General features: G+C 73.2%; 51 protein-coding genes and 1 tRNA gene (2 of these 52 cut by a window edge). 25 read left to right on the top strand and 27 right to left on the bottom strand.

Annotated features, from left to right (window positions below):
• The 3 genes in view from ACFYML_RS08110 to ACFYML_RS08100 are tightly spaced (each overlapping or abutting the next) and all read left to right on the top strand, a layout consistent with a single transcriptional unit that may run on beyond the window.
• Positions 1–370: the 3' portion of a MauE/DoxX family redox-associated membrane protein gene (locus ACFYML_RS08110; protein WP_387419897.1), read on the top strand. 155 nt of this gene lie to the left of the window's left edge; 370 of the gene's 525 nt are visible here — the last part of the coding sequence; the start codon falls outside the window, past its left edge; the stop codon is at positions 368–370.
• The gene (locus tag ACFYML_RS08105; protein WP_387419896.1) at positions 363–1,079 is read left to right on the top strand and encodes a DsbA family protein; all 717 of its coding nucleotides are present in this window, start codon (positions 363–365) and stop codon (positions 1,077–1,079) included. The genes ACFYML_RS08110 and ACFYML_RS08105 overlap by 8 nt, the downstream gene beginning before the upstream one ends.
• The gene (locus ACFYML_RS08100) at positions 1,076–2,182 is read left to right on the top strand and encodes a hypothetical protein (protein ID WP_387419895.1); all 1,107 of its coding nucleotides are present in this window, start codon (positions 1,076–1,078) and stop codon (positions 2,180–2,182) included. Before ACFYML_RS08105 ends, ACFYML_RS08100 begins: the two co-directional genes overlap by 4 nt.
• Before the next feature lie 6 nt (positions 2,183–2,188).
• Here the strand turns inward: ACFYML_RS08100 and ACFYML_RS08095 are convergent, their stop codons facing one another.
• The 4 genes from ACFYML_RS08095 to ACFYML_RS08080 are packed head-to-tail and all read right to left on the bottom strand — an operon-like array spanning position 2,189 to position 4,932.
• On the bottom strand, positions 2,189–2,962 hold the full coding sequence (locus ACFYML_RS08095) for an energy-coupling factor ABC transporter ATP-binding protein (RefSeq protein WP_387419894.1): 774 nt from the start codon (positions 2,960–2,962) through the stop codon (positions 2,189–2,191).
• A complete protein-coding gene (gene cbiQ / locus ACFYML_RS08090; protein ID WP_387419893.1) occupies positions 2,959–3,729 on the bottom strand; it encodes a cobalt ECF transporter T component CbiQ in 771 nt (256 codons plus the stop codon). Before cbiQ ends, ACFYML_RS08095 begins: the two co-directional genes overlap by 4 nt.
• A gap of 13 nt (positions 3,730–3,742) precedes the next feature.
• Entirely contained in the window at positions 3,743–4,216 is a 474-nt protein-coding gene (locus ACFYML_RS08085) for a PDGLE domain-containing protein (protein WP_387419892.1), read from the bottom strand.
• Complete coding sequence (locus tag ACFYML_RS08080; protein WP_387419891.1) at positions 4,213–4,932, bottom strand: energy-coupling factor ABC transporter permease; 720 nt, start codon at positions 4,930–4,932, stop codon at positions 4,213–4,215. The genes ACFYML_RS08085 and ACFYML_RS08080 overlap by 4 nt, the downstream gene beginning before the upstream one ends.
• 159 nt (positions 4,933–5,091) lie before the next feature.
• Between ACFYML_RS08080 and bcp the strand changes: the two genes are divergently transcribed.
• The 3 genes from bcp to ACFYML_RS08065 all read left to right on the top strand — a co-directional run bounded on the left by bcp (position 5,092) and on the right by ACFYML_RS08065 (position 6,413).
• Positions 5,092–5,562 carry a thioredoxin-dependent thiol peroxidase gene (gene bcp / locus ACFYML_RS08075; protein WP_357433983.1) on the top strand — a complete coding sequence of 157 codons (471 nt, stop codon included), beginning with the start codon at positions 5,092–5,094 and terminating at the stop codon, positions 5,560–5,562.
• A gap of 162 nt (positions 5,563–5,724) precedes the next feature.
• A tRNA-Leu gene (locus ACFYML_RS08070) sits at positions 5,725–5,799 on the top strand.
• Between the two features lie 83 nt (positions 5,800–5,882).
• A complete protein-coding gene (locus ACFYML_RS08065; protein WP_387419890.1) occupies positions 5,883–6,413 on the top strand; it encodes a GNAT family N-acetyltransferase in 531 nt (176 codons plus the stop codon).
• A gap of 97 nt (positions 6,414–6,510) precedes the next feature.
• Here the strand turns inward: ACFYML_RS08065 and ACFYML_RS08060 are convergent, their stop codons facing one another.
• Positions 6,511–7,344, bottom strand: coding sequence for a class I SAM-dependent methyltransferase (locus ACFYML_RS08060; RefSeq protein WP_387419889.1), 834 nt, complete (start codon positions 7,342–7,344; stop codon positions 6,511–6,513).
• A gap of 127 nt (positions 7,345–7,471) precedes the next feature.
• On the opposite strand from ACFYML_RS08060, the gene ACFYML_RS08055 reads away from it, so the two are divergent.
• The 8 genes from ACFYML_RS08055 (at position 7,472) to ACFYML_RS08020 (ending at position 18,614) form a co-directional block, all read left to right on the top strand.
• Positions 7,472–8,542 (top strand): LCP family protein, encoded by a 1,071-nt coding sequence (locus tag ACFYML_RS08055; RefSeq protein WP_387419888.1) that lies wholly within the window; start codon positions 7,472–7,474, stop codon positions 8,540–8,542.
• A gap of 453 nt (positions 8,543–8,995) precedes the next feature.
• On the top strand, positions 8,996–10,363 hold the full coding sequence (locus ACFYML_RS08050) for a sugar transferase (RefSeq protein WP_387420012.1): 1,368 nt from the start codon (positions 8,996–8,998) through the stop codon (positions 10,361–10,363).
• 99 nt (positions 10,364–10,462) lie between these two features.
• On the top strand, positions 10,463–11,428 hold the full coding sequence (locus tag ACFYML_RS08045) for a glycosyltransferase family 2 protein (protein ID WP_387419887.1): 966 nt from the start codon (positions 10,463–10,465) through the stop codon (positions 11,426–11,428).
• The gene (locus tag ACFYML_RS08040; RefSeq protein ID WP_387419886.1) at positions 11,428–12,495 is read left to right on the top strand and encodes a glycosyltransferase; all 1,068 of its coding nucleotides are present in this window, start codon (positions 11,428–11,430) and stop codon (positions 12,493–12,495) included. Before ACFYML_RS08045 ends, ACFYML_RS08040 begins: the two co-directional genes overlap by 1 nt.
• Entirely contained in the window at positions 12,492–13,841 is a 1,350-nt protein-coding gene (locus ACFYML_RS08035; protein WP_387419885.1) for a lipopolysaccharide biosynthesis protein, read from the top strand. The genes ACFYML_RS08040 and ACFYML_RS08035 overlap by 4 nt, the downstream gene beginning before the upstream one ends.
• Position 13,842: 1 nt before the next feature.
• Positions 13,843–15,195, top strand: a complete 1,353-nt coding sequence (locus ACFYML_RS08030) for an O-antigen ligase family protein (RefSeq protein ID WP_387419884.1) — start codon at positions 13,843–13,845, stop codon at positions 15,193–15,195.
• Positions 15,196–15,268: 73 nt separating this feature from the next.
• A complete protein-coding gene (locus tag ACFYML_RS08025) occupies positions 15,269–17,380 on the top strand; it encodes an acyltransferase family protein (RefSeq protein ID WP_387419883.1) in 2,112 nt (703 codons plus the stop codon).
• A gap of 103 nt (positions 17,381–17,483) precedes the next feature.
• A complete protein-coding gene (locus ACFYML_RS08020) occupies positions 17,484–18,614 on the top strand; it encodes a glycosyltransferase family 4 protein (RefSeq protein ID WP_387419882.1) in 1,131 nt (376 codons plus the stop codon).
• Between the two features lie 47 nt (positions 18,615–18,661).
• On the opposite strand, the gene ACFYML_RS08015 is transcribed toward ACFYML_RS08020, so the two are convergent.
• Positions 18,662–20,884 carry a trypsin-like peptidase domain-containing protein gene (locus tag ACFYML_RS08015; protein ID WP_387419881.1) on the bottom strand — a complete coding sequence of 741 codons (2,223 nt, stop codon included), beginning with the start codon at positions 20,882–20,884 and terminating at the stop codon, positions 18,662–18,664.
• Between the two features lie 150 nt (positions 20,885–21,034).
• Here ACFYML_RS08015 and ACFYML_RS08010 point away from each other — a divergent pair, with 150 nt between their 5' ends.
• From ACFYML_RS08010 to hutH, 6 genes are read left to right on the top strand one after another with little or no spacing between them, the layout of a single operon-like run.
• Positions 21,035–21,880 (top strand): MurR/RpiR family transcriptional regulator, encoded by an 846-nt coding sequence (locus ACFYML_RS08010; protein WP_073832380.1) that lies wholly within the window; start codon positions 21,035–21,037, stop codon positions 21,878–21,880.
• Positions 21,881–21,892: 12 nt separating this feature from the next.
• Positions 21,893–23,548 carry a urocanate hydratase gene (gene hutU / locus ACFYML_RS08005; protein ID WP_387419880.1) on the top strand — a complete coding sequence of 552 codons (1,656 nt, stop codon included), beginning with the start codon at positions 21,893–21,895 and terminating at the stop codon, positions 23,546–23,548.
• 55 nt (positions 23,549–23,603) lie between these two features.
• Positions 23,604–24,803 carry an allantoate amidohydrolase gene (locus ACFYML_RS08000; protein ID WP_387419879.1) on the top strand — a complete coding sequence of 400 codons (1,200 nt, stop codon included), beginning with the start codon at positions 23,604–23,606 and terminating at the stop codon, positions 24,801–24,803.
• A complete protein-coding gene (locus ACFYML_RS07995; RefSeq protein WP_387420011.1) occupies positions 24,800–26,152 on the top strand; it encodes a formimidoylglutamate deiminase in 1,353 nt (450 codons plus the stop codon). Before ACFYML_RS08000 ends, ACFYML_RS07995 begins: the two co-directional genes overlap by 4 nt.
• Positions 26,149–27,417, top strand: coding sequence for an imidazolonepropionase (gene hutI, locus ACFYML_RS07990; RefSeq protein ID WP_387419878.1), 1,269 nt, complete (start codon positions 26,149–26,151; stop codon positions 27,415–27,417). Before ACFYML_RS07995 ends, hutI begins: the two co-directional genes overlap by 4 nt.
• Positions 27,414–28,949 (top strand): histidine ammonia-lyase, encoded by a 1,536-nt coding sequence (hutH, locus tag ACFYML_RS07985; protein ID WP_387419877.1) that lies wholly within the window; start codon positions 27,414–27,416, stop codon positions 28,947–28,949. Before hutI ends, hutH begins: the two co-directional genes overlap by 4 nt.
• A gap of 129 nt (positions 28,950–29,078) precedes the next feature.
• Here the strand turns inward: hutH and ACFYML_RS07980 are convergent, their stop codons facing one another.
• Genes ACFYML_RS07980 through kdgD form a run of 8 tightly spaced genes read right to left on the bottom strand, consistent with a single transcriptional unit; the run spans position 29,079 to position 38,304 of the window.
• The gene (locus ACFYML_RS07980; RefSeq protein ID WP_387419876.1) at positions 29,079–30,002 is read right to left on the bottom strand and encodes an AEC family transporter; all 924 of its coding nucleotides are present in this window, start codon (positions 30,000–30,002) and stop codon (positions 29,079–29,081) included.
• A gap of 28 nt (positions 30,003–30,030) precedes the next feature.
• A complete protein-coding gene (locus ACFYML_RS07975; RefSeq protein WP_387419875.1) occupies positions 30,031–31,209 on the bottom strand; it encodes a mandelate racemase/muconate lactonizing enzyme family protein in 1,179 nt (392 codons plus the stop codon).
• Between the two features lie 2 nt (positions 31,210–31,211).
• Positions 31,212–32,771, bottom strand: coding sequence for a tripartite tricarboxylate transporter permease (locus ACFYML_RS07970; protein WP_357434026.1), 1,560 nt, complete (start codon positions 32,769–32,771; stop codon positions 31,212–31,214).
• Between the two features lie 25 nt (positions 32,772–32,796).
• Complete coding sequence (locus ACFYML_RS07965; protein ID WP_387419874.1) at positions 32,797–33,363, bottom strand: tripartite tricarboxylate transporter TctB family protein; 567 nt, start codon at positions 33,361–33,363, stop codon at positions 32,797–32,799.
• Positions 33,364–33,365: 2 nt separating this feature from the next.
• Positions 33,366–34,376, bottom strand: coding sequence for a tripartite tricarboxylate transporter substrate binding protein (locus ACFYML_RS07960; RefSeq protein ID WP_387419873.1), 1,011 nt, complete (start codon positions 34,374–34,376; stop codon positions 33,366–33,368).
• A gap of 35 nt (positions 34,377–34,411) precedes the next feature.
• Positions 34,412–35,779, bottom strand: coding sequence for a glucarate dehydratase (gudD, locus tag ACFYML_RS07955; protein WP_387419872.1), 1,368 nt, complete (start codon positions 35,777–35,779; stop codon positions 34,412–34,414).
• A 3-nt stretch (positions 35,780–35,782) separates the two neighbouring features.
• Complete coding sequence (locus ACFYML_RS07950) at positions 35,783–37,384, bottom strand: aldehyde dehydrogenase (NADP(+)) (protein WP_387419871.1); 1,602 nt, start codon at positions 37,382–37,384, stop codon at positions 35,783–35,785.
• Between the two features lie 5 nt (positions 37,385–37,389).
• Complete coding sequence (kdgD, locus tag ACFYML_RS07945; protein ID WP_387419870.1) at positions 37,390–38,304, bottom strand: 5-dehydro-4-deoxyglucarate dehydratase; 915 nt, start codon at positions 38,302–38,304, stop codon at positions 37,390–37,392.
• A 116-nt stretch (positions 38,305–38,420) separates the two neighbouring features.
• On the opposite strand from kdgD, the gene ACFYML_RS07940 reads away from it, so the two are divergent.
• Entirely contained in the window at positions 38,421–39,302 is an 882-nt protein-coding gene (locus ACFYML_RS07940; protein ID WP_387419869.1) for a LysR family transcriptional regulator, read from the top strand.
• A gap of 24 nt (positions 39,303–39,326) precedes the next feature.
• Here ACFYML_RS07940 and rdgB read toward each other — a convergent pair whose 3' ends face one another.
• From rdgB to ACFYML_RS07885, 11 genes are all read right to left on the bottom strand, one after another.
• Positions 39,327–39,944, bottom strand: a complete 618-nt coding sequence (rdgB, locus tag ACFYML_RS07935) for an RdgB/HAM1 family non-canonical purine NTP pyrophosphatase (protein ID WP_073832363.1) — start codon at positions 39,942–39,944, stop codon at positions 39,327–39,329.
• A gap of 52 nt (positions 39,945–39,996) precedes the next feature.
• The gene (rph, locus tag ACFYML_RS07930) at positions 39,997–40,722 is read right to left on the bottom strand and encodes a ribonuclease PH (RefSeq protein ID WP_387274079.1); all 726 of its coding nucleotides are present in this window, start codon (positions 40,720–40,722) and stop codon (positions 39,997–39,999) included.
• A gap of 159 nt (positions 40,723–40,881) precedes the next feature.
• Positions 40,882–42,039 (bottom strand): glycosyltransferase, encoded by a 1,158-nt coding sequence (locus ACFYML_RS07925; protein WP_387419868.1) that lies wholly within the window; start codon positions 42,037–42,039, stop codon positions 40,882–40,884.
• A complete protein-coding gene (locus ACFYML_RS07920; protein ID WP_387419867.1) occupies positions 42,036–43,178 on the bottom strand; it encodes a glycosyltransferase family 4 protein in 1,143 nt (380 codons plus the stop codon). Before ACFYML_RS07920 ends, ACFYML_RS07925 begins: the two co-directional genes overlap by 4 nt.
• A 92-nt stretch (positions 43,179–43,270) precedes the next feature.
• A complete protein-coding gene (locus tag ACFYML_RS07915) occupies positions 43,271–44,017 on the bottom strand; it encodes an MBL fold metallo-hydrolase (protein WP_387419866.1) in 747 nt (248 codons plus the stop codon).
• Between the two features lie 225 nt (positions 44,018–44,242).
• Positions 44,243–45,208 (bottom strand): pyridoxal-phosphate dependent enzyme, encoded by a 966-nt coding sequence (locus tag ACFYML_RS07910; protein ID WP_357434050.1) that lies wholly within the window; start codon positions 45,206–45,208, stop codon positions 44,243–44,245.
• A gap of 11 nt (positions 45,209–45,219) precedes the next feature.
• A complete protein-coding gene (locus tag ACFYML_RS07905) occupies positions 45,220–45,603 on the bottom strand; it encodes a MoaD/ThiS family protein (RefSeq protein ID WP_387274071.1) in 384 nt (127 codons plus the stop codon).
• 70 nt (positions 45,604–45,673) lie between these two features.
• On the bottom strand, positions 45,674–46,162 hold the full coding sequence (locus ACFYML_RS07900) for a Mov34/MPN/PAD-1 family protein (protein ID WP_073832356.1): 489 nt from the start codon (positions 46,160–46,162) through the stop codon (positions 45,674–45,676).
• Positions 46,163–46,217: 55 nt separating this feature from the next.
• Positions 46,218–46,715, bottom strand: a complete 498-nt coding sequence (locus ACFYML_RS07895; RefSeq protein WP_387420010.1) for a DUF2017 domain-containing protein — start codon at positions 46,713–46,715, stop codon at positions 46,218–46,220.
• 2 nt (positions 46,716–46,717) lie between these two features.
• Positions 46,718–47,008, bottom strand: a complete 291-nt coding sequence (gene clpS / locus ACFYML_RS07890; protein ID WP_357434056.1) for an ATP-dependent Clp protease adapter ClpS — start codon at positions 47,006–47,008, stop codon at positions 46,718–46,720.
• Between the two features lie 115 nt (positions 47,009–47,123).
• The gene (locus ACFYML_RS07885) at positions 47,124–48,698 is read right to left on the bottom strand and encodes a hypothetical protein (RefSeq protein WP_387419865.1); all 1,575 of its coding nucleotides are present in this window, start codon (positions 48,696–48,698) and stop codon (positions 47,124–47,126) included.
• A gap of 201 nt (positions 48,699–48,899) precedes the next feature.
• Here ACFYML_RS07885 and ACFYML_RS07880 point away from each other — a divergent pair, with 201 nt between their 5' ends.
• From ACFYML_RS07880 to ACFYML_RS07865, 4 genes are all read left to right on the top strand, one after another.
• Positions 48,900–51,578: a LuxR C-terminal-related transcriptional regulator gene (locus tag ACFYML_RS07880; protein ID WP_387419864.1), complete on the top strand. Its 2,679-nt coding sequence runs from the start codon at positions 48,900–48,902 to the stop codon at positions 51,576–51,578.
• 16 nt (positions 51,579–51,594) lie between these two features.
• A complete protein-coding gene (locus ACFYML_RS07875) occupies positions 51,595–52,881 on the top strand; it encodes a nicotinate phosphoribosyltransferase (protein ID WP_073832351.1) in 1,287 nt (428 codons plus the stop codon).
• 14 nt (positions 52,882–52,895) lie between these two features.
• Positions 52,896–53,477, top strand: a complete 582-nt coding sequence (locus tag ACFYML_RS07870; RefSeq protein ID WP_387419863.1) for an isochorismatase family protein — start codon at positions 52,896–52,898, stop codon at positions 53,475–53,477.
• Between the two features lie 65 nt (positions 53,478–53,542).
• The gene (locus ACFYML_RS07865; RefSeq protein WP_387419862.1) at positions 53,543–54,757 is read left to right on the top strand and encodes an MFS transporter; all 1,215 of its coding nucleotides are present in this window, start codon (positions 53,543–53,545) and stop codon (positions 54,755–54,757) included.
• A 100-nt stretch (positions 54,758–54,857) separates the two neighbouring features.
• On the opposite strand, the gene ACFYML_RS07860 is transcribed toward ACFYML_RS07865, so the two are convergent.
• Together ACFYML_RS07860 and ctaD are read right to left on the bottom strand one after the other, a co-directional pair.
• Positions 54,858–55,340 carry a hypothetical protein gene (locus ACFYML_RS07860; protein ID WP_387419861.1) on the bottom strand — a complete coding sequence of 161 codons (483 nt, stop codon included), beginning with the start codon at positions 55,338–55,340 and terminating at the stop codon, positions 54,858–54,860.
• A 237-nt stretch (positions 55,341–55,577) separates the two neighbouring features.
• A protein-coding gene (gene ctaD, locus ACFYML_RS07855) for a cytochrome c oxidase subunit I (protein WP_387419860.1) crosses the window boundary here: on the bottom strand, positions 55,578–56,892 show its 3' portion. The gene runs 446 nt beyond the window's last position; only the last 1,315 of its 1,761 coding nucleotides appear in the window; its start codon lies off the right edge, out of view; the stop codon is at positions 55,578–55,580.

The following is a 56,892-nucleotide window of genomic DNA, read 5'->3' as shown; positions in this document are numbered from 1 at the left end:
CTACCAGGTCATGCCGTACGAGGTGGCCACCGTGATCGGCGCCGCGCTGCCCTTCGTGGAGCTGGCGCTCGGCGTACTCCTGCTCGTCGGGCTGGCCACCCGCCTGGTCGCCGGCGTCTCCACGGCGCTGCTGGTGGTCTTCATCACCGGCATCGCCTCGGCCTGGGCGCGCGGCCTCGCCATCGACTGCGGGTGCTTCGGCAGTGGCGGCCAACTCGCCGCCGGGCAGGCCCCGAGCTACCTCCCGGAGATCCTCCGGGACCTGGGATTCCTGGTCATGGCCGGATTCCTGCTGATCTGGCCCCGCACCCCGTTCTCGGTGGACGGCTGGCTGGCGGGCGCGGCACCCGAGGAGGGCGAGGATGAGTAGTCGGAAGGGCCAGAAGAAGGCGGCCCAGGTGGTCCGCGCGCAGATCGCCCGGGAGAAGCGGCGCACCCGCACGATCATCACGTCGATCGCCGCGGTGGTGGTGCTGGTGATCGCCGGGCTGATCGGCTGGGCCGTCTACTCCAGCCAGCAGTCGAAGACCTTCACCGCCCCGCCCGGCGCCAACGCCGGCGGCACCGGCATCCTCGACGGGAACGGCCCCGTCACCATCGACCTGTACGAGGACTACCTCTGCCCGGTCTGCAGGCAGTTCCAGCAGGTCAACGGGGCGACCATCGACGAGTTGGTCAGAGAGCACAAGGTGCGGGTGATCTTCCACCCGGTGGCCTTCCTGAACCGCTTCTCCACCACCCAGTACTCCACCCGCGCCTCGGCCGCCGCCGGCTGCGCCGCCAAGGGCTCGAGGTTCAAGGAGTTCACCAACGAGCTCTTCGCCAAGCAGCCGCCGGAGGGCAGCGCCGGGCTGAGCGACGCCGAGCTGATCGACATCGGCGCGGGCGTCGGGCTGAACCGGGACGACTTCGGGGCGTGCGTCAACAACGGCACGTTCAAGGCGTGGACCGCACACGTCACGGACGACGCCAGCAAGTCGGGCGTCACCGGCACCCCGACCATCAAGGTCAACGGCAAGGAGCTCACGGACAAGAGCCCCGCGGGGATCAAGGCAGCGGTGGCGGCGGCCGGCAAGTGAGCCTCCTACCGCTGCGCCGGGCGGCGGTGGTGCTCACCGCCGCCCTCACCGCACTCCTCGCCCTCGCCGCCCCGGCCGCCGCGCACGGGGCGGACGCCCCCGACGGCACCAACTACCGGGCTGCGGTGATCGAGTTCAGCCCCGCCCCGCCCGGACTCACCGCCCGGATGGTCGAGGCGGGCGCCCGGCTCGAGCTGACCAACCACACCGGGCGGGACGTCGAGGTGATCGGCTATTCCGGCGAGCCGTACCTGCGGATCGGGCCGGGCGGGGTGTACGAGAACACCCGCTCCCCCGCCACCTACCTGAACCGGACCATCGCCGGCGACACCCAGCTCCCCCCGCGGGCCGACCCGGCGGCGACGCCGACCTGGCAGCGGATCTCCGACGGGCCGACCGCCCGCTGGCACGACCAGCGCACGCTCTGGCTGGAGTCGGCGCCGCCGCCGCAGGTCACCGCCGACCCGGCCCGGGAGCAGCAGGTCCGCGCCTGGGTGGTGCCGCTGCGCACCGGCGACCAGCCCATCGAGGTACGCGGCACGCTGGACTGGGTGCCGCCGCCGGACGCCTACCCGTGGTGGGTGGCCGCCACGCTCGGCTTCCTGCTGATCGGCGCGGCCGGGCTGGTCCCCGCCGGCTCGACGGCCGGTACGCGCGCGTTGCGCGCGGCGGGCGCGCTGCTCGCCGCCGGCGGGCTGGCCACGGTGGCGCTCACCGTCGGCCGGGCGCTGGACGCCGGGGCCGCCGGCGTCGGCGGGGTGCTGCTCGAGCTGGTCAGCGGGCAGGTGTGGATGCTGCTCACCGGGCTCGGCGCGCTCGCCGCCGGCGGATACGCGCTGGCTCGCCGGGAGGCCGCCGACTTCGCGCTCGCCCTGGCCGGGGCCTGCCTGGCCCTCTTCGCCGGGGTGGCGAACCTGGCCGTGCTGTCCCGCTCGGTGGTGCCGGTGCTGTGGCCGGCGGGCCTGGCCCGGGTGCTGGTGACGCTGATCCTGGCCACCGGGGCGGGTGCGGTCGCCGCCGGCGTCCTGCGCCTGCACGCCGCCTCCCGCGCCGCGCGGCACACACCGCGCGACCCACGCCCCACCGCAACACTGGCCCGGTGAGGTGGGTCAGGCGGGGCGGAAGGCGGTGCGGGGGTCGAAGCCGTAGGGAAGCTCGAGGCGGTGCGCCGCCAGCAGGGCGTCGTCGGTGAGGATCTCGGGCGTGGGGGCGTCGGCGACGATCCGGCCGGCGTCCAGGATCACCGAACGGTCGCAGAGTTCCGCCGCGTACGGCAGGTCGTGGGTGACCATCAGCAGGGTCACCGGCAGCGCACGCAGGATCTCCGCCAGCTCCCGCCGGGCGGCCGGGTCGAGGTTGGACGACGGCTCGTCGAGGACCAGGATCTCCGGGTGCATGGCGAGCACGGTGGCCACCGCCACCCGGCGGCGCTGCCCGAACGAGAGGTGATGCGGCGCCCGGTCCCGGTGCTCGCTCATCCCCACGGCGGCCAGGGCCTCGTCGACCCGGGCAGCCAGCTCCGCCCCGCGCAGCCCCAGGTTGGCCGGCCCGAACGCGACGTCCTCGGCGACGGTGGGCAGGAACAGCTGATCGTCCGGGTCCTGGAAGACGATGCCCACCCGGCGGCGGATCTCGGCGAGGGTGTCCCGGTCCCGGCCCACCGTCAGGCCGCCGACGCTGACCGTCCCCTCCGTCGCGGTGAGGATGCCGTTGAGGTGCAGCACCAGCGTGGTCTTGCCGGCGCCGTTCGGCCCGAGCAGCGCCACCCGCTCCCCGCGCGGCACGGTCAGATCCACCCCGTGCAGGGCGACGTGGCCGTCCGGGTACGCGTACCGGACGCCGCGTACGTCCAGCGAGGGAGGTGTCTGCACGTGCCCGATCATCTCAGGACGACCGCGACGGCGGCGATGGTGGCCGCGGCCAGCGGCACCGTCGCGGCGACCGCCCACTGCCCGGCGGTGGCCGCGCCCGCGCCCTGCCACACCGCCGGCATCCGCCCGGTGTAGCCGCGGGAGACCATCGCCAGGTAGACCCGCTCGCCGCGTTCGAAGGCGCGCAGGAAGAGCGCGCCCACCCCGGCGGCGAAACCCCGGAGCTGCCAGAGGAACCGCGGATCGTCGCCCCGGGACACCCGGGCCACCCGCATCCGCCGGGCCTCGCCCACCAGCACGTCCAGGTAGCGCAGCATGAACGTGGCGATCTGGGTGAGGATCTGCGGGCAGCGCAGCCGGTCCAGGCCGACGATCAGGTCACGCGTCGTCGTGGTCGCCGCCAGCAGCAGCGACGCGAGTACGCCGAGCGTGCCCTTGGCCAGGATGTTCCAGGCGCCGTGCAGCCCGTCGACGGACAGGCTCAGCCCGGCCACCTCGACCCGCTCCCCGGTGCCGAGGAACGGCAGCGCGAACGCGAAGAGCACGAACGGCAGCTCGATCAGCGCCCGGCTGAGCAGCCAGCGCGGCCCGACCCGGGCCAACGCCGCCACGGCGGCGACCAGCAGGGCGTAGGCGCCGAAAGCCCAGTACGCCTCCCGGGGCGTGGCGACCACCGCGACGGTGAAGAGCACCATCGCGGCGATCTTCACCTCCGGCGCGAGGCGGTGCACCGGTGAGGCGGACTCGCGGTAGAGCACGTGCACGTGCCCGGCACCCATGACGGCGGGTCCCTCAGCGGGTGCCGGCGGGTCGCGCGCCGGCGTCCCGTGCCGCCGACCCGGTCGGGGCGCCACCGGCCGGATCGGTCGGGACGCCGTTGGCGCGGCCGGTCGGGACGCCGTTGGCCGGACCGGTGGGAGCGCCGTTGGCCGGACCGCGGCGGCGGGCCAGCCAGAACAGGCCGCCGCCCAGGGCGAAGGTGAGCAGCACGCCGATCACGCCGGAGATGCCGGTCGAGAGGAACCCGTTGCCGACGCCCCGGACGCCGTAGTCGGCCAACGGGCTGTCGGCCAGCTCGTGGTCCTTGGCCTGCTGGGCCGGGCAGCTCCCGCCGGTGATCTCGTCCTCGGCGTTCACCGTGCAGCCCTTCAGCAGCGACGAGTCGAGCCCGTCCGGGTGCGACGAGGCGTAGTTGCTGACCACGCCGGCGAGCAGCAGGGCGACCAGCAGGCCGCCGAGGATGAAGGGCCAGGGACGCTTGCTCATCGGACACCTCCGGCGGCCGGGACGGCGGGAGCCGGCACAGCCGGCTTGCGGGCGCGCAACGCGTACACCAGATCGGGACGGACCTTCGCGACGGTGACCACCGTGGTCGCGGTGATCAGGCCCTCGCCGATGCCGATCAGCAGGTGGACGCCGGCCATCGTGCCGGCCAGGCCGGCGAGGTTGCCGCCCAGGTCGGCGGTGCCGCCCAGCCAGTACTGCAGGACGAAACCCTGGCTGGCGACCACCACGCTGACCAGCGCGGAGACGAAGGCGGTGACGCCGAGACCGGCCGTGGTGCGCGGCAGCACCCGCAGCAGCAGCGCGATCAGCAGGTACGCGGCGGCGGTGCCGAGGATCGCCATGTTGGTGATGTTGAGGCCGAGCATGGCCACCCCGCCGTCGCCGAAGACCAGCGCCTGCACGACGAGGACCACGGCCACGCAGAGTGCCCCGACCCACGGCCCGACCAGCAGCGCGGCGAGGGCGCCACCGAGCAGGTGGCCACTGACGCCGGCGGTGAAGATCGGGAAGTTGAGCATCTGCACGGCGAAGATGAACGCGGCCACCAGGCCCGCCATGGGGGCCAGCCGGTCGTCGAGGTCGCGGCGCCCGCGCAGCACGCAGCAGGCGAGCACGGCGAGCGCGAACGCGGCGAAGATCGCGGCGACGGGACCGTCGATGATCCCGTTCGAGATGTGCATCGCCAGTGTGTCCACTCGACCTCCCCGGACGCGGCGGGAGGATCCACGCCGACACGGGCAGCTTATTTGCGATGGCCCGTTGTTGCCAATCCCTTGCAACAAGCTATGGTGATCATCACGCCACCGCGCGTCGCCACCGTCCCGGTCCGGCCATGCGGCGGTATCGTCTGCGCCATGACCGACCGCCTCAGCCCCGGCGACCCCGCCCCCGAATTCACCCTCCCCACCGACAGCGGCGGGAGCCTCTCCCTGGCCGACCTGCGCGGCCGCAAGGTCATCCTGTACGCGTACCCGGCCGCCATGACGCCCGGCTGCACCAAGCAGGCGTGCGACTTCCGCGACTCGCTCGCCTCGCTCCAGGCCGCCGGCTTCGAGGTGGTGGGCATCTCCCCGGACAAGCCCGAGAAGCTGGCGAAGTTCCGCGACCGGGACGCCATCACCTTCCCGCTGGTCGCCGACACCGACAAGGCCGTGCTTACCGCGTACGGCGCGTACGGCGAGAAGCAGCTGTACGGCAAGACGGTGACCGGGGTGATCCGCTCGACCTTCGTCATCGACGAGGACGGGAAGATCGAGCGGGCGCTCTACAACGTCAAGGCCACCGGGCACGTCGCCAAGCTCCGCCGGGACCTCGGCCTGGACTGAGCCGGTCCAGACCGCCACCTACGCCGGCAACCGCCGCCCGGCTGTGGTGGCTCCGGATGTGGTCTACGATCCGGAGGCTGTGACACCGACCGCCTTCCCGATCGGCAGACGCCTGCGGCGTAGGCCAGAATGGCCGTGGAAGACGACGGTGTTCACCGTGAAGGGGCCGTAGCCCAACTGGCAGGAGGCATGCGGTTTAGGTCCGCACCAGTGCGGGTTCGAGTCCCGCCGGCCCTACGTCTCCATGGCGCCGTGTCAGGTGGTGTCGTGAAGGTCACGAAGGTGGGTTCACGCCGCGCCATTCCCGCAGGATGGCGGGCGTGAACCTGCGCTTCGTCCTCGACCCCGAACTCACCCCCGAGCTGCGCGAGCAGATCGTCGCCCTCTGGGTGGACGTCACCAACACTGGCGGTGCGGTCGGCTTCGTGGCTCCGGTGACGGCGGCCGAGGTCCGGCCCCTCGCCGAGGAGACCTTCGCGGGTCTGGCCGACGGGCCGGACCGGCTGCTGGTGGGCTACGCGGGGGACCGCCTGGTCGGCATCCTGATCATCTCCGACAACCGGTTCCATCTGAAGACCCACTGGCGGGTGCTCAAGCGGGTGATGGTGCATCCCGACACCCAGGGCCGGGGGTACGGCGCGGCGCTGATGCGCGAGGCCGAGCGGATCGGCCGGGAGTTGGGCCTGGCGGCGCTGCACGTGACGGTGCGGGACGGCCTGGGCCTGGGCGCGTTCTACGGCCGGCTCGGCTACCGGGAGGTGGGGCGGCTGCCCGCCGCGCTGCGCCTCGTCCCCGGCGACGACCGGGACGAGGTCTTGATGTGGCTCGACCTGGGCACCGCAGCGGCCTGACCGTTCCGGCAGTGTCGACAGCCGCGGCGGGCGGTCGATGCTGCCGGAGCTCTGGCGGCCCGGACAAGCGGCCTGACCGAGAGCTAAGGCGCGACCGTCACCAGGCGACGCCGATCCCGTCGCCCGGGTACCAGTGCCGGGCCGGGGTCTCCCGGTATGCGAGGAACCGGCGGCCGGTGCGTTCGGCGTGCTGGGCGAGGACGTTGGTGATCGTGGCGTTGTCGGTGAGCAGCATCGCCGCGGGAGCGAGCTGCGCCTCGATCGCGGCGAACTCGCGCTGCTCGTGCCCCCGGCTGTGGTCGCTGTCGTGCAGGAAGAGGTCGACCGGCCGGTCCAGTGCGTTGATGGAGGCGATGGAGTCGCCGATGACGAGGTCGACCACGTCGGCCCACGGGGCGGCTTTGGCGAGGTAGCCGGCCTCGGGGTTGATGTCGAGCGAGGTGAGCCGGCCGGGGTGCCCTTCGGCGGTGTTGCGCAGCAGGGCGGCGGCCAGGACGCAGCTGCCGAGGCCCTTGTCCACGCCGGTCTCGACGACGTGGGCGGGTTTGCGGGCGCGGACGATGGCGTACCAGCCGATCCGGCGGGCGTAGCGGACCTGCCGGTCGGCCAGGCCGCGCCGGGACGCGGTGGCGGTGGAGGTCTCGATGTGCCCGCGCAGCTTGTCGTCGCCTTCGAGTTCGGCGAACCAGCCGCGCACCTGCCCGACGGGGACGTCGCACACGACGCTGACGAACCAGGCGAGGTGGTGCTGGCTCAGGGTGGTCAGGTCGTACGTGTAGTTGTGATGCTCGCGGGAGGTGAGCAGCCAGCGGGCGGAGGCGCGCAGCACCTTGCCGTCGTGCCGGGCGACCTTGGCCAGGCGGGTCGGGAAGGCGGCGACCGGAGCCAGCCGGGTGCGGGCGATGGCCCGACGGAGCTTCGTTGCGTCCACCTGTGCGGTTGTATCAGGTTGGGCGGGCGACTGGCGAGAGAAGTTTCCAGACGCCGATCGGGTGGGTGGCACCGGCCGGTCGGACGAGGGTCGGTGCGGCGGAGCGTGTGTCAGTAGCATCTCCGCCATGTCAGATCGCCAGCAGACCGTCGACGACGACCCGCGCTTTCTCGGATCCCCAATGGAACATGACGGCGCGCAGCAGCCGTCCGTCCCGGCTCCGCGTCGCCGGCGTGGCCGGCGGATCGTCCTGATCAGCCTGCTGGTGGTGGCGCTGCTGGCCGGCGGCGGTCTGATCGCCGGTGGGATCTATCTGAAATCGGTGGAGTCCGACATCGATCGGGTCGACGCCTTCACCGGTGTCCCCGCGCAGGAGCGCCCCGTGGCCGGGGCCAAGGGGGCCCAGAATCTCCTGATCCTGGGCAGCGACTCCCGTGACCCGGAGAACACCGCCGGGTCACGGACCGACACCATCATCGTGGCTCACCTCCCGGCGGACAGGTCGAGCGCGCAGCTGATCTCGATCCCCCGCGACACCTGGGTGCCGATTCCGCGGTCGGCGGACGGCCAGCACGGGGGTCGGGACGCGAAGATCAATGCCGCCTTCGCCTGGGGCGGCGTCCCGCTGATGGTGCAGACGGTGGAGAAGTTCACCGGCGTCCGGATCGACCACGTGGCGATCATCGACTTCGCCGGCTTCAAGGAGATCATCGATGCTCTCGGCGGCGTCAACGTCGACGTGGAGAAGTCGTTCACCTCGATCCACCCGCCGCACCGCTCCTTCCAGGCTGGGCCGCAACTGCTCGATGGTGAAGCGGCCCTCGACTACTCCCGCCAGCGCAAGCAGTTCGCGGACGGCGACTTCGCCCGGATCCGGCACCAGCAGCAGGTGATCAAGGCGATCCTGGACAAGGCCGCCTCCGGGGGCATCCTCGCCAATCCCGCGAAGCTGAACGCCTTCCTCAAGGCGACGTCGAGTTCGGTGTCGGTGGACAAGGGGATGTCACTGTTCGACATGGGGATGCAGATGCGCGGGGTGCGCGGCAACAACCTGTCCTTCCTCACCAGCCCGACGAAGGGCACCGGCCGCATCGGCAGCGAGAGCGTGGTGCTCGCGGACCCCGCCCGGGTGAAGAGCTGCTACGACGCGGTGCGGCGGGACGCGGTCGAGGAGATCAAGGAATACGCCCGGAAGTGATCCGCCGACGGCGGGCCGGAAGGTGCGACGGGGTGGCGGGGTCGAATGATCCCGCCACCCCGTTTCCGTCGGCAGGCGCGGCACGGATCGTGCTGACGGTCCACAAGGGGGTCCACGAACTGAGACCGCCGCCACGCCGTTCGTCGGAAGATGATCAAGGGCGACGGAAAGTAGGAGGTTGGATCGTCCTGCCGGCTGAGGTGCCCTCCTCACCCCGGCCGTATCCTGCGTTCGCCCAGTCAGCCGCAACGGCCAGGCGAGGGCGTCACGGGGGAAGGACCAACAATGTCACAGCAACCGGCGGTGGGCGACCGCATCGTCGGCACGGATGGCGCTGCCGGGCACTCTCTTGCGGCCGGAAACGGCGGCGCCGAGAGTCCGCGCGCCACCCCGCCGTTCCTGGAAACCCGGCGGCCCGATGCGCCGCCCGCGCCCGATTCCGGCCGGCCGGGGATGGACACCACGACGGTGCTGCCGTATGCCGGGTCCCGGGCCTCCCGTCGTACCCGGGCGCTGCGGGCGTGGATGATGACGGCGCCGGTCGACGTCGCCGCGCTGCTGGCCCCGCTGCTGCTGACGCAGCAGTACTGGCGCGGAACCCTGGTCATGGCCGGTCTGACGGTCGTGTTCTTCGCCGCCGGTGGGCTCTACCACGCGCGGCGCCACGTCAGCATCCTGGACGAGCTGCCGAGTCTCTGCGGGCGGCTACTCGCCTCGGCGGCGGTGGTCGCGATGATCGCGGCCCTGCGGCACGAGTCGGCGGAGTACGTCCTGGGCTTCACGCGCGGCGTCGGTATCGCCGCCGGGCTGGTCATCGTGGGGCGGGTGGGCACCCGGGAGTTCGCCATCATCGCCCGCAAGCGTCGGTGGGTGGAGCACAACGCGATCGTCATCGGCAGCGGGCCGACGGCCGTGGAGCTTGGCCGGCTGCTGCGCCGCTACCCGCAGTACGGCCTGCGCTTCGTCGGCTGCGTCGACACCCCGTCCCGGCCTGGTCCAGGCGCCCACCCGCTCATCGGCGGCCTTGACGAGCTGGAGTACCTTGTCCGACTGCTCGAGTGCGACGTGCTCATCGTCGCCGACCCGGACTGCCCGGAGTCGGTGCTGATGGAGGTACTGCGCCGACCGGCGACCGCGGGTTGCGACCTGTGGGCGGTGCCCCGGCTCTGGGGCTCCCGTTCCCATGGCGACCACATCGGGGCGATCCCGATCGTCAAGATCGGCGACACCACGCTCTCCGGGCCGCGGTGGGCGCTCAAGCGCGCCTCGGATGTCGCGTTCGCCTCCACGGCGCTGCTGCTGCTGAGCCCGATCCTGCTGCTCTGCGCGATCGCGGTGCTCATCGACGGCGGGCCGGGCATCTTCTTCCGGCAGGAACGGATCGGTCGGCACGGCAAGCCGTTCCACATCATCAAGTTCCGCTCGATGCGTCCGGTGGACGAGCGCGAGTCGCAGACGAACTGGTCGATCGCGCACGACCGGCGGGTCGGGCCGATCGGGCGGTTCCTGCGCCGTACCTCGCTGGACGAGCTGCCGCAGCTGTGGAACATCCTGCGCGGCGACATGAGCGTGGTCGGGCCGCGCCCCGAGCGTCCGTTCTTCGTGGAGAAGTTCTCCGCCGAGTACCCCACCTACGCGATGCGTCACCGGGTGCCCGTGGGGCTCACCGGCCTGGCGCAGGTCAGCGGGTTGCGCGGGGACACCCCCATCTCCGACCGCGCCCGGTTCGACAACTACTACATCGAGAACTGGTCCCTGTGGCTGGACATGAAGGTGCTGCTGCGCACGGTGGCGGAAGTGTTCCGCGGCGGTGGTCGCTGAGCGTCCCCCGCCAGCCGGCCCGTGAGGCGCACTCCGGGCCGACCCGACACGTGGTTCCGCCGCGGCGGCCGAACCACCCCTGATCACCTGGAGAAAGCCTTGCCGGACGTTTCGGTCGTCATCCCCACGACGGGCAGGCCCAGCGTCGCCGAGGCGGTACGCAGTGCCCGCGCCCAGCGCGGGGTGTCCGTGCACGTCGTGGTCGTCTGCGACCTCGCCGAGGTGCCCGCCACCGTGCGTGAGCTGCGCGGCGAGGTGGACGAGGTGGTGTGCACCGGCGGGGGCCGGCGCGGCTCGTACGCCCGCAATGTCGGGGTTGCACACGCCGCTCCGGGCAGCCACGTGGCGTTCCTCGACGACGACGACGCCTGGCTGCCGGGCAAGCTGGCCGCGCAGGTGCCGGTGCTGGAACAGCTCGCCGCCCAAGGCTGGCGACCCGTCGTGTCGTCCCGGATCCTGCAGCGCAAGGCCGGCGGCGAACCGCTCCCGACGGCTGCGCCGGACACGCTGATCGCCGATGGCGCCCGGCCTGAGGACTACCTCTTCCGCCGCCGTCGGCTCGGCGTCGGCCGCCAGTCGATACCCACGTCGACGCTGCTCACGACGGCCGAGCTGGCCACCGAATGCCGCTGGGACGAGACGCTGCCTCGGCACCAGGACTGGGACTGGCTGATCCGGGCAGCCCGCCTGCCCGGTGCCAGGATCACCCAGGTGCCGGAAGCCACGGCGGTCTACACCGTCGGCAGCCCCGGATCGATCTCGGCCGGCGCGGACTGGCGTACGTCGTGGCAGTGGGCGCAGCGGTGGGAGGGAGTGTGGGCCCGGGAGACCTTCTCCGACTTCATCGCCGCGCAGACCCTCCGCTACGCCTTGCAGGCCAGGGACTGGGAGGGTGTCCGGGAGATGGTACGGGCGATCCGACGGAACTCGGCCCCCTCCGCCCCCAACGCCGCGCTGGCCGCGCTCGGTATGGTGCCACGGGCCACTCTCGAGCGCATCGCGATGCGGCGGTCGCGGACGGCCACCGAATCCACCATCCCCCGACAGACGGGCCGATCCAGCTGATGCACCTGCACTTCGTACTGCCCCAGCTGGAGCCGCTCTACGGCATGGAGCGCGCCGCGGTGCTGCTGATGCGAGGGCTGCAGGCGCAGGGCGTCACGGTCTCCGCGACCGTCCTGTCCCGGGCCATCCCGCCGGGCCTTGCGGACCTCGACATCGACCATCTCGGCATGGGCACCCGAATCACCCGCCTGGTGGAGGCCGTCCCGCCGCTGCGCCGGCGGTTGCGCGCCCTCCCGGCCGAGGTGGAGATCGTGTCGAGCGGCCTCTGGGCGACCGTTCCCGTCAGCGCCGCGCTGGCCAGCACGGGCCGCGACTTCGTCGCCTGGGAGCATTCCCTGCTTCCCGAGCGGCTTCGGATCGACCGGCGGGTTCGGGCGCTCGCCAGGATGACCCGGATCGGCGCCCTGCGCCCCCGGCTGGTCGTCGCGGTCTCCGACGGGGTGGCGCGGACGGTCTGGCAGGGCGCACCGAAGCAATCGGTCGTCACGATCACCAACCCGATGCCACTGGCCGGGTTCGTCCCGCCTCGCGAGATCGCCGACCGGGCGCGGATCGGCCTGCTCACGACCGCCGCGTTCCGCCCGTACAAGAACCACGCCGCCGCGCTGGCCGCGCTGGCCCGGCTGCCGGAGAACTACCACCTGACCCTGGCCGGGGACGGTGAGGAGCGGCAGATGCTGGAGGCGCGGGCGCGCGAGCTGGGCATCGCGCACCGGACCACGTTCCTGGGCCGGGTGCCGGGCGTGGCCAGGCTTCTCGCGGAAGCGGACCTGCTGGTGCATCCTTCCCGCGCCGAGACCTTCGGATTCAGCCTCGTCGAGGCGGCCGAGGCCGGTCTGCCGGTCGCCACCCTCCCGATGCCCGCGATGGACGAGCTGATCCCGGCCCTGGTGCCCGGCACGCTGGCCGCGGAGCCGACGCCAGACGCGCTGGCCGAGGCGGTCCTGCGGATGACGGGCGATGAGCGTCCCACTCTCGCGGACTTCGAGAAGGCCTGGCGAGCGCGGTGCGAGGCGCTCGACCCGGCCACGGTGAGCCGCCGGTGGGTGGAGGTGCTGGACCGATGACGGTCGCCGACCGCACTGCCGGCCAGGTGGGCGCGGAGCCGCCCGCCGCCGCGCCGGTGCGCCCCGCCGCCGGCCGCGGCGACGGTTTCCTGCGCAAGTCCGGCAAGTTCCTGACTGGAACCCTGCTGCGCACGGTCGCCCAGGGCGCGCTGTTCGTGCTGCTGGCGCGCGAGATGTCGATCGACAAGTACGGCCTCTTCGTCGGCGTCACCGCGCTCGTGGCGGTGGTGTCACCGTTCGCGTCGGCCGGCGCGCCGAGCCTCATCATCCAGAACTTCGCGGACTCACCGTCCGACTGGCCTCGCCATCTGGCCCGCGGCCTGTTCCTGTCCACGATTTTCGGCTCCGGTGCCACGGTGCTGGTGGCGGCTGCGGGCCTCGCCATCTGGGGTGCCGACGTCGGGCTCGTCGACCTCCTCTGTCTCGCCTTCGCGGACCTGGTCGCCTGGCGGCTCATCGAAGCCGTCGGAGCCTCGATCCATGTCCGGGGCCGGGTCCTGCTGGCCTCCCTCCTTCCCGCCTTCCTCCACCTCAGCCGGCTAGCCGGCGCCGTGGCGCTGGCCATGTCGGGCGGGCCCATCACGCTGCACGGGTGGGCGACGACGTCTGTCGTACTGTCCGTCGTCGTGTGCCTGCCGGTGGTCCTCGGTGGCCTGCGCGGCGCGGGCCACGGTGCACTGAGCGTCCGGGGCTCGCTCACCCAGGCACGTACCGGGATGCTCTTCGCCGTCGGGCTCTCGGCCCAGTCGATCTACAACGACATCGACAAGGTCATGCTCTCCCGCATCGGCACCGCGGAGAGCGCCGCCATCTACGCCGCGGCCTACCGCGTGGTCGACCTCGCGTACACGCCGGCCCGGTCCATGGGCGCCATCGCCTACCCCCGGTTCTTCGAAGCGGGGCGCGACGGTCCGCGGGGAGCGCTGCGGATGGCCCGTGGACTGCTGCCGCGCTTCCTGGCGTTCAGCGTGCCGGTGAGCCTGCTGCTGGTTGCGCTCGCCTGGATGATGCCGCTGGTCTTCGGGCCCGACTTCGAGGCGGCCACCCCGGCGCTGCAGGGGCTGAGCGCGCTGCTGGTGCTGAAGTCGCTGCACTACCTCGCCGCGGACGCACTGTCGGGTGCCCGCTTGCAGGGGCGGCGGACCGTCTGCCAGATCAGCGTCGGAGTGATCAACGTCCTGCTGAACCTGTGGCTCATCCCAACCTATGGTTGGCAAGGCGCGATCGCCTCCAGCCTGGTGTGCGACGCGCTGCTCGCCATACTGCTCTGGGGATGCCTCGCCGCCGCTGTCCGCCGCGACCCGGCCGGCACACCCGCTCCGGGGCGTCACAGGGAAAGGGTCTGACGTGACCACGCTCTTCGGTGTGCTGCTGAGCATGGGCGGCATCTCGGTGGCTGTGTGGCTGATCCGCGCGCGGCGGTCCGTCGCCGCCACGTTCGGCAGCGGTGGGGCCGCCGTCGCGATCATCGGGTTCGCAGTGCTCGCGAACGCCGCGCCCGTGCTCGCCGGCGACAATTCGTCCGCGGTCATCGGCCTGTTGGTGCTCGGTCTGCTCGCGTGGCTGGTCGTCTCGCGGCGGGGGCAACTGCGCGGCCCGTCCGGGGTCTGGCCGCGGATCTCGCTGGGGATGGCCGGGGCGCTGCTCGTCTGGTGCCTTGGCGTCGACGTCGTCGCCGGCTCCGGCGTGTACGGGTCGAGGTTGCCGGCGTACGCCGCCGCGGGGCTGCTGCTGCTAGCGGTGTGGCTGATGGCGGCCCGCACCACCCTGAGTCTCGGGGCCATGGCCTACACCGGGCTGGCCGTCCTGTCGTTGCTGACGCTACCGGCCGCCGTAGACGGACAGGCGTGGCGTGCCTGCACCGCCGGGAAGCTGGAGAAATGCTCGCTGGCGGGGGCGTTGTTCAAGAGCTTCTACGAGTCCGAGAACTACATCGCCCTGATGGCCTCCTTCACGCTGGTTGCCGCCGTCTGCGCCCTGCGCCGCGCGGAACGGCTGGCGGCGGTGTCGTTCTGCCTGCTGATCATTGTCGCCACCGGCTCCCGGACCAGCTACCTGGCCATCGCCGCGGTGGGTGTCTGGGTGGTCGGCGCCCTGGTGCTCGAGCGACGGCGTCCGTACCCACAGATCAACTTCGCGGTCTGCGTGGCCCTGGTCGTCGGGGCCATCGGGATGGCGACCTACCTGACCTGGAGCGCGTCGAAGACCACCCTGAGCAACCGCGGCAACATCTGGATCCACGTCCGGGACTACATCGCGGGCTCGGAGGGCACCGGCGTAGGGGTCTCCAAGTGGTACTACCTCCGCGACATTGGCGAGGCGCCGTACCACTTCTTCCACTCGGGTTATGTCCTGGCCATCTTCTCTGGTGGCTTCATCGCGCTGACCCTGTGGGGCCTCTGGTTGGCCGCCCTGCTGCACGGGGCCGTCGTCGACGGCCGGGCCTTGTCCGCCAAGGCACCGGTGGTGCTCTTCGTCATCTACTCGTTCACCGAGGTTGTCTGGAATCCGCTCTCCGTTGACGGGCTGACCTGGATCTTCGTCTCGATGATGGCGACCGCGTCCGCGTTCGTACCGACGGATCCCGGCCCGGCCAAGGGACCGGTGGAGGCCGGCGACCGACCCGAACTGCTGGCCCGGCTCCGCCGGCTGACCGGCGGAACCGGTGCCGGCCGGGTCACGGCCGACGCGCGAGACTGAGCGGCAAGATCCCGAGACGTCCCCGAACGCGTCCGCACCGGCCGCAGATCCGCTGGTATCAGGGAAGGAACCGATGGCGTCAGTCCCCCTCGCGAGGCCGGTTGGCCGTGCCATCCCTCCGCGACCCGGGGCGCGCCATGCGGGCTTCCGCCCGGACATCCAGGGGCTACGCGCCTTCGCGGTCGTGGTGGTGATCCTCGACCACGTCTTCCGCTGGCCGGCCGGCGGGTTCGTCGGCGTCGACGTCTTCTTCGTCATCTCCGGCTTCCTCATCACCGGCCTGCTGTTCAAGGAACACGAGCGAATCGGCTACGTCTCATTCGTCGACTTCTACCGGCGACGGGCGCGGCGCATCCTGCCCATGGCGGTGCTGGTCCTGGTGAGCACGTATCTCGCGGCGTCGCTGCTGTTCCTCGGCGAGCGGGTCCGGTCGACGGCGTGGGACGCGCTGTGGGCCGGGCTCTTCGCGGCAAACTGGCGCTTCGCGTCCGTCGGCACCGACTACTGGCAGAACGATGGGCCCGTCTCACCGCTCCGGCACTACTGGTCGCTGGCGGTGGAAGAGCAGTTCTACGTCGTCTGGCCGGTGCTGCTCGTGCTGGTGCTCGGCATGGCCGCGTGGCGGGGCCGGTACGGGAGCCGGGCTCGGCAGGTGGCGGGCGCGGCCCTGGGAGCGGTCGTCGTCGGCTCGATCGGGTTCGCGTTCTGGGAGGTCGCCAACTCCCCGACGACCGCCTACTTCTCGGCCTTCTCCCGTGCCTGGGAACTGGGAGTCGGCGCGCTGCTGGCCGTGGCGGCACCGTGGTTGGCCCGCATACCAGCACCGGCCCGTCCGGTACTCCAGTGGCTGGGGCTGATCGGTCTGGTCGTCTCGGTTCTCACCATCACCGCGCAGACCCCCTTCCCGGTCCCAGGAGCGTTCCTGCCGGTGCTGTCGACGGCGCTGGTCATCGCCGGTGGCGTGGATGGGCAGCGGTTGATGTTCCTGTTGACCAACCCGGCCGCACGGTACGTCGGCGACGTCTCCTACTCGCTCTACCTGTGGCACTTTCCCCTGCTCATCCTGGTCGGTGCCGCGCTGCCCGATGGCGGGTACGTCACACCGCTGCTCGTACTCGGCGGCACGGCCCTGCTCTCGGTGCTCTCGTATCACCTGGTGGAGGACCCGATCCGCAGGTCGTCGTGGCTGGAGCGTCGACCGGCGGGGGCGCCCCGCCGACGGACCGGAGCAGCGCTGGTCCGGCGGGTCGCCGGCCTCGTGGCGCTGGCCGCGACCGTGGCCGCGGTCGCCACGGTGGCGCTCCGGTCACCGTCGCCGACGGTTACGGCGGAGGCGACGGCGGTCACCTCGCAGGACGAGTTGGCGGCGCAGATCCGAACGGCGCTGGACGCCACCGACTGGCCGGTGTTGACGCCCGCCGTGGGCGAACTGGGCACATTGGGCTTCACACACGGGGACGGGCGGGGGTGCCGGCCGGCGGCCCGGGACGGCAACGACTGTGCCGTCCCGACACCGCGCCCCCGCAGGCTGGCCTTCGTGGTCGGGGACTCCATCGCGACCGCCTGGCTGCCCCTGGTGCGAAAGGCCCTGGAGCCGGCGGGCTGGGTGGTCCAGGACCTGACCTACGCCGGATGCCCCTTCCTCGCCGCGGACACCGCCTCCCCGATCGAGACCATCACCCGAACCTGCCCGGGTCACCGGGAGGTGGTACGGCGACTCGTCAAGGAACTCAAACCCGAACTGGTGATCGTGAGCAACGCCTACCGCCAGCGGTTCGTCGGGGCCGGCGGGAACGCGTCGATCCCTGAGTGGGAACGCGCCACCCGTATCGCAAGGGAGGAGTGGCTGGCGGGGGCGCGGAATGTCGTCGGCATCCAGCCACCACCGGTCGGCCTGGACCCGAGAACGTGCATCACCCGGCTCTCCGCACCCCGGGACTGCGTCTCCGCACTCTCGGCGGAATACCGGTCGTACGCGACGGCCGACCGCCGCCTCTGGAGTGTCCCGGGCTCGCGGCACATCGCCACCACCGACTGGTTCTGCGCCTCAGGGCGGTGCCCGATCTTTGTGGCTGGGGTCATCGTCCGACGCGACGCCAACCACGTGACGGCGGAGTACGCCCGCAAGCTGGCGCCGCTGCTCGAAGAGGCCCTGGAGCCGGTCCTCAAGGGCATGCAGGACTAGGCGGCGAGCGCCGCGCGACATCGGTCGGTTCGCCCGGACGTGCTGGCGGGCCCGGAGTGAGGCGTCGTCGCGCCACCGGACGGCCTACGGCAGAATCCTCGCCATGAGAATCGCCGTATGCTCGGCCGAGGGGCGCGCCGACGACATCCTCACCTGGTCCGGGATCCCGGCCAACGTCGTCCGGACCATGCGGGCGCTCGACGCCGAGCACGTGGTGCTCGACGAGCCCGCGCCACTGCTCGTGCGCTCCGGGAAAGTCGTTGCGGCAGCGTCGAAGCGGGCGCGGTTCAAGCTGAACTGGGAAGTGGAACCGTGGCTCGTCCGCCGCATGACGCGTGAGGTGCAGGCGCAGGCGCAGCGGGCGAACGCCGATGTCCTCCTCCTGCTCGGGTGGCACACGCTGGGCGTCGAGGACGGCGACGTTCCCGCGGTGATCTGGACCGACGCCACCTTCGCCCAGCGGATGGAGAAAGCACCGCACTGGCAACACCTCTCCGGTCGAACCCGGCGACAGGTCGAGCCGATCGAGGGGGAGTCGCTGCGCGAGATGGCCGCAGTCATCATGTCTTCGACCGTCGCCTACGAGGACGCGATCTCGCGGTATGACCTCGACCCGTCCCGGGTCCACCGCATCGGTTTCGGCGCCAACCTGATCGGTGTGGAGGCGAAGCCGAGGGTCCCGTCGGGTGGCCCGCCCCGCCTCCTCACCGTAGGGGTGAAGTGGGAACGGAAGGGTATCGACCGGTGCGTGCTCATCGCGGACGAGTTGCGCCGCCGGGGCGTCCCGGTCCTGCTCGACGTGGTAGGCGTCCAGCCGCCGGACAACTCGTGGCGGCGCGAATACGTCACCTACCACGGGTTCCTGCACAAGGACCGGGACGAGGACCGGGGGCAGTTGGACCGCCTGTACGCGGCCGCCGACCTGTTCCTCCTACCCACCCGGAACGAGCCCTTCGGCATCGTGTTCGCCGAAGCTGCGGCGTACGCCCTGCCGTCGCTGGGCAGCGCCGTCGACGGCGTACCAGATGTGGTCCGGCACGGCCACAGCGGCATCCTCCTCCCGGTGGATGCCTCGGCCGCACAGTACGCCGACGAGATCACGGACCTGCTCGTCCGCCCGGATCGCTACGCCGAGCTGAGTCATGGCGCCGTGACGCACTACCGCGCGTCGCTCACCTGGGACAGCGCCGTGGGCGGGGTGCTCGACGTGTGCGATATCGCGGCCAAGAAGTAGCTCCCCGAGCCGGGACGTGCGCAGCAGCGGCGGCCGGAGCCCGACTGTCAGGGGTCCCGGCGCCGCCGCGACCAGGCCAGCGTGCCGAGCCCGCCCGCGAGCGCGACGGCGGCGACGACGAACAGCAGCACCACCAAGCCGGTCCGGGACGACGACTCGCCGCCCCCCTCGACGATGGCCGCCTCCCGGTACGCCTGTGCCAACGCGTTCGTGGGCGAGCCCTTCACGACGTCGTCGAACCGCGAAGCGGCGCTCGCCTTGTCGCCGGTGAAGTAGGCGTCGAGAGCACTGCGGTAGGCCCGGTCCGGCTCGCCGAGGCTGTTCTCGACGCCGGCTGCGCCGAGCAGTTCGGTCATCTTGGACACCGGCGCCACGAGGCGGTTGGCGTTGTCGGACCGGAGCAGGTCGTTGTCGAGCATTCCGACCACCCGGCCCTGCAGGTCGAGTGCGATGCCCCCACGCGAGTAGGTCCCGACGTCCTCGCTGATCCGGTAGGCCGACGACTGAAGGTCCACTTCGGTCACCTTGACCGGCTTGGACAGCACCGTGTAGGTGGCGGAGCGATAGTCGGTGTCGGTGGTGCCGTAGCCGAGAGCCAGCAGCGAGGTGTCCGGGGCGACCGTGGCGGAGGTGTTGAGCTCGACAGCGGGGAGGCTCGCCTGGTCGAGCTTGACCAGCGCCAGGTTGCCCTCATCGAGGGTGAGGGCCCGGACGACGGTACCGGGGATCGCCGGGCTGCCGGTGACGTCGCCCCTGGCCACGTTCAACTGCCCGTACAGCTTGGACTCGGGGCCCGCGCCGGCCTCGGGACCGGTGAAGACGGTGCTCGACTTCCGGGCCCGGGTGTAGCCACTGACGTCCCCGGCCTTCAACTTGCCGTCGGCGACGAGGGCCCGGGCCAGGGCGTCGAGCGCGTGGTCGCGCATGATGTCCGGGGAGGGCCGCACGCACTGGCCGTTGGTGAGGACTTGCCCGTCGTGGTTGACGACGACCCCGGTGCAACGGCGGCTGAAGGTGAACGGCTCCGGGTGCAGCAGGCGGTTATCCTGTTTGTTGCGGACGTAACCGGTGATGATGGTCTCCAGGAAGACCATCGAGGGCGCCGCGGTGGCGAGGGCCCGCTCCTCCTGGCTACGCGGCGCGGCCTCCGCCCAAGGCTTGAGGCCGGGCGCGGGCGGGGTGGCCGTGGCGGTGACCGTAGGAGCGGCCTCCGGCTCCCCCACGGTGCTGACCCAGAGGCCCGCTCCGCCACCGACGACGGCCACCAGGAGCAGCGCGGCGACCGCGGCCCAGAGGCCCCGCTGCCGCTTCGGCGGCTCGGAGGGCTGGATTCGGCGGCCCGGCGCCGCGAACGGGTCGTACTGCGGAACCCCGGCGGGCGGACCGACCTGCACGGTCGGCAGCTGAACAGTCGCGTCGGCTGCCGGCCAGGCCGGAACGCCCGGCGCGGGCACACCCGACGCGGGCACACCCGAGGCGGGGGCACCCGACACCGGCCCGCCCGACGCGGGGGCACCTGACACCGGCACGCCCGACGCGGGGGCAACCGATCCGGGGGCGGCCGAAACGGGGTGCAGGGCCGAGGGGACCGGCTGCGGCGGAGACGGGGCCTGCTGCGGCACGGGGGACACCTGCTGCGGCGGCGCCGACACCTGCTGCGGCACGGGAAGCACCTGCTGCGGCGGCGCCGACACCTGCTGCGGCACGGGAAACGCCTGCTGCGGCGGCGCCGACACCTGCTGCGGCACGGGAAGCACCTGCGGTGGCGGCGCCGACACCTGCTGCGGCACGGGAAGCACCTGCTGCGGCGGGGCCGACATCTGCTGGGGCGCGACCGGCTGCGCCGGTGTCGAGAGCTGCTGTGCCTGCCTCGGGTCGCCCTGCAGCGCCCAGGGGGCGGGCTGCGACTGGTCCGCGGGCACCTGGAGCATGGCGACCGTGCCGTCCTCGTTCGCCTGCTCGCTGCGGATCTCCTGGCCCAGGGCGAAGAAGAGGTGCTCAGCCCCCGGTCCGGCGCCGGCGATGTACGCGGCCCAGGGCGCCGGAGCCGCGAAGTCGGCGGCCAGGTAGGGCTGTCCGCTACCGCCGGGCGCGGCCAGGGTGTCCGCCATGCCGGAGAACGCCTGCCGCCAGGCCGGATCCTGGGCCACCGCCGGGTCGAGCACGGCGACGGTCACCAGCCGGTCCTGCCCGTCGACGGCCCACCAGACTTTGCCGACCTGGCAAACGCCCATCACCTCGGTGAACCTGTACGGACCAACCGGCTGCATGCCCCACTCCTCTGCTCACCCGCCGTGCGGATAGTACAGAGCGGACGCACGTGCCCACTTCCCCCGGTCGCCGGGTGAATGCAGTCGAAGGTCCCCCGTCGACACGGCACGAGGTTGCGCACTGAAAGTTTTTATGCATAGAGTCTCGCTATGAATGAAAGCGGTGCGGCACCCACCGACCGCCTGCTCGACCTGTTCCACGGCGTACGGCTCACCCCCACCCAGCGCCGGATCGCGCACTGCCTGGTGCAGCACGCGGGCGCGGCGGCGTACCTGTCCGCGGCGGAGGTCGCCGAGCTGGCCGGGGTCAGCCAGCCGTCGGTGACCCGGTTCGCCATGGCGCTCGGGCACGACGGCTACCCCGCGCTGCGCCGCCGGCTGCGGGAGCTGACCACCGGTGCCGCCGACCCGGCCGACGCCGGCAACGCCCTCCAGCGGGCGGTCCGCGCCGAGCTGGGCAACCTCGACCGGCTCGCCACCCAGCTCGCCGACGCCGGCCGGATCGCCGAGGTGGGGAAGCTGCTCGCGGCCAGCCGCCCGCTGCCGGTGCTCGGGCTGCGTGCCGCCGCGCCGCTGGCCGCGTACTTCGCGTACTTCGCCGCGAAGGTGCACCCGGACGTGCGGGTCCTCGACGACGGTGGCAGCCTCCTCGCCGACCGGCTCGAACAGGCCGCCGCCGCCGGGGCGACCGCGCTGCTCGCGTTCGTGCTGCCCCGCTACCCCCGGGAGACCCTGGACGCGCTGCGCGAGGCCCGGGACGCCGGGCTGACCGTCGTGGCGATCACCGACTCCCCGGTGAGCCCGGCCACCGACCACGCCGAGGTGGTGCTCCCCGCCGCCGTCGGCACCGACCTGGTCTTCGACCTGCACACCGCGCCGATGACCCTGGCCATGGTGGTGCTCCAGGCGATCTGCGACGCCACCCCGGCCGAGACCCAGGCCCGACTCGAGGCGTTCGAGTCGTCCGCCGCCCGCCGTCAGTTGTTCCTCGGCTGAGAGGAGTAGGAAATGCACCAGCCCGTCCGCGCCGCCCGCGGCACCGCACGCACCGCGAAGGGGTGGCCGCAGGAGGCCGCGGTGCGGATGCTGATGAACAACCTCGACCCGGACGTGGCCGAGCGCCCCGAGGACCTGGTGGTCTACGGCGGCACCGGCAAGGCCGCGCGGGACTGGCCCTCGTACCACGCGCTGGTCCGGACGCTCACCGAGCTGCGCGACGACGAGACGATGCTGGTGCAGTCCGGGCGTCCGGTTGGCGTCATGCGCACCCACGAGTGGGCGCCCCGGGTGCTGCTGGCCAACTCCAACCTGGTCGGCGACTGGGCCACCTGGCCGGAGTTCCGCCGGCTGGAGCAGCTCGGCCTGACCATGTACGGGCAGATGACGGCCGGCTCCTGGATCTACATCGGCACCCAGGGCATCCTCCAGGGCACCTACGAGACGTTCGCCGCCGTCGCCGCCAAGCGCTTCAACGGAAGCCTCGCCGGCACGCTGACGCTGACCGCCGGCTGCGGCGGGATGGGCGGCGCGCAGCCCCTGGCGGTGACCATGAACGGTGGTGCCTGCCTGATCGTGGACGTGGACCGCAGCCGGCTGGAGCGCCGGGCGCACGACCGCTACCTGGACGAGATCGCCGACTCGCTGGACGACGCGGTCGAGCGGGTGCTCGCCGCGAAGCGGGACCGCCGGGCGCTCAGCGTCGGTGTGGTGGGCAACGCGGCCACCGTCTTCCCGGAGCTGCTGCGCCGGGGCGTCGCCATCGACATCGTCACCGACCAGACCAGCGCGCACGACCCGCTGTCGTACCTGCCGGAGGGGTTGGAGCTGGCCGACGCCCGCGACTACGCGAAGGCGAAGCCGGCCGAGTTCACCGACCGGGCCCGGGCGTCGATGGCGAAGCACGTCGAGGCGATGGTGGGCTTCCTCGACGCGGGTGCGGAGGTCTTCGACTACGGCAACTCGATCCGTGGCGAGGCGAAGCTCGGCGGCTACGAGCGGGCGTTCGACTTCCCCGGCTTCGTGCCGGCGTACATCCGGCCGCTGTTCTGCGAGGGGAAGGGCCCGTTCCGCTGGGCGGCGCTCTCCGGCGACCCGGCCGACATCGCGGCCACCGACCGGGCCATCCTCGACCTGTTCCCGGAGAACGAGTCCCTCGCCCGGTGGATCCGGATGGCCGGCGAGCGGGTCGCCTTCCAGGGCCTGCCGGCGCGGATCTGCTGGCTCGGCTACGGCGAGCGGGACAAGGCCGGGGTGCGGTTCAACGAGATGGTCGCCGCAGGCGAGCTGAGCGCGCCGGTGGTGATCGGCCGGGACCACCTGGACTGCGGCAGCGTCGCGAGCCCCTACCGGGAGACCGAGGCGATGGCCGACGGGTCCGACGCGATCGCCGACTGGCCGCTGCTCAACGCGCTGGTCAACACGGCCAGCGGGGCGTCCTGGGTGTCGATCCACCACGGCGGCGGGGTGGGCATCGGCCGGTCCATCCACGCCGGCCAGGTCTGCGTCGCCGACGGCAGCGCGCTGGCCGGGCAGAAGATCGAACGGGTGCTCACCAACGACCCGGCCATGGGCGTCATCCGGCACGTCGACGCCGGCTACGACGACGCCCGCGAGGTCGCCGCGCGCACCGGCGTCCGGGTGCCGATGGCGGAGGGTTCGGCGTGAGCGCGAGGAGTGCAGCGCAGCGGAGCCGCGCAGTCGCGAACAACCGGGGTGCGGCGTGACGGACCTGGCCGCCCGGTTCCGGAAGCTGTGGGACGAATTGGCCCCGGTCGGGCGGGACGCGGGCAGCGGCGGCTACCTGCGGTACGCGCTGACCGAGCCGGAACTCACGCTGCGTGCCTGGTTCCGCGAGCAGGCCGAGCAGCGGGGCATGCCGGTGCAGGAGGACGGCAACGGCAACCTCTTCGCCTGGTGGGGTGACCCGGTGGCGGGCGGGGCGGTGCTCACCGGCAGCCACTTCGACTCGGTGCCGCACGGCGGCGCGTACGACGGGCCGCTCGGCATCGTCAGCGCGTTCCTCGCCGTGGACGAGCTGCGGGCGGCTGGCGTCGCCCCGGTCCGGCCGGTGGCGGTGGCCGCGTTCGTGGAGGAGGAGGGGGGCCGCTTCGGCGTACCCTGCCTCGGGTCGCGGCTGCTCACCGGCGAGATCGCGGTGGACCGCGCGGCCGGGCTGCGCGACACCGACGGGGTGAGCTTCGCCGAGGCGCTGGGCGACCGGCCGGCGGGCGCCGACCCGGCACTGCTCGGCCGCTTCGCGGCCTTCGTGGAGCTGCACGTCGAGCAGGGCCGCGCGCTGGTCGACCAGGCCGCGCCGGTCGCCGTGGCCAGCGCCATCTGGCCGCACGGCCGCTGGCGCTTCGACTTCCACGGCGAGGGAAACCACGCGGGTACGACCCGGATGGCCGACCGTCGCGACCCGATGCTCACCTACGCGTTCACTGTGCTGGCGGCGAACAAGGAGGCCCGGCTGCGCGACGCGCACGCCACGGTCGGTCGGGTGGCCGTCGAGCCGAACGCCACCAACGCGATCCCGTCCCGGGTGACCGGTTGGCTGGACGCCCGGGCGGCCGAGCCGGAGACGCTGCACGGCCTCGTCGCGGCGGTGCGGGACAAGGCCGCCGAGCGGGCGCGGCGGGACGGCACCGAGCTGACCTGCACCGAGGAGTCGGCGACCCCGCTGGTGGCGTTCGACGGCGGGTTGGCCGACCGGTTGGCCCGGCTGCTCGACGCGCCGGTGCTGCCCACCGGGGCGGGGCACGACGCGGGCGTGCTCGCCGCGCACCTGCCCACCGCGATGCTCTTCGTCCGCAACCCGACCGGGGTGTCCCACTCCCCCGCCGAGTCCGCCACCGACGCCGACTGCGCCGCCGGGGTGACCGCCCTGGCCCGGGTGCTGGAGGAGCTGGCATGCCGCTGACCCGCTGGCTGGCCGAGTACGCCTGGCTGCCCGACCACGCCGAACCCACGCCCGACGTGCTGATCGAGGCCGAGGGCGGCCGGATCACCGCGGTCACCCCGCTGGTCCGCGGCGGCACGCCGACCGCCGGGGTCGAGGTGCTGCACGACGCGGTACGGCTGCCCGGGCTCACCCTGCCCGGCCTGGCCAACGCCCACTCGCACGCGTTCCACCGGGCACTGCGCGGGCGCACCCACGGCGGGCGGGGTGACTTCTGGAGCTGGCGGGACGTCATGTACGACGTGGCCGCCCGGCTCGACCCGGAGTCCTACCTGGCCCTGGCCCGGGCCGCGTACGCGGAGATGGCGCTCGCCGGGATCACCTGCGTCGGCGAGTTCCACTACCTGCACCACGCGCCGGACGGGACGGCGTACGACGACCCGAACGCGATGTCTGCGGCGCTGGTCGAGGCGGCCGCGCACGCGGGCATCCGGATCACCCTGCTGGACACCGCGTACCTGACCGCGGGGGTGGACGGCGCGCCGTTGGCCGGGCCGCAGCGGCGGTTCGGCGACGGGGACGCGCTGCGCTGGGCGGAGCGGGTCAGCGGGTTCACCCCGGGCAACGACCACGCCCGGGTCGGTGCGGCGATCCACTCGGTGCGGGCGGTGCCGGCGGAGCAGCTCGCCACGGTGGCCGGCTGGGCGGACCGCCAGGGCCTGCCGCTGCACGTGCACCTGTCCGAACAGCCGGCCGAGAACGACGCCTGCCGGGCCGTGCACGGCTGCACCCCGACCCGGCTGCTGGCCGACCACGGGGTGCTCGGCCGGCACACCACCGCCGTGCACGCCACCCACCCGACCAGCGCCGACATCACGTTGCTCGCGGAGAGCCGGACCGGGATCTGCCTCTGCCCCACCACCGAGCGGGACCTCGCCGACGGGATCGGGCCGGCCCGGCGGATGGCCGAGGCGGGCAGCCCGCTCAGCCTCGGCAGCGACAGCCACGCCGTGGTCGACCTGTTCGAGGAGGCCCGCGCCGTGGAGCTGGACGAGCGGTTGCGCACCCGCAGACGGGGGCACTTCACCGCCGCCGAGCTGCTCACCGCCGCCACCGTCGGCGGGCACGCCGCGCTGGGCTGGGGTGACGCCGGCCGGCTGTCGGTCGGCGACCGGGCCGACCTGGTCACCGTACGGCTGGACAGCGCCCGGACCGCCGGGGTGCCGCCGGTCGGGGCGTTCTTCGCGGCCACCGCGGCGGACGTAACGCACGTGGTGGTCGACGGGCGGACGGTGGTCGCCGACAGCCGGCACCGCACCGTCGACGTGCCCACCGAGCTGCGCGCCGCCATCGAGGAGGTGACCTCATGACCGGCTTCCCGGAGCGGCCGGTGCGGCCGGGCGACCGGCTGCGGCCGGCGGTGCGGAACTCGGGCAGCCTGCTGGTGGACAACATCGGGGAGTTGGTCACCAACTCCTTCGGGGCGGGCGCGGGCGGCCCGCTGGGCATCCGGCGCAACGCCGCCCTGCTGGTCGAGGACGGCGTGGTGGCCTGGGTCGGGTCGGCCCGCGACACCCCGGCCGCCGACCGGCGGATCGACGCCGAGGGGGCGGCGGTGCTGCCGGGCTTCGTGGACAGCCACGCCCACCTGGTCTTCGCCGGGGACCGGGCCGCCGAGTTCGCCGCCCGGATGGCCGGCGAGCCGTACACCGGGGGTGGCATCCGCACCACTGTCGGCGCCACCCGCGCCGCCGCCGACGACGAGCTGCGGGCCACCGTGCAGCGGCTGCGCGCCGAGGCGATGCGGCAGGGCACCACCACCATCGAGATCAAGAGCGGGTACGGGCTCACCGTTGCCGACGAGGCCCGCTCGCTGCGCATCGCCGCCGAGTTCAGCGAGGACACCACGTTCCTCGGCGCGCACGTGGTCCCCGCCGAGTACGCCGACCGCCCCGACGACTACGTGGGCATGGTGTGCGGACCGATGCTGGCCGCCGCCGCCCCGTACGCCCGCTGGATCGACGTGTTCTGCGAGCGGGGCGCCTTCGACGTGGACCACGCCCGAGCGATCCTCGCCTGCGGGCAGGCGGTGGGGCTGGGGGTGCGGGTGCACGCCAACCAGCTCGGCCCCGGGCCGGGCGTGCAGCTCGGGGTGGAACTCGGCGCGGCCAGCGTGGACCACTGCACGCACCTGTCCGACGCCGACGTCGAGGCGCTCGCCGCGCAGCGGGTCGACTGCATGTGCGCCGAGGGCGGGCACACCGCCACCGTCGCCACCCTGCTGCCCGGCGCGGAGTTCTCCACCCGGTCGCCGTATCCGGACGCCCGGCGGCTGCTCGACGCGGGGGTGACCGTGGCGCTGGCCACCGACTGCAACCCCGGGTCGTCGTACACGTCGTCGATGCCGTTCTGCATCGCCCTCGCCGTACGCGAGATGCGGATGACCCCGGCGGAGGCGGTCTGGGCCGCGACCGCCGGCGGGGCGGTCGCGCTGCGCCGCACCGACGTCGGGCGGCTGACCCGGGGCGCTCGGGCCGACCTGATGATCCTCGACGCCCCCTCCCACCTGCACCTGGCCTACCGGCCTGGTGTGCCCTTGATCCGCCAGGTTCTGCACAACGGAGTGCTCCAATGACCGTGACCATCCAGCCCACCGGGATCTCCCCCGCCGACGTGCTCGCCGTGGCCCGCGGCACCGCCAAGATCGTGCTCGACCCGGCCGCCGTGGACGCGATGGCGGCCAGCCGGTCCATCGTGGACGGCATCGAGGCGGCCGGCCGGCCCGTCTACGGCGTCTCCACCGGCTTCGGGGCGCTCGCCAACACCTTCGTGGCGCCCGAGCGGCGGGCCGAGCTGCAGCACGCGCTGATCCGCTCGCACGCCGCCGGAGTGGGCGCGCCGATGCCCCGCGAGGTGGTCCGGGCGATGATGCTGCTGCGGGTACGCTCGCTCGCCCTCGGCCGCTCCGGGGTCCGGCCGCTGGTCGCCGAGGCCCTGGTGGACCTGCTCAACCACGAGGTCACCCCGTGGGTGCCCGAGCACGGCTCGCTCGGCGCCTCCGGTGACCTGGCCCCGCTGGCGCACTGCGCGCTGGTGCTGCTCGGCGAGGGCTGGGTGCTCGGCCCGGCCGGGGAGCGGATCCCCGGCGGTGAGGCGCTGCGCCGGGTCGGCCTCGCCCCGATCGAGCTGGCCGCCAAGGAGGGGCTGGCGCTGATCAACGGCACCGACGGTATGCTCGGCATGCTGCTGCTGGCCATCCACGACGCCCGGCACCTGTTCACCATGGCCGACGTCACCGCCGCGCTGGCGATCGAGGCGATGCTGGGCTCGGAGCGGCCGTTCCTGCCCGAGCTGCACGCCATCCGGCCGCATCCGGGCCAGGCGGAGTCGGCGGCGAACATCCACCGGCTGCTGCAGCAGTCGGCGGTGATGGACTCGCACCGGGACGACCTGGCGCACGCCGTGCAGGACGCGTACTCGATGCGGTGCGCTCCGCAGGTGGCCGGGGCGGCCCGGGACACCCTGGACTTCGTCGCGACCGTCGCCGGGCGGGAGCTGCTGTCCGTGGTGGACAACCCGGTGGTGCTGCCGGACGGGCGGGTCGAGTCGACCGGCAACTTCCACGGCGCGCCGCTCGGCTTCGCCGCCGACTACCTGGCCATCGCCGCGGCTGAGGTGGGCGCGATCGCCGAACGGCGGGTGGACCGGCTGCTCGACGTCACCCGCTCCCGGGAGTTGCCCGCGTTCCTCTCCCCCGACGCCGGGGTCAACTCCGGGTTGATGATCGCCCAGTACACGGCGGCCGGGATCGTCGCCGAGAACCGGCGGCTGGCCGCGCCCGCGTCGGTGGACTCGCTGCCGACCAGCGGCATGCAGGAGGACCACGTCTCGATGGGCTGGGCGGCGGCCAAGAAGCTGCGGACCGTGCTGGACAACCTGACCAGCCTGCTGGCCGTGGAGCTGCTGGCCGCCGTACGCGGGCTCCAGCTCCGCGCGCCGCTGACCCCGTCGCCGGCGGGTCGCGCGGCGCTGGCCGCGCTGCGCGAGGTGGTGGGCGAGCCGGGGCCGGACGTGTTCCTGGCCCCGCTCATGGAGGCCGCCCGCGAGGTGGTGCGCGGTCCCGAGCTGCGCGCGGCGATCGAACGGGAGGTCGGTCCGCTCGGCTGACCGGATCCCCGGCCGGTCCGGTCCACCTTGGAAGGGTGGACCGGACCACCGCCGGCCGCCGTGGTGCTCGGGGTCTGCTCTGGCTGGGCTGGCGTTTCCTGGCCCGGTGCGGTGCGGCCGGGCGTGGGCTCAGGTGGCCAGCACCGCCACGCCGATCAGCACGGGCAGCGCCGCCACGGTCGACAGCAGCACCGAGTCCCGGGCCAGGACCGTGCCGCGGCCGTAGTGGGCCGCGTAGACGAAGACGTTCTGCGCGGTGGGCAGTGCGGCGGTGATCGTGCAGGCCAGCACGAGCACGTGCGGCAGGCCCAGCGCGAACCGGGCGACCAGGTAGGCCACCACCGGCTGGGCCACCGCCTTGAGCGCCACCGCGAGCCGTACCTCCGGCCCGGTGTCGCCGGAGCCGGGCACCGGGGCGCCGTGCAGCGACAGGCCGTACGCGAGCAGGGTGGCCGGCACCGCCATCGCGGCGACCAGTTCGACGGGCCGCATGAGCGGCTCCGGCGGGGCCCAGTCGGTGAGACTGACCACCAGGCCCAGGACGCAGGCGATGGTGATCGGGTTGGTGAGCGGTTGGGTGACTGTCGCGAGCAGCGACCGTCGCCGTGGCCCGGTCGCGTTCTCCAGGACCACGAACGCCAGGGGCGCCATCACCACGAGCTGGAACATCAGCACCGGCGCCACGTAGGAGGCGTCACCCAGCACGTACACGGCGATGGGGATGCCGATGTTGGCCGCGTTGACGTACGACGAGGCGAGCGCGCCGATCGTCGTCTCGGCCACCGGCCGGCGCCACCACAGCTTCGCGATCAGCACGAACAGGGTCGCCACGGCGGTCGCGCTGACCACCGTGACGACCAGGACGGACGAGATGACCGCGTGGATGTCGGCCCGGGCCACCGTGGTGAAGAGCAGCGCCGGGGTGGCGACGAGGAACGCCACCCGGGACAGCACGCCGCCCGCCTCCGGGCCGAGCACCCCGCCGCGCCCGAGCAGGTAGCCGACGGCGATCACGGCCACGATGACGGCGAAGCCGTTCAGCACACCCTGCACGTGGGCCTTCCTCCGCCTGCCGGGCCGGTCAGGGCCGCGCGCCGGTCTCCGTCCGGGCCACCGTCCAGGCCTCGGCCTGCTCGCTGAGCGTGACGCCGAGACCGGGCCGGTCCGGGACGACCATCCGGCCGTCCCGCAGCTCCAGCCGCTCGTTGAAGAGCGGCTCCAGCCAGTCGAAGTGTTCCACCCAGGTCTCCCCGGGGTACGCGGCGGACAGGTGCAGGTGGATCTCCATGGCGAAGTGCGGGGCCATCGACAGTCCCCTGTGGTCGGCGAGGGTGGTGATCCGCAGGAACTGGGTGATGCCGCCGACCCGGGGCGCGTCCGGCTGGATGAAGTCCACCGCGTCGGCCTCGATCAGCCGCCAGTGCTCGGCCGGGCTGGTCAGCATCTCCCCGGTGGCGATGGGGGTGTCCAGGGTGGCGGCCAGCCGGGCGTGTCCCTCGACGTCGTACGCGTCCAGCGGCTCCTCGATCCAGACCAGGTTCAGCGGTTCCATGGCCCGGCCGAACCGCTGGGCGGTGCGCCGGTCCCACTGCTGGTTGGCGTCGATCATGAGGGGGAACCGGTCGCCGAGCGTCTCCCGGACGGCGGTCACCCGCTTGAGGTCGGCCGCGGTGTCCGGCTGCCCCACCTTGATCTTGATGCCGCCGATGCCGCCGGCGACCAGCGCCCGGGCGTTGTCCAGCACCTCCTCCAGCGGGCTGGACAGGAAGCCGCCGGAGGTGTTGTAGCAGGGCACCGAGTCGCGGTGGGCGCCGAGCAGCTTGGCCAGCGGCAGGCCGGCCCGCTTCGCCTTGAGGTCCCACAGGGCGATGTCGAGCGCGGCGATCGCCTGGGTGGCCAGGCCGCTGCGGCCGACCGAGGCGCCTGCCCAGACCAGCTTCTGCCACAGCCGGGCGATGTCGTTGGGGTCCTCGCCGACAAGCTCCGGTGCCACCTCGGCGGCGTGGGCGAACAGGCCCCGGCCGCCGGCCCGCTTCGAGTAGCTGAAGCCCAGGCCGTGGTGGCCGTCGGTGGTGACCACGTCGGCGAAGAGGAACGCCACTTCGGTCAGCGGCTTCTGCCGGCCGGTGAGCACCTTGGCGTCGCTGATCGGGGTGCGCAGCGGCAGGTACACCAGGCGCAGGCCGACCCAGGCGATGCGGTCGCCGGAGGCGGCGGGGGACGAAGCGGCGGCCGGGTGCGCCGGGGCGGGAGAGGTCACCATCACTCCTCGGTTCGGGTGGCGGCGACGGCGAGGCCGCCGTCGGGGGTCGGGGTGGTCACCTGGTGCTCGACCTGGGCGGCCTGCCGGCCGCGGACGGCCCGCAGCGCCGGTACGACGACCACGGTCAGCACCAGCAGGGCCACCAGCGCCGCCGAGACGGGACGCTGGACGAAGCCGGTGAAGTCGCCCTCGAAGAGGCGCATCGACCGGCGGAACGACGACTCGAGCAGCTCGCCGAGGACGAACGCCAGCACGAACGGGCCGGGCTCGAAACCGAGCTTCTTCATCCCGTAGCCGACCAGGCCGAGCGCGACCACGAGGAACATGTCGAAGACGTTGTTCCGGATGCTGTAGACGCCGACCATGGTGATCAGCACGGTGAGCGGGGCCAGGATACCGGCCCGTACCCGCAGCAGGCGGACGAAGACACCGATCAGCGGGATGCTCAGCAGCAGCAGGAAGATGTTCCCCACGTACATGGAGTTGACCACGCCCCAGAACACGTCCGGGTGCTCGGTGATGAGCTGCGGCCCGGGCGGGATGCCCTGCAGCAGCAGCGCGCCGAAGAGCACCGCCATGGTCGCGTTCGCCGGTACGCCGAGGGTCAGCAGCGGGATGAAGGACGAGGTCGCGGCGGCGTTGTTGGCGCTCTCCGGGCCGGCGACGCCCTCGATGGCGCCCTTGCCGAACCGGGACGGGTCCTTGGCCGCACGCTTCTCCACGGCGTACGCGACCAGCGAGGACATGGTGGCGCCCCCGCCGGGGAGCACCCCGAGGACGAAGCCGACCACGGAGCCGCGCAGCACGGCCAGCCGGGACCGCAGCCACTCCGGTCGGGTCGGGATCGCCCGCCCGAAGGACAGCACGGCCGGTTGGGGTCGCAGCCGGTGTTCCAGGTTGTAGAGGATCTCCCCCACCCCGAACAGCCCCATGGCGACGATGACGAAGTCGATGCCGTCGGCGAGCTGGTCGCTGCCGAAGGTGAAGCGGGGGGTGCCCACCATCGGGTCCAGGCCCACGGTGGCCAGCAGCAGGCCGACGCCGGCGGCGGCCACGCTCTTGACCAGGGAGCCGCTGCCGAGGGTGGCGACCATGAAGATGCCGATCAGCGCCAGCAGGGTGTATTCGGCCGGTCCGAACTGCAGGGCGAAGTCGGCGACCAGCGGCGCGATGAGGGTGAGCAGGATGATCGAGGCGGTGCCGCCGATGAACGAGCCGATCGCGGCGATGCCCAGCGCCGAACCGGCCCGGCCCTTGCGGGCCATCTGGTAGCCGTCGAGCGCGGAGACCACGGTCGACGCCTCGCCGGGCAGCCGGAGCAGCACCGAGGTGATGGTGCCGCCGTACTGGGCGCCGTAGAAGATGCCGGCCAGGAGGATGACCGCCGCGGCGGGCTCGATGCCGTACGTGACCGGTAGCAGGATGGCGATGGTGGCCGCGGGTCCCAGCCCGGGCAGCACCCCCACCAGCATGCCCAGCGTCACGCCGAGCAGGCAGTAGAGCAGGTTCTGCGGTTCGAACACCACCGCGAACCCGGACAGCACGGGGGTCAGGTCCATGGTGGATCTCCTCTCTGGCGGAGGGTCAGATGACGATCAGGTGGGGCAGCGGCACCCCGAGCGCGGTGATGAAGAGCCCGTACAGGACGGCCGTCGTGAGCACCGACACCAGCGCGGTGGTGCGCCACCCCTCGCGCCCGAAGAACCGCAGCCAGAGCACCAGCACCAGCACGGTGGGGATCTCGAAGCCGACGAGCTCGAACAGGAACGCGTAGAGGGCGAGACTGGCGGCGCCGACGAGCACCACGCCGGTGCCCCGGGTGAACGCCTCGGTGTCCGTCGTCCCGCGGGCGCGCAGCACCAGGGCCACCCCGCTGACCAGCAGCAGCACCGCGACGATCGTCGGCCACAGGCCCGGGCCGGGCTCGGTCAGCGTGCCGAGCCCCAGCCCGTGGGCCAGCCAGAGGGTGACCAGCCCGAGCAGCACCGGCACCGCGCCCGCCACGGTGGCGAGGACCGGGCCGCCCGGGGAGATCTCCTCCCCGGGCGGCGCGGTCGCGGGCTCCGCGGCCTCCTGCGGTACGCCGGCCGACCCGCCCGGCGACTCCGGCGGTGCGGCGTCGGCCCGGGAGGCCGGTCGGGTGTCGCTCACCGTCATTTCCCGGATCCGAAGGTGAGGCCGAACTTCTTGCTCAGGTCGGCGTACTCCTTGGCGGCGTCGGTCAGGTGCTGGCGCGCCTCCTGGTCGGAAACCTCCCAGCGCTCCATGTAGTTGTCCTTGAGGAACTTGTCGTACGCGGCGTCCTTGCGTGCCTCGGCGAACGAGTCGGTCAGCTTCTTGGCGACCGCGTCCGGCAGGCCGGTGGGCGCGACGATGAAGCGGCGCTGGTCGACCACCACGTCGAAGCCCTTCTCGGGGGCGGTCGGCACGTCGGGCAGGTAGCTGCTGCGCTTCTCGGAGAAGATCGCCAGCGGGCGGAACTTGCCGGCCTTGATCTGCGGCATGGTCTCGGCGAGGGAGCCGGAGAGAACGTCCACCTGCTTGCCGAGCAGGGCGGTCGCGGCCGGCGCGCCCCCGTCGAACGGCACGTCGGTGGCCTTGACGTTGGCCGCCTTGAACAGCAGGGCCTGGGAGAGCTGGGCGCCGGTGCCCACGCCGGTGGTGGCGTACCGGAGGGACGGGGCCTTCAGCAGGTCCTCCAGCGTCTGGTGGGGCGAGGCCGCGTTGACCACGAGGACGTAGTCCTCCTGGGTGAGCGTGGTGAGGATGGTCATCTTGTCCGGCTGGATGGCGGTGGGATCCTGCACGGCCAGCGGGGTGATCGCGAAGAGCGACTTCACCAGTAGGGCGATGTTGTAGCCGTCCGGCGCGGACGCCAGCACCTCCTTGCCGCCGACGGCGCCGTTGGCGCCGGGCTTGTTGGTGACGACCACCGACTGTCCGAGCGGCTTCTCGGCGGCCTTGCCGATGGCCCGGCTGATCAGGTCGCCGCTGCCGCCCGGGGCGAACGGCACGGTGAACTGGACCGCGCGGGTCGGGTAGTTGCTGCCCGCGGCGTCCTTGCCGCCCTGCACGCCGGAGCAGGCGGCGACCGGCAGCACGGCGAGCGCGGCGAGGCCGGCCAGCAGCCGGCGGCGGGACGGGGACGGGAGGGGGGATCTCATGACGACTCCTCGTGCGTGTGTGGGGGTGGTGGGGGTCAGCCCCGGACCAGGCACGGACGTTTGGGGTGGAACGTCCAGTCGGGGATGAGGTAGCGCATCGCCTCGGCGTCGTCGCGGGCGCCGAGGCCGTGTTCCAGGTAGAGCTGGTGGGCCGCCTCGACCCGGTCCAGGTCGAGCTCGACGCCGAGGCCCGGCGCGGTGGGGACGGCGATGGCGCCGTCGGCGATGGTCAGCGGGTTCTTCGTGAGCCGCTGGCCGTCCTGCCAGATCCAGTGGGTGTCGATGGCGGTGATCTCGCCGGGCGCGGCGGCCGCGACGTGGGTGAACATCGCCAGCGACACGTCGAAGTGGTTGTTGGAGTGCGAGCCCCAGGTCAGCCCCCAGGCGTCGCACAGCTGGGCGACGCGCACCGAGCCGGCCATGGTCCAGAAGTGCGGGTCGGCCAGCGGGATGTCGACCGCGTCGGCGCGGATCGCGTGGCCCAGCTCCCGCCAGTCGGTGGCGACCATGTTGGTGGCCGTACGCAGGCCGGTGGCCCGGCGGAACTCGGCGAGCACCTCGCGGGCCGAGAAGACCCCCTCGGCGCCGCACGGGTCCTCGGCGTAGGCGAGCACGTCGCGCAGCTCGCGGCAGAGCGCGACGGCGTCCCGGAGCAGCCAGCCGCCGTTCGGGTCGAGCGTGATCCGGGCGTCCGGGAATCGCCCGGCCAGCGCCCGCACCGCCTCGGCCTCGACCGGGCCGGGCAGCACCCCGCCCTTGAGTTTGAAGTCGCGGAAGCCGTAGCGGGCCCGGGCCGCCTCGGCCAGGGCGACGACGGCCTCCGGGGTCAGCGCCTCCTCGTGCCGCAGCCGCAGCCAGTCGTCGGCCGCGTCCGGCTCGCTCCGGTACGGCAGGTCGGCCCGGTTGCGGTCGCCGACGAAGAACAGGTACCCGAGGGTGGGCACGCTGCTGCGCTGCTGGCCGTCGCCGAGCAGGGCGGCCACCGGCACCGCCAGGTGCTGGCCGAGCAGGTCCAGCAGCGCCGCCTCCAGCGCGGTCACCACGTGCACGGTGGTCCGCAGGTCGTACGTCTGCGCGCCCCGGCCGCCGGCGTCGCGGTCGGCGAAGCGTGCCCGGACGGCGGCCAGCACGCCGTGGTGCTGCCCGACGGGCCGGCCGAGCACCAGGTCCCGGGCATCCTGGAGGGTCTGCGTGATGGCCGGGCCGCCGGGCACCTCGCCGACGCCGAGCCGTCCCTCGCTGTCGGTGAGGAGCACCAGGTTGCGGGTGAAGAAGGGGGCGTGCGCGCCGCTGAGGTTCAGCAGCATGGAGTCGTGCCCGGCGACCGGCACGACCCGCATCCCGGTCACCACGGGGGTGCGGGGCGGGGTCACGGTGGGCACCTCGGCAAGTTCGCTGGTCATGGCTCAGTCCCGTTCCGGATGGCCGTCGACGCGCCGCCACAGCCCCAGCGGATTGTCGTCGGCGAGTTCGGCGGGCAGCAGGTCGGCCGGCGCGTTCTGGTAGCTCACCGGGCGCAGGAAACGGTCGATCGCCAGGGTGCCGACCGAGGTGCTCCGCGGGTCGGAGGTGGCCGGGAAGGGGCCGCCGTGGACGACGGCGTGCCCCACCTCGACCCCGGTGGGCCAGCCGTTGACCAGCACCCGGCCGGCCTTGAGCTCCAGCTCGGCGAGCAACCGGCGGGCCTGCGGGTGGTCGGCGGGGGCCGCGTGCACGGTGGCCGTGAGCTGCCCGTCGAGCCGGTCGACGATCTCCCGCAGCTGGTCGTCGCCGGTCACCCGGACGACCACGGTCACCGCGCCGAAGACCTCCTCACGCAGCGCCGGCTCGGCCAGGAACGTCGCGCCGTCGGTGACCAGCAGACCGGTCCGGCCGGCGCAGGCGATGCCCGCGTCCGCGGCGCCCCGGGCCACGGCGCGTACCCCGTCGAGCGCGGCCAGCCGGTCGACGCCCCGGTCGTACGCGGCGTGGATGCCGGCGGTCAGCATCGGCGCCGCCGGGACGCCCCGGACCGCCTCGGCGGCGGCCGCCACGAACTCGTCGAACCCGTCGCCGTCGGGCAGGAAGACCAGGCCGGGGCTGGTGCAGAGCTGGCCGACGCCGACGGTCACCGAGCCGATCAGGGCGGCACCGAGCTCGGCGCCCCGCTCGGCCAACGCGCCGGGCAGCACGAACACCGGGTTGACGCTGGACATCTCGGCGTACACCGGGATGGGTTCCGGGCGGGCGGCGGCCGCGGCGACCAGGGCCAGCCCGGCGGCGCGGGAGCCGGTGAACCCGACCGCCCGGATCCGGGGGTGGCGGACCAGGGCGGCACCCAGCCCCGGGCCGTCGCCGTACAGCAGGGAGAAGGTGCCCTCGGGCAGGCCGTGTTCGCGTACCGCGGCCTGGACGGCCCGGCCGACCAGCTCGGACGTGCCGGGGTGGGCCTCGTGCGCCTTCACCACCACGGGAGCTCCGGCGGCGAGCGCCGAGGCGGTGTCGCCGCCGGCGACGGAGAAGGCCAGCGGGAAGTTGCTCGCGCCGAAGACCGCGACCGGGCCGAGGGGGACGCGACGCTGCCGCAGGTCCGGTCGGGGCAGCGGGACCCGGTCGGGCTGGGCGGGATCGATCCGGACGTCGAGCCAGTCGCCGTCGCGGACGACCGAGGCGAAGAGCCGGAGCTGGTTGCAGGTACGGGCCCGTTCGGCGAGCACCCGGGCCGCCGGGATGCCGGTCTCGGCCACCACCCGCTCGACCAGGGTGTCGCCGAGCGCCTCGAGGTTGGCGGCGATGCTCTCCAGGAACGCGGCCCGGGTCGCCAGGTCGGCGTGCCGGTAGCCGTCGAACGCGGCCCAGGCGAGTTCGGCGGCGCGGTCGACCTCGGCGGCGCCGCCCAGGCCGTACGCCGGTTCCAGCGTCCGCCCGCTGCGCGGGTCGACGGCCCGGACCTCGCCCTCGTTGCCGTGGACCTCGGCGGAACCGATCAGCATGGCGCCGGTGAGCGGCGTGGTCTCGGTGGTGGTCATGGCGGTCAGCCCAGCTTCTCGATGAGGGTGGCCAGCGCGCCCTGCTCGTCGGCGGTGAGGTCGGTCAGCGGCGGCCGGACCGGGCCGGCGGGGCGGCCGACGACCCGCATCCCGGCCTTGATGATCGAGACCGGGTAGCCGGCCTTGCGGTTCCTGATCTCCAGGTACGGCAGCACGAACTCGTTGAGCCGGGTGTAGACGCCGGCCCGGTCCTGGGCCCGCACGGCGGCGTAGAAGTCCAGCGCGAAGGTGGGGGCGAAGTTGAAGATCGCCGACGAGTAGGTGGTGACGCCCAGCTCCAGGTAGGGCAGGGCGAACGTCTCCGCGGTGGGCAGGCCGCCGATGTAGAGCAGCCGGTCGCCGATCGTGGCGTACAGCCGGGTCATCAGCTCGATGTCGCCGACGCCGTCCTTGAAGCCGATCAGGTTGGGGCAGGTCGCCACCAGCTGCTCCATGGTCGGCACGGTGAACCGGCCGTTGGCCCGGTGGTAGACGACCACGCCCAGCGAGGTGGCCGCACAGACCGCCCGCACGTGGGCGGCGAGGCCGTCCTGGCTCGACTCGGTCAGGTACGGCGGGAAGAGCAGGATGCCGTCGGCGCCGGCCCGCTCGGCGTCGCGGGCCAGGTCGACCGCCTGGGCGGTGCCGAAGCCGGCCGGCGCGATGATCGGCGTCGTGCCGCCGCTGCCCGCCACCGCCGCCCGCACCACCCGGGCGATCTCGTCCGGGGTCAGGGAGAAGAACTCCCCGGTGCCGCCTGCGGCGAACAGCCCCGCCGCCGGGTACGAGGCGAGCCAGCTCAGGTTCTCCCGGTACGCGGCCTCGTCGAACTCCAGCTCGGGGGTGAAGTGGGTGACGGGGAAGGACAGCAATCCGCTCCCCAGCACGCGCTGAAGCTCTTCCGGCGTGTGTCGCGTCATCTCGCTGGACTCCTGTTTCGGGTAGGTGACCAGGAGGTTAAGCACCTCGGGTGATACCGGTCCAACACGAGTTGGGCATTGGCTGATACCTTCCCGGCATCATTGCTGGAGGTGCCATGTTCACCCTCGATCAGCTGCGGGGCTTCGTGGCGGTCGCCGAGGAAGGCCACGTCGGGCGGGCGGCCGCCCGGCTGCGGATGACCCAGCCGCCGCTGAGCCGCCAGATCCAGCGGCTGGAGCGCGCCACCGGGCTGCTGCTGTTCGAGCGGACGTCCACCGGCGTCACCCTCACCCCCGCTGGCCGCGTCTTCCTCGATGAGGCGCGGCGGCTGCTCACCCTGGCCGCCACCGCACCGCTGACCGCGCGCCGGGTCGCCGACGGCACCGCCGGGTCGATCCGGATCGGCTTCACCGCCGTGTCGGCGCTGACCGTGCTCGGGCGCTGGATCGCCACCGCGGCCGAACACCTGCCCGGCGTGGACCTGGTGCTCTCCGAGATGGTCACCCGGGTCCAGCTCGACGCCATCCTCGCCGGCGAGCTGGAGGTGGGACTGGTCCGCGAGGTGCCGCGCAGCGAGCTGCTCGCCTCCCGGCTGGTGCACACCGAGTCGCTGGTGCTGGCGGCGCCCCGCGACCACCCGCTGACCCGGCTCGGCCGCCCGCCCCGGCTCGCCGACGTCGCCGAACACGACGTGGTCACCTACTCGCCCTCGGAGGCGTGGTACTTCTACGAGCTGGTGGTCGCCGCGTTCCACCAGGCCGGCGTCGCCCCCCGGTACGTCCAGCACATCAGCCAGGTGCACACCCTGCTGTCGGTGGTCAACGCCGGCCTGGGGGTGGCCCTGGTGCCGCGCTCGGCGTCCGCGCTGCGACTGGAGAACCTGGCCTTCCTCGACGTGACCGACATCGAGGAGGGCACGGTGAAGCTGCACAGCGTGTGGCGCACCGGCCACCAGAACCCGGCCCTGGCGGCGCTGCTGGCGCGGGTGACCGGCTGACCAGGCACCCGCGCCGACGCTCGGTCAGGCCGCCGGCAGGAGCACCTTGGCGGCCAGCTTGGCCAGCTCGCGCAGCGCCTTGCCACGGTGGCTGACCGCGTCCTTCTCCTCCGGGGTCAGCTCCGCGTTGGTCCGCTCCTGACCGTCGCCCAGGAAGATCGGGTCGTACCCGAAGCCGCCGTCGCCGCGCGGGGCTCGCAGCAGCCGGCCCGACTGCCGGCCGTCGACCAGGTGTTCCTTGCCGCTCGGCAGCACCAGCGCCACCGTGCAGACGAAGGCGGCGCCCCGGTGCTCGTCGGCCAGGTCGGCGATCTGGTCCAGCACCAGCTGGAAGTTGGCCCGGTCGTCGCCGTGCCGGCCGGCCCAGCGGGCGCTGAACACGCCCGGCATGCCGTTGAGCGCGTCCACGGCGAGCCCGGAGTCGTCGGCGATGGTCGGCAGGCCGGTACGCCGGCAGCCCTCCCGCGCCTTGATCAGCGCGTTCTCGCCGAAGGTCAGGCCGGTCTCCGGCAGCTCCGGATACTCCTCGACGTCGTCCAGCCCGAGCAGGGCGATCCGGTGCGCGCCGAGCGCGCCGTCGAGGATCCGTTGGAGCTCGACGAGCTTCTTCCGGTTCCGGGTGGCGAGCAGGACCGTGTTCATGAGAGATCACCTTCGTTCGCGACTGCGGGGCTCGCAAGCTCGCTCCGCGCGCTCACTGGAGCGCCTTCCGCTGCGCGTCGGCCAGTTCCAGGCAGCCCACCACGCCTAGGTCCAGCAGGGCGTCGAGCTGCTCCCGGGCGAAGACGCCGGCCTCGCCCGTCCCCTGCACCTCGACGAAGTCGCCGGTCCCGGTGCAGACCACGTTCATGTCGACCTCGGCGGCCACGTCCTCCTCGTAGCAGAGGTCCAGGCGCGGCTCGCCGGCGATGATGCCGACGCTGACCGCGGCCACCGAGCGGTGCATCACCTTCTCCACCTTGCCGGCCAGCGCCTTGCGTTCGGCCAGCCAGGTCACCGCGTCATGCAGCGCCACGTACGCGCCGGTGATCGCCGCGGTCCGGGTGCCGCCGTCGGCCTGGAGCACGTCGCAGTCGAGCACGATCGAGTTCTCGCCGAGCGCCTTCAGGTCGATGCAGGCCCGCAGGCTGCGGCCGATCAGCCGGGAGATCTCGTGGGTACGCCCGCCGATCTTCCCGCGCACGCTCTCCCGGTCGGAGCGGGTGTTGGTGGCCCGGGGCAGCATCGCGTACTCGGCCGTGACCCAGCCGAGCCCGGAGCCCTTGCGCCAGCGGGGCACCCCCTCGGTCACGCTCGCCGTGCAGAGCACCCGGGTCGCGCCGAACTCGACGAGGACCGAGCCCTCCGGGTGGGTGCTCCAGCCCCGGGTCAGGGTCACCGGTCGGAGTTGGTCGGGCCGCCGCCCGTCAGGTCGCGCCATGCCTGCACCTTATGCGGTGCCGTGATCGAAGCGCTCCGCGGTGTGCCCTCTGCTCGGGCGGGTCGGCGGCCCGCGGCCGCAGCGCGGGCCGGTCGGTTCCGTCCGACCCGGCAGTGGCGGGGGCCCAGCTCGCCGCCGCAACGAGCGGAGCGGCACGGGTCAGGGCGGGCCGGGCGCCTCCGTGGCGGGCTCGGCGGGGACCGGCTCCACGCCGTGCGCGCGGAGGAAACCGGCGACCGCGGCGGGCCAGCCGAACTCCTCGGCCCGACGCCGGGCGGCCGACCGCCGCGCCGCCTCCGGGCGCTGAAGCAGCCGGACGACCGCGGTGGCGATCGCCGACGGGGTGCCGTAGGCGGCCAGCCCGCCCGGCCCGATCACCTCCGGCAGCGCACTGGCCGCGTTGGCCACCACCGGGGTGCCGCTGGCCAGCGCCTCCAGCCCGGCCAGGCCGAAGGTCTCCACTGGACCGGGTGCGAGCACCACGTCCGCGCTGGCCAGCAGCGCGGCGATGGCGGCCCGGTCGGGCAGGAAGCCGGCGAAGTGCACCGGCAGGCCGGCCGCGCGCCGGGCCAGCGTCGCCAACAGCGGCCCGTCGCCGACCATCACCAGCACCGCGGGTACGCCGGCGCGGCGCAGCCGGGCGAGGGCGGCCACCGCCAGCTCGGGGCGTTTCTCCACCGACAGCCGGGCGCAGTGCACCAGCAGCACCTCGGTGTGGTCGGCGTACCGCTCGCGCAGCACCGGGTCGGCGCGGTCGGGGTGGAACGTGGTCAGGTCGACCCCGAGCGGCACCAGGTCGACGGGCGGGCCGGCGAGCCGGTCGAACTCCTCCGCCGCCCAGCGGGTGGTGCAGACCACCCGGTCGTAGTGGTGCAGGGTCTCCCGGTTGAGCCGGTCGGCGACCCGCCGGGCCGCGGCGCCCGGCACCCGCCATTGCCCGAGCAGCCCGGTCAGGCTCTCGTGCGAGACCATCACCGACGGCACGCCGTGCGCCCGGGCCCACCGGCCGGTCCAGCGCAGGGTGCTCCGGTCGGAGACCTCCAGCCGGTCGGGCGCCAGGTCGGCGAGCACCCCGGCCAGCCGGCGCCGGTCGGTCAGCAGCCGGTACCCGCCGCTGCCCGGCAGCACCGGCCCCGGCACCGTGACCACGCGGCCCCACGGCTGCCGGGTGTCGCCGTACCGCTCGCCGGGGATCACCAGCACCGGTTCGTGGCCCGCGGCCAGGTAGCCCTCGCCGAGGTGCCGCAGGGCGGTACGCAGCCCGCCGGAGCGGCCGGTCACGAAGTTGGCCACCCGGACGATGCGTACCCCGCTCACCCGGGGGCCCGGAGGCCGGCGAGCGGCGCGCTGGCGACGGCGGCCTGGTAGTGCCCGACCAGCTCGTCCCCGACGGCGCTCCAGCTGCGGCGGCTGACCGCCGCCCGGGCGGCGGTGCCGTACCGGGTCCGACGGTCGGGGTCGGCGACCAGTTCGGCCACGGCGGCGGCGAGCGCGTCCCCGTCGTCGGGCGGGACCAGCAGCCCGGTCACGCCGGACTCGACCAGGTCGACCGGGCCACCGCTGGCCGGCGCCACCACCGGCACCCCGCTGGCGGCGGCCTCCTGCAGCGTCTGCCCGAACGTCTCGTGCGGGCCGGTGTGGACGAACACGTCGAGGCTGGCGTAGAGGCGGGCCAGCGCCTCCCCGTGCTGCACGCCGAGGAACCGCACCCCGGGCAGGGCGCGTTCGAGCTGCCGGCGGGCCGGGCCGTCGCCGGCCACCACGACCCGTACGCCGGGCAGCCGGGCCGTCGCCGCGAGCAGTTCCACCCGCTTCTCGGGGGCGAGGCGGCCCACGTAGCCGACGAGGAGTTCGCCGCCGGGCGCCAGGGCCCGGCGCAGCGGGTCGCTGCGCCAGGTCGGGTGGAACAGGTCGGCGTCCACGCCCCGCCGCCAGAGCCAGATCCGCTGGATTCCGTTGGCGATCAGGTCGGCGGCGGCGCGGGTCGAAGGCGCGAGGTTGCGCTGCGCGCAGTTGTGGATCTCGCGGAGCCGGCGCCAGGCCGCGGCCTCACCCCAGCCGACCCGGTACGCACGGGCGTAGGAGGCCACGTCGGTCTGGTAGACGGCGACGACGGGCAGGTCGTGCCGGACGGCCAGGGTCGCCCCCGCCGCGCCGAGGACGAACGGGCTGGCGAGGTGGACGACGTCCGGCCGGTGACCGAGCAGGGCGGCGGCCAGCCGGGCGGTCGGTACGCCGAGCCGGAAGCCCTGGTAGCGCGGCAGCGGCAGGCTGGGGATCCGCACCACGGGGTAGGGGTGCGGTGCGGTGGGCCGGTGCCGGCCCCGGGCCGGCGCGGGCGCGATGACGAGCGGCTCGTGTCCCCGCGCCACGAGGTGTTCGGCGGTCCGGACGACGGAGTTCGCCACGCCGTTGACGTCCGGCGGGAACGACTCGGTCACGATGGCGATCCGCATGGCCCGAGGGTGCGGGCCGGACGGGTGCGTCAGGCGACCAGCCGCTGACGGATCGGCGAACACTACGGCAACGCGGCGCGCCGCCGTCGCGGTCAGACGTCGTAGCAGGCCCCGGGGCGGACCACGTCCAGCGGCCCGACGTACGCCCCGGCCGCCGACTCGACGGTGTGCGCCTCGCTGCCCCAGGCCGCCACCAGATGGGTGAGCAGCAGTCGACCCACCCCCGCCTTGGTGGCCGCCTCGCCGGCCTCCCGGCCGGTCAGGTGCAGGTCCGGCGGGTTCTCCACGCCGTCGAGGTAGCTGGCCTCGCAGAGGAAGAGGTCGGCGCCCTGGGCGAGGCGCAGCAGCGCATCGCAGGGCGCGGTGTCCGCCGAGTAGCAGAACACCCGGCCGTTGTGTTCCAGCCGCACGCCGTACGTCTCGATCGGGTGGTTCATCCGGTCGACGGTGACGGTGAACGGGCCGATCGGGAAGGTGCCGGGCTGGAGCCCGTAGAACTGGTAGACGTCCTCGACCGTGCTGTCCTCCTGCCCGTACGCGCTGGCGATCCGGTCCGGCGCGCCGGAGGGGGCGTAGACCGGCAGGGGCGGGTATGGGCCGTCGGGGGCGTAGCGGCGCACCACCACGTAGGACGCCGCGTCGAGCATGTGGTCGCAGTGCAGGTGGGTGAGGAGGATGGCGTCGGGGGCGTGCAGCCCGACGTAGCGCTGGAGGGTGGAGAGCGCCCCCGGGCCGAAATCGATCAGGAGGCGGAAGCCCTCCGCCTCCAGGAGGTAGGCGGAGCAGGGGGACTCGGGGCCGGGGAAGCTGCCCGCGCAGCCGAGGACGGTCAGTCGCATCCGGTCGCCCCGATGTCACGCTTCGTAGTCGAAACGCCGGCAGTCGCTCCGCCGATGATCACAACCGACGCGTACGCCACGCTGCGCAGCCTACGCGTCGGTCCGGGCGGGCAAGAATGATCCAACGGAAGTTGTCATCAACGTGACACCCGTACACGTCCGGTGCCGACATGGCGGGGGCGGGCCGGCCGGCGGATGACGCCGACCGGCCCGAACCGCCAACCGTCAGGCCCAGAGCTGCCCCTCGAGGGCGTCCTCGGCGTCCGCCAGGGTGCCCCCGTACGCCCCGGTCGACAGGTACTTCCAGCCGCCGTCGGCGACCACGAACGCGACGTCGGCCGGGCGGCCCGCCCGGACCGCCTCGTGCGCCACCGCCAGGGCGGCGTGCAGGATCGCGCCGGTGGAGAAGCCGGCGAAGATCCCCTCCACCTCGACGAGCTGCCGGGTACGCAGTACCGCGTCCCGGGTGCCCACCGAGAACCGCCGGGAGAGCACTCCCGCGTCGTAGAGCTCGGGGACGTAGCCCTCGTCGATGTTGCGCAGGCCGTAGACCAGCTCGCCGTAACGGGGCTCGGCGGCGACGATCTGGATGCCGTCGACCTTCTCCCGCAGGAAGCGCCCGGTGCCCATCAGGGTGCCGGTGGTGCCCAGACCGGCCACGAAGTGGGTGATCGTGGGCAGGTCGTGCAGCAGCTCCGGCCCGGTCGTCTCGTAGTGCGCCCGGGCGTTCGCCTCGTTGCCGTACTGATAGAGCATCACCCAGTCGGGGTGCTCGGCGGCGATCTGCTTCGCGGTGGCGACGGCCTGGTTCGAGCCGCCGGCGGCCGGCGAGAAGATGATCTCCGCGCCGTACATCCGGAGCAGCTGGACCCGCTCGGTGGAGACGTTCTCCGGCATCACGCAGACCAGCCGGTATCCGCGCAGCTTGGCCACCATGGCCAGGGAGATCCCGGTGTTGCCGCTGGTCGGTTCCAGGATGGTGTCACCCGGCCGGAGCTGCCCCGCCGCCTCGGCCGCGCGGACCATGAACAGGGCGGCCCGGTCCTTGATGCTGCCGGTCGGGTTTCGGTCCTCCAACTTGGCCCAGAGCCGCACCGGCGGCGCCCCGTCGGGCACCGTCGGCGAGAGCCGGGGCAACCCGATCAGGGGCGTACCGCCGCAGGCATCGAGCAGGCTGTCGTACCGCGCCATGACGACCGCCGTCAGCGGCGCGCTGCGCGCACGCCAGCCGCCGCGGCGGCACTGTGCTGCGCGATCGCGGCTGCCGCCGCACTGTGCTGCGCGATCGCCGCAGCGGCGGCGAAGCCGAACGCGCCGCCCGCCACGGCCGGCAGGATGGTGACGCTGTCACCGTCGTTGAGCTTGGCGTCGAGCGCGCCGAGGAAACGGACGTCCTCGTCGTTGACGTAGACGTTGACGAACCGGTGCAGCGCGCCGGCGTCGGTGACCAGCCGGGCCTTCAGGCCGGCGTGCCGGGCGTCCAGGTCGGTGAGCAGGTCGGCGAGCGTGTCGCCGGTGCCCTCGACGACCTTCGCGCCGCCGGTGTAGCTGCGCAGGATGGTGGGGATGCGAACCTCGATGGCCATGATGTCTCGTGCTCCTTGAACGGGTAGTGCCAGGTGACGGGGGAAAGAAGGAGGTGCCGGTGCTGGAAGGTCAGCGGCCGGAACACTCGTAGTCGACCGTCGCCGGGCTCTGCCCGAACATGTAGGACTGGACGGCGTGCGGGTCCACGGCGGCATCCACGATCCGGACCGGCTCCTCGGTCACCACCCCGTCGACGATGCGGAAGGAGCGGATCTCCTCCGTGTCGGGTTCGCGGGTCGAGACGAGCAGGTAGTGCGCTCCCGGCTCACCGGCGAAGGAGATGTCCGTCCGGGACGGGTACGCCTCCGTCGCGGTGTGCGAGTGGTAGATGACGACCGGCTCCTCGTCGCGGTCGTCCATCTCCCGCCACAACCGCAGCTGCTCCATCGAGTCGAACTCGTAGAAGGTCATGGAGCGGGCGGCGTTCTCCATCGGGATGTGCCGGGTCGGGGTGTCGCTGCCGGCGGGACCGGCGACCACGCCGCACGCCTCGTCCGGGTGGTCCCGACGCGCGTGGGCCACGATCGCGTCGATGATCGACCGGTCGATGCTCAGCACGCCGACCAGCCTAGCGCCTGGGCGTCACGGGCGGCGAGGTGGTGACCGTCACGAATCAGTCGATCAGGGCGTTGAGCAGGGATTCCTGCAGATACCCGAGGTATGCGTAGACCGACAGTTGGAACACCCGGGAGGAGGTCGGGTCCTCGGCGACCGCGTCGTCGAGCTCCTCCCCGAGGTCCATGCCGTCCTTGATCTCCAGCCGGACCCCCATGGCCAGCCGGGCGTCGTTGAGCGCCCGCAGCCACGCCTCGGCCGCCTCCGCGTCGAGGCGCACCTCGCCGCCGGCCTCACCGTCGGGCAACGCGGCGAGGATGGCGCCGGCCTGGTCGATCTTGGCGGTCTTGAGGTCACCCTCGGTGTAGCGGCGGAACTCCGCGGTGCTCGCCGCGTCCTCGGGGTAGACCGCGGGGAACAGCCGGCCGACCACCGGGTCGCCGTGGTCGAAGCCGTCGGTGAGCAGGCCGACCACCTCGGAGGCGACCTTGCGCAGCACCCGGACCTCGTCCACCGCGAAGATGGCCACGTAGCGGTCGCCGTGGCGACGGAACATGCTCACGACCTGTCCACCGTCGCCCAGAGGCCGTACGCGTGCAGCTGCGACGCGTCGTGCTCCATCCGCTCCCGGGCGCCACTGGAGACGACCGCCTTGCCCTTGTGGTGCACATCCAGCATGAGCTGCTCGGCCTTCTCTCGGCTGTACCCGAAGAGCTTCTGGAACACCCAGGTCACGTACGTCATGAGGTTGACCGGATCGTCCCAGACGATGGTCACCCAGGGCCGGTCGGAAGCCGGCACCTCTTCAGTGTCCGGCGTCTCGACCGGCGCAACCTGTGGAGCCGCCATGCCCCCCATCGTGCCACCGGATCCGGGGAACCGATGAACCGGAACGTCACCCCGGCCCGGATCACCCGCCCGGGCCGCCCACGGCGACCCGGCCGGCCGGCCGGCGACCCCGACCTCAGGCGAGCAGGATGCCGTGGTCGACAGCATCGGTGAGCACCGCCCCCAGCGAGAGCCGGATAACCTCGAAGCGACGGGACACCTCGCGGGACAGTTCCAGCTCGACCTCCCGCAGTGCCCGCTGCGACCAGGAGCGGGCGCTGTTCGGGTCGTCGTTGCCGGGGACGCGCCAGTGCTGCCAGCAGCCCCCGGAGAGCGCCACCCCGATCGGCGGCAGCACCTCGTCGCGGGCCGCGCCGGGGAAACCGGCCAGGGCGTCCGTCGCCCCGGTGCCGCTCAGCCCGGCCACCCCGGCCGTGCTGGTGACCAGGAGCACCCGGTCCAGCTCCCCGCCGGCCGGCTGGTCGGCGAGGCCCCACCGGACGGCGTGGGTGATCCGGCGCCGCACCCCCTCCGCCAGCGGCGCGCCGAAGACCCGGGCCGCCAGGTCGTCGACGATGCTCCGGACCGCCTCGTCGCACTGGGCGGTGGCGAGCAGCGACAACGCCTCCATCTCCCGGTCGAGCAGCTGCGGCAGGCCCGCGCAGCCGACCCCGAAGACGATCTCCTGCACCACCCGGAGGTGGATGTTGGCCAGCTCCAGGGCGAGGTGCTGGCGGATCCGCTGGGCGCACGAGCGGGCCTGACGGTCGAGGCGGTCGGTGGGGTCGCCCGGATCGAGCCCGGGCAGGACGGCCACCCGGTGGTGCACGCCGGGCGGCTCCGGCGGGTGGGCGCTGGCCCGCCGCAGCCCCTCGTCCGCCGCCCAGCCCACCAGGGCGCGGCGCAGGGCCGCGTGGTCCGCCTGCCGCACCGGGTACCAGCGGGCCGAGGCGAGGCCGGGCACCGCGGACAGCAGGGCCGCCCGGTGCGCCGCCAGGGAGACCTCCGCCGGGTCGACCCGGCGGTCCGCCGCACGCGGCCCGGGCGGCCGGGCACGACCGGCCGGCGCGACGGACGCCCCCGGGTCCTCCGTCGTCGTCGGGCCGACCGCCGGGGCCGCCCAGCCGGCCGCCCCGGGGGTGACCGCGAAGAACACCTCGACCCGAGCCCGGGCCACCTCCGCCAGCAGGTGCAGCTCACCGGCGGTGAACGCCTGGTCGGCGGAGATCACGAAGAGCAGGGCGCCGGCGCGGCCGACCGCGTCGAGCAGCACCTGGTCACCGGCGACGCCGAGGGAGCCGGTGTCCGGCGTGTCGAGCACCGAAAAGTGGCGCAGCAGCGGGTCGGGCAGGCTCAGCTCCACCCGGCGCGGCGGACGGGCCAGTGCCGGGCCGGCCGCGAGCGGATCCCCGCCGTACGAGTGCGGCTGGCGGTAGCCCGGCACGTACGCGGCGCGGGTCGGCACCTTGGCGTGGTTGACGAGCAGGCAACTGCCGGCGGGCAGGGCCAGCATGCCGGGCGCCACCTCGAGCAGGCCGGCGAGCAGCTCGCGCCGACCGGCACCGGCCGGACCCGCGACGACGACGGCCAGCGGCTCCTCGGGGCGGGGCTCGGTCACCCCGAGCCGGGTGGGCAGCGGGGCGCAGCGGGTTCGCTCGGCCGGCGCGCCCAGTTCGGACACGTCGACCGAGGGCAGCGGACGCTGCTTCATGAGATGGCCTCCCAACCAGGCGACCGGGTTGCGGACCGCGTCGCTTGGGAAATCCTGCGGTTAGTCTGGGCTGCCGGAAGAGTACTTCTGTCGCAAGTCCGACAGCGAACACTCCCGATACTCAGGGCTGATCGGCCAGTTACTCAACTTCGGTGCGTGACGCTCTGCGCGCGGACGGATTACCGTCGATATGCTGCTGGGATGAGTCGATGGGAGTTCGTCGGCCGGACGGAAGAGCTCGACCGTCTGTTGTCAACGGTCGGCGGCCCCGAGGGGCGCGGGTTGTTCTTCAGCGGCAGCGCCGGGGTCGGCAAGAGCCGACTGCTGCGCGAAGGGGTGGCCGCCCTCCCCACCGACCGGTACGCGATCTGGTCCGTCGCGGCCAGCGCCACCACCGCCGCGCTGCCCTTCGGCGGCCTGGTGCAGGTGCTCCCGGCCGAGCAGCCGCAGGGACTCTCCCCCGCCGGTGTCCTCCGCTGGGCCGTGGACATGCTCCAGCAGCAGGCCGCCGGCCGACCGATCGTGCTCGCGATCGACGACGCGCACCTGCTCGACCCGCCCTCGGCCGCGCTGGTCCACCTGCTCGCCCGCGCGGAGAACGCGACCGTGGTCGGCACCCTGCGCAACGGCGAGCAGATCCCGCTGCCGATCCGCGCCCTGTGGACCGACGATCTGGTCGACCTGGTCGAGCTGGCCCCGCTCGGCCCGGCCGAGACCGGCGGCCTGCTCGCCGCGATCTTGGGCGGCCCGGTCGACGACAAGTCGTCCGAGCGGCTGTTCCAGCTCTCCGCGGGCAACCCGCTGCTGCTGCGCGAGCTGGTGCTGGCCGCCTCCGGCGGCGGCGAGCTGAGCCGGACGTACGGGATGTGGAAGTGGACCGGCCGGCTGGAGCTGGCCCCCAGCCTCACCGACCTGATCGACATCCGGATCGGCCAGCTCACCCCCGGCGTGCGGTCGGTGGTCGAGCTGGTCGCGTTCGGCGAGCCGCTCGGCCTGCAACTGCTGCAGAAGGCGGTCGACCCGGCCGACGTGGAGGCCGCCGAGGAACGCGGCCTGATCACCATGGTCCACGACGACCGGCGGTTGGACGTCCGGCTCGCCCACCCCCTCTACGGCGAGGTGATGCGGCGGCAGTGCCCGGTCAGCCGGACCCGCCGGCTCCAGGCCACCCTGGCCGAGCTGCTGGAGCAGGTCGGCAAGCGCCGCCGGGACGACCTGCTCCGGGTCGCGGTGTGGCGGCTCGACTCGGGTACGGCGCAGGACCCGGCCCTGCTGCTCGACGCGGCCGCCCAGGCCTTCGGCCGGTACGACGTGCCGCTGGCGACCCGGCTGGCCCGGGCCGCGCTGGACGCCGACGGCGGCTTCGACGCCGCGGAACTGCTCGCCACCATCCTCATGTTCGGCGACCGGCCGGACGAGGCCATCCAGGTGCTCGACTCGGTCGCCGGGGAGATCGGCTGCGACCGGCGGCGCAGCCGCTGGCTCACGGTCCGCGGCATGGTCAGCTACTGGGGGCTCAGCCGCGAGTCCACGGTGGAGGAGATCGCGGCCCGCGGCGACGAGATGACCGACTCGGCCGACCGGGCCCGGGTCCGCGCCTTCGAGGCGATCATGCGACTGCACCGGCTGGACACCGACGCCGCGCTGCGGCTCGCCCAGGCCGTGCTGGACCGCCCGGCCTCCCCCATGGCGGCCCGGGAGCTGGTCCGCTGCACCATCGCCCACCTCCAGGCCGCGCAGGGGCAATACCAGCGCAGCGCCACCGCCATCGCCCTGGTGCAGGCGGAGGCGGCCCGCTGGCGGGGCGACATGCCATACCTCCAGCTCGCCATGGAGCTGGCCCGGGGCACCCGGCTGGCACTCTCCGGCGACCTGGCCGGCATCGACGCGATCGTCGCCGACGAGTTCGCCGACCTGGCCGGCGCGGGTGACTTCCGGCTCGGCACCGGCTACCTGGCCATCCTCCAGGCGTACGCGGCGCGGCTGCGCGGGCGCAGCGACGAGGCGCTCAAGACCAGCCTCGGCGCCTGCGCGGTGCTCGCCACCAGCCGGGTGTACGCCGGGCTGGCGCACGCCGAACGCGCCCAGGCGGCGGCCCTGCGCGGCGACGCCACGCACGCGGCCGAGGCGATGGCCGAGGCGGACCGGACCCACGCCCCGGGCATGGCGGTGCTGTATCCGTGGCTGGAGCAGGCCCGAGCCGCCGTGCACGCGGCCACCGGTGACCTGCCGACCGCCGCCAAGCACCTGTGCGCGCTGGCCGACCGGCTCCGCGAGGACACCCTCGCCGGCCACGAGCTGCTCGTCCTGCTCGACCTGGTCCGGCTGGACCAGGCCACCGCCCCGGTCGGGCCGATGTGCACCGACGGCGGCCGCCGTACCGTGGCGCAGCGCCTGGCCGAGCTCTCCGAGCGGGTCGACGGGGCGCTGCCGCCGCTGGTCGCCCGGTACGCCCGCGCCGCGGTCGAGGACTCCGTCCCCGAACTGCTGGCCGTCGCCGACGACTTCGCCGCCCGGGACCTGACCGTGTACGCCGCCGAGGCGACCGCGATGGCCCTGCATCGGCTCGGCCGGAGCCGGGTCGCGGCGACCGCGCCGGTCCGGGAACGGCTCGCCGGACTGCTCGGCCGCGGCGACCAGCTCTCCACCCCGGCCCTGCGGCGGCTCCGGCCCGCACTGAGCGACCGGGAGTGGGAGGTCGCGAGGCTCGCGGCCGAGGGCGCCACCAGCCGGGCCATCGCGGAGCAGCTCTACCTCTCCACCCGTACCGTGGAGAACCACCTCCAGCGGGTCTACAGCAAGCTCGGGGTGACCGGCCGGGCCGAGCTGCGGGCCGCACTGTGGTCGATGCCGGGGCACGACGGCGGGGATCCGGCCTGAACTTTAGGCTGGAGCCGTGAGCACCCTTCGCCCCGCGCTGCTGACCGACCACTACGAGCTGACCATGGTCAGCGCCGCGCTCCGCGACGGCACGGCCGATCGCCGCTGCGTCTTCGAGGTGTTCACCCGGCGGCTGCCGGCGGGCCGCCGCTACGGGGTGGTCGCCGGGACCGGGCGGCTGATCGAGCTGATCCGGGATTTCCGGTTCGACGCCGAGGAGGTCGAGTTCCTCCGCCGCAGCCGGGTGGTGGACGACCGGGCCGCCGAGTGGCTGACCAACTACCGCTTCACCGGTGACATCGACGGGTACGCCGAGGGTGACCTCTTCTTCCCCAGCTCGCCGATCCTCACCGTCTCCGGCGGGTTCGCCGAGTGCGTGGTGCTGGAGACGCTGGTGCTGTCGGTGCTCAACCACGACTGCGCGGTCGCCGCTGCGGCCGCCCGGATGGTCACCGCCGCCCGCGGCCGGACGCTGATCGAGATGGGCTCCCGCCGGGCGCACGAGGGGGCGGCGGTGGCCGCCGCGCGGGCCGCGTACCTGGCCGGGTTCCGGTTCACCTCCAACCTCGCCGCGGGCCACAAGTACGGCATCCCCACGGCCGGCACCGCCGCGCACGCCTTCACCCTGCTGCACGACGACGAGCGGGCGGCGTTCGCCTCGCAGGTCGCCACGCTGGGCAAGGACACCACGCTGCTGGTCGACACGTACGACATCAGCGAGGGCATCCGCAACGCCATCGCGGTGGCCGGGCCGGAGCTGCGGGCCATCCGGATCGACTCGGGCGACCTCGCGGTGATCGCCCAGCAGTCCCGGGAGCTGCTCGACTCGCTCGGTGCCACCGAGACGAAGATCATCGTCAGCGGCGACCTGGACGAGTACGCCATCGCCGCGCTCGCGGCCGAGCCGGTCGACATGTACGGCGCCGGCACCGCCGTGGTGACCGGCTCGGGCGCGCCCACCGCCGGTCTGGTCTACAAGCTGGTCGAGGTCGACGGCCGCCCGGTGGTCAAGCGCTCCGAGCGCAAGGCCACCATCGGCGGCCGGAAGGTGGCGGTACGCCGGCACAAGCCGACCGGCACCGCGACCGAGGAGATCATCGTGCCGCAGGGTGTGCCGGACCGGCAGCCGAACGACCGGCTGCTCCAGCACTCCTTCATCGTGCACGGCGAGCCGGTGGCGCTGCCCACCCTCGACGAGTCGCGGGAGCACCTGCGGCAGTGCCTGATCTCCATTCCGTGGGAGGGCCTGAAGCTCTCCGGCGGCGACCCGGCCGTTCCGGTCACCGTCGTACCCGCGACCTGAGGAGGACCGCCAGCGTGAGCAACGCTTTGATCATCGTGGACGTGCAGAACGACTTCTGCGAGGGCGGCTCGCTGGCCGTGGCCGGCGGGGCGGGCGTGGCCGCCGGCATCTCGCGGCTGCTCGCCGCCGAGCCGGACCGGTGGGACCACGTGGTGGCGACGAAGGACTACCACATCGACCCGGGCGCCCACTTCGGCGAGCCGCCGAACTACGTCGAATCCTGGCCGCGGCACTGCGTGGTCGGCACCCCCGGGTCGGAGTTCCACCCCGACCTGGAGACCGGCCGGGTTGAGGCGATCTTCCACAAGGGCGAGTACGCGGCCGCGTACTCCGGGTTCGAGGGGCACGCCGAGGACGGCGAGTGCCTGGCCGACTGGCTGCGCCGGCACAGCGTCGACCGGGTCGACGTGGTGGGCATCGCGACCGACCACTGCGTCCGGGCGACCGCCCTGGACGCCGCCCGGGAGGGGTTCGGCACCACCGTGCTGCTCGACCTCACCGCCGCCGTGGCACCCGAGACACTGGACGTGGCGCTGCGGGCCATGGACGGCGCCGGGGTCACCATGCTCGGCACGCCTGTGATCAGGGCCGCTTGACCAGGTAATCGGTTGCTGATTGTCGTACCCCCGGTCGAGGATGTGCGCCGGAGGTACGGACCGTCGTGAACTTGAAGCCTTACCGGGAGGCGCTCGCCCTGCCCGGTCTCCGGTCGCTGCTGCTGGTGTCGGTGCTGGCCCGCATCCCGCTCACCGCGACCGGGGTGACGCTCACCTTTCACGTCGTGCTCGACCTCGGCCGGGGATACGGCGCCGCCGGCCTGGTCGGCGCCGCGTCGACCGTCGGCGCCGCGCTCGGCTCGCCGCTGCTCGGGCGGCTGGTCGACCGGCGCGGGCTGCGCCCGGTGCTCCTGCTGACCACCATCGCCGAGGGGATCTTCTGGGCCAGCGCCCCGGCGCTGTCGTACCCGGTGCTGCTGCCGGCCGCGTTCGTGGCCGGGCTGCTCGCCCTGCCGGTCTTCTCGGTGGTTCGCCAGTCGGTCGCCGCGCTGGTGCCGGCCGAGCGGCGCCGCCCGGCGTACGCGCTGGACTCGATGTCGGTGGAGCTGTCGTTCATGGTCGGCCCGGCGCTGGCCGTGGCCGTGGCGACCGCCGTCTCCCCGCGGCTCACCATGTGGGCGGTCGGGGTCGGCATCGTCGCCTCCGGCATCGGGTTCTGGCTGCTCGATCCGCCGACCCGCAGCGCCGATGAACCGGCCGGCCCGCACCGGAAGGTGCCCCGCCGCGAGTGGCTGACGCCCCGGCTGCTCGCCGTGCTGGCGGTGAGCCTGGCCGCCACCCTGGTGCTCGGTGGCACCGACGTCGCCGTGGTCGCCGTGCTGCGCGCGGGCGGCGAGGTCGGGTGGACCGGGGCCGTGCTGGCCATGTGGGCGGTGGCGTCGCTGGTAGGCGGCTTCGCGTACGGGGCGGTCACCCGTTCGTTCTCCCCGCTGGTCCTGATGGCGGTGCTCAGCCTCACCACGATCCCGGTCGGGTTGGGCGGGGCGCACTGGTGGCTGCTCTGCCTGGCGCTCATCCCGGCCGGGGCGCTCTGCGCGCCCACCATCGCCTCGACCGCCGACGCGGTCAGCCGGCTCGCCCCGGCCGGCGTACGCGGTGAGGCGATGGGCCTGCACGGCTCCGCCGTCACCGTCGGCATCGCGCTCGGGGCGCCGCTCGCCGGCGCGGTGATCGACGCCTCGTCCCCGCCGTGGGGCTTCGCGGTCACCGGCGCGATCGGCGTGCTGGTCGCCCTGGCGGTGCTCCCGATCGAGCTGCGGCACCGCCGGCAGGCCGCCGCCGCCGGACGAGAACCGGAACTCGCGACCGCCACACCGTGACGCACCGCCGGTGAACGGTGTGCCGGCACGACATGGCACGGGACCGCCGCCTCGAAGGCGACGGTCCCGTCATGACTGCCGCTCCGCACGGCACTCCGGGTCAGGTCCGGGCGTTGTACGTGGGGGTGCAGTACTCCTGAGTGCCCTGCACGATGCACATGCGCAGGCCGACGAGAGTGTCCTCGGCGATGTCACCGGTCTGGAAGCCGGTGCACCAGGGCGAGTTGTGGCCGCGGGTGGAGGCGACCCGGTCGGTCTGCCAGGGCGAGGTGGGGTTGATGTCCATCCGCATCTCGATGCCCCAGCCGTCCGCAAGCTCGTCGCACGCCATGATGGCGTCGCCGGGGAGGCCGCCTTCCGGGTCGGCCTGGAACTGACCCCAGCCGACAAGGGTGTTGTTGCCGGAGGTGTAGATGTAGATGTTCTTAGTGCAGGAGGTGGAGCAGCTCCCGGTCGGATTCATCTCGGACCAGTAGCCGGAGGGCAGAGCCGCCTGAGCCGGCCCCTGTGCCGCGACGACGACCGCGGTGGTGGCCAGCGCGATAACAGCGGCGCGGAGCGGTGACAGAGCCTTACGAAGCACGATTGCCTCCTACTGGGGCTGGACGCGCTGGTCCCTCCCCGTGTCCCAGTAGCGGAAAAGTGTCACGGGAAGTTCAGCGGACGGCTACCGCCCCTTCACACCCCCGTGCGCGTTCGACCATAGTGGACGTACGGCCAACGATCAACTCCGATATCTGACGGGCCCAGGACGGCACCAACGGCAGCGGGCGCCGCACCCCGATGGGTGCAGCGCCCGTGACGCAGACTCGGCAGCGGGTCAGCGCCGGTCGAGGTTGCTGGCGACGTCCTCCTGGTAGCTGGCGCCACCGTTGGATTCGCTCGTCAGCGGCTTGGCGCCACCCTCCGGCGGGCCAGCCAGGCTCTGCTGCCCGGCGGCCAGCTCCGGGAACTTGAGGTCGAACGCCGGGCGCTCGGAGCGGATCCGCGGCATCCGGTCGAAGTTCCGCAGCGGCGGCGGGGACGTGGTGGCCCACTCGAGCGAGTTGCCGTAGCCCCACGGGTCGTCGACCTCGACCACCGGACCGGCCTTGTACGACTTCCAGCAGTTGTAGATGAACGGCAGCGTCGAGATACCGGTGATGAAGGCACCGATCGTGGAGAGCGTGTTCAGGAAGGTGAAGCCGTCGCCGGGGAGGTAGTCGGCATACCGCCGGGGCATGCCCTCGTTACCCAGCCAGTGCTGCACCAGGAAGGTGGTGTGGAAGCCGATCATGGTCAGCCAGAAGTGGATCTTGCCCAGGCGCTCGTCGAGCATCCGGCCGAACATCTTCGGGAACCAGAAGTAGATGCCGGCGAACACGGCGAACACGATGGTGCCGAAGAGCACGTAGTGGAAGTGCGCCACCACGAAGTACGAGTCCTGGAGGTGGAAGTCCAGCGGCGGGCTGGCCAGCAGCACCCCGGTCAGGCCACCGAAGAGGAAGGTCACCAGGAAGCCGATGGAGAACAGCATCGGCGACTCGAAGGTGATCTGGCCCCGCCACATGGTGCCGATCCAGTTGAAGAACTTCATACCGGTCGGCACGGCGATCAGGTAGCTGAGGAAGCTGAAGAACGGCAGCAGCACCTGGCCGGTGGCGAACATGTGGTGCGCCCAGACGCTCATCGACAGGGCGGCGATGGCGATGGTCGCGGCGACCAGGCCCTTGTAACCGAAGATCGGCTTCCGGGAGAAGACCGGGATGATCTCGGAGATGATGCCGAAGAACGGCAGCGCGATGATGTAGACCTCGGGGTGACCGAAGAACCAGAACAGGTGCTGCCACAGCATCGGGCCGCCGGTGGCCGGGTCGTACACGTGCGCGCCGATCAGCCGGTCCGCGGCGAGCGCGAAGAGCGCGGCGGCCAGCAGCGGGAAGACCAGGATCACCAGCAGGCTCGTGACCAGCATGTTCCAGGTGAAGATCGGCATCCGGAACATGGTCATGCCGGGGGCGCGCAGGGTCAGGATCGTGGTGATCAGGTTGACCGCGCCGAGGATGGTACCCAGACCGGAGATCGCCAGGCCGACCACCCACATGTTCCCGCCGACGCCCGGCGAGTGCTCACCGTTGCTCAGCGGCGTGTACGCC

The sequence above is a fragment of the Micromonospora sp. NPDC007230 genome, assembly GCF_042869115.1.
Taxonomy (GTDB): domain Bacteria; phylum Actinomycetota; class Actinomycetes; order Mycobacteriales; family Micromonosporaceae; genus Micromonospora.
This window is presented reverse-complemented; position numbering and strand designations above follow the sequence as displayed.

Coding starts and splice junctions, on each gene's coding strand:
- ACFYML_RS08015 (WP_387419881.1), bottom strand. CDS start 20,884: ATGCAGCCGGTTGGTCCGTACAGGTTCACCGAGGTGATGGGCGTTTGC.
- ACFYML_RS07905 (WP_387274071.1), bottom strand. CDS start 45,603: ATGGCCATCGAGGTTCGCATCCCCACCATCCTGCGCAGCTACACCGGC.
- ACFYML_RS07895 (WP_387420010.1), bottom strand. CDS start 46,715: ATGTTCCGTCGCCACGGCGACCGCTACGTGGCCATCTTCGCGGTGGAC.
- ACFYML_RS07940 (WP_387419869.1), top strand. CDS start 38,421: ATGTTCACCCTCGATCAGCTGCGGGGCTTCGTGGCGGTCGCCGAGGAA.
- ACFYML_RS07915 (WP_387419866.1), bottom strand. CDS start 44,017: ATGCGACTGACCGTCCTCGGCTGCGCGGGCAGCTTCCCCGGCCCCGAG.
- ACFYML_RS07950 (WP_387419871.1), bottom strand. CDS start 37,384: ATGACCACCACCGAGACCACGCCGCTCACCGGCGCCATGCTGATCGGT.
- ACFYML_RS08035 (WP_387419885.1), top strand. CDS start 12,492: ATGACGGTCGCCGACCGCACTGCCGGCCAGGTGGGCGCGGAGCCGCCC.
- hutU (WP_387419880.1), top strand. CDS start 21,893: ATGCACCAGCCCGTCCGCGCCGCCCGCGGCACCGCACGCACCGCGAAG.
- ACFYML_RS08050 (WP_387420012.1), top strand. CDS start 8,996: ATGGACACCACGACGGTGCTGCCGTATGCCGGGTCCCGGGCCTCCCGT.
- ACFYML_RS08085 (WP_387419892.1), bottom strand. CDS start 4,216: ATGAGCAAGCGTCCCTGGCCCTTCATCCTCGGCGGCCTGCTGGTCGCC.
- ACFYML_RS08020 (WP_387419882.1), top strand. CDS start 17,484: ATGAGAATCGCCGTATGCTCGGCCGAGGGGCGCGCCGACGACATCCTC.
- ACFYML_RS08010 (WP_073832380.1), top strand. CDS start 21,035: ATGAATGAAAGCGGTGCGGCACCCACCGACCGCCTGCTCGACCTGTTC.
- ACFYML_RS08025 (WP_387419883.1), top strand. CDS start 15,269: ATGGCGTCAGTCCCCCTCGCGAGGCCGGTTGGCCGTGCCATCCCTCCG.
- ACFYML_RS08105 (WP_387419896.1), top strand. CDS start 363: ATGAGTAGTCGGAAGGGCCAGAAGAAGGCGGCCCAGGTGGTCCGCGCG.
- ACFYML_RS07880 (WP_387419864.1), top strand. CDS start 48,900: ATGAGTCGATGGGAGTTCGTCGGCCGGACGGAAGAGCTCGACCGTCTG.
- ACFYML_RS07920 (WP_387419867.1), bottom strand. CDS start 43,178: ATGCGGATCGCCATCGTGACCGAGTCGTTCCCGCCGGACGTCAACGGC.
- ACFYML_RS08040 (WP_387419886.1), top strand. CDS start 11,428: ATGCACCTGCACTTCGTACTGCCCCAGCTGGAGCCGCTCTACGGCATG.
- ACFYML_RS08095 (WP_387419894.1), bottom strand. CDS start 2,962: ATGATCGGGCACGTGCAGACACCTCCCTCGCTGGACGTACGCGGCGTC.
- ACFYML_RS07960 (WP_387419873.1), bottom strand. CDS start 34,376: ATGAGATCCCCCCTCCCGTCCCCGTCCCGCCGCCGGCTGCTGGCCGGC.
- ACFYML_RS07885 (WP_387419865.1), bottom strand. CDS start 48,698: ATGAAGCAGCGTCCGCTGCCCTCGGTCGACGTGTCCGAACTGGGCGCG.
- gudD (WP_387419872.1), bottom strand. CDS start 35,779: ATGACCAGCGAACTTGCCGAGGTGCCCACCGTGACCCCGCCCCGCACC.
- kdgD (WP_387419870.1), bottom strand. CDS start 38,304: ATGACGCGACACACGCCGGAAGAGCTTCAGCGCGTGCTGGGGAGCGGA.
- ACFYML_RS07970 (WP_357434026.1), bottom strand. CDS start 32,771: ATGGACCTGACCCCCGTGCTGTCCGGGTTCGCGGTGGTGTTCGAACCG.
- bcp (WP_357433983.1), top strand. CDS start 5,092: ATGACCGACCGCCTCAGCCCCGGCGACCCCGCCCCCGAATTCACCCTC.
- ACFYML_RS08055 (WP_387419888.1), top strand. CDS start 7,472: ATGTCAGATCGCCAGCAGACCGTCGACGACGACCCGCGCTTTCTCGGA.
- rdgB (WP_073832363.1), bottom strand. CDS start 39,944: ATGAACACGGTCCTGCTCGCCACCCGGAACCGGAAGAAGCTCGTCGAG.
- hutH (WP_387419877.1), top strand. CDS start 27,414: ATGACCGTGACCATCCAGCCCACCGGGATCTCCCCCGCCGACGTGCTC.
- clpS (WP_357434056.1), bottom strand. CDS start 47,008: ATGGCGGCTCCACAGGTTGCGCCGGTCGAGACGCCGGACACTGAAGAG.
- cbiQ (WP_387419893.1), bottom strand. CDS start 3,729: ATGGGTGCCGGGCACGTGCACGTGCTCTACCGCGAGTCCGCCTCACCG.
- hutI (WP_387419878.1), top strand. CDS start 26,149: ATGACCGGCTTCCCGGAGCGGCCGGTGCGGCCGGGCGACCGGCTGCGG.
- rph (WP_387274079.1), bottom strand. CDS start 40,722: ATGGCGCGACCTGACGGGCGGCGGCCCGACCAACTCCGACCGGTGACC.
- ACFYML_RS07910 (WP_357434050.1), bottom strand. CDS start 45,208: ATGGCGCGGTACGACAGCCTGCTCGATGCCTGCGGCGGTACGCCCCTG.